Source organism: Candidatus Solincola tengchongensis (assembly GCF_015711935.1).
Lineage (GTDB): Bacteria > Actinomycetota > Geothermincolia > Geothermincolales > RBG-13-55-18 > Solincola_A > Solincola_A tengchongensis.
The window spans coordinates 1-54,000 of sequence record NZ_JACVJJ010000112.1 but is presented as its reverse complement, the minus strand read 5'-3'; the positions used below and the strand labels follow the sequence as shown (position 1 = coordinate 54,000).

Here is a 54,000-nt window from a genome sequence, read left to right as displayed (position 1 = left end):
GTTAGAGGCCTGACCGGCTCCCCCGCCGCGGGCCACACGCGCGCCGCCCGCAGCGAGGCCCGCGAGGGTAGCCCGGCTCACAGCAGTCCCGGGAGGGGGCGGATGACCATCCTCTCCCCGGGGAGGTCTATCTCCACCACCACCTCCTCGATGAGGGGTATGAGGCGTTCTTCTCCGGCCTCGTCCCTCACCACCAACACGTCGTTGGCCCCCGTCTCCATGACCTCCATGACCTCGCCCAGGCAGCGGCCTCCGACGTCGAAGACCCGCAGGCGAAGGAGGTCGTGCTCCCAGTAGGAACCCGGAGGCGGCTCGCCCATCTGTTCCGGGGTGATCATCAGGTATTCGCCCGCCAGTTCACTGGCTCTGGAGCGGTCGTCAACCCCCCGGAACTTCACCAGCAGGGAACCGGGCCCCCCTCGGGCGGCTTCCAGGACCAAGGTCTCCTCCCATCCCTCCACAAGGAAGGCGTTTCCGGGACGAAAGCGTTCGGGATTCGCGGAGAGGACCTCCACCCTCACCCATCCCAGAATCCCGTAGGGCTTGATTACCCGGCCGGCAATCACCCGGGACGGCTTGCGGGAACCGGAAGGCATGGTCCCTCAGTCGATTATCTCCACGATGGCATTGCGCCCTTCCTTGGTGGCCGAGGCCTTTATCAGGGTGCGCATGGCCTGGGCTATCCTCCCGTTCTTGCCTATCACCTTGCCCAGGTCGGAGGGGTCTACCCGCAGCTGCAGGATCACCGACCTCTCCCCTTCCACGGAAGTCACCTCCACACGTTCCGGGTTGTCCACCAGCGCCTTGGCCAGGTATTCGAGAAGCTCCTTCATCTCCGTCCCCCGGCCCTTCCCGTCATCGCTTGCCACTTTTTTCCTCCTGGAACTTCTGCCAGATGCCCTTGATCTCCATGAGCCTGCGTACCTGATCGGTGGGCTGGGCTCCCTTGCGCAACCAGTCCAGGACTTTCTCCTCGTCAAGCTCAATGAGGGAGGGTTCCTGCCGGGGATCGTAGCGCCCCAGGGTCTCGATGAACCTCCCGTCGCGGGGGCTACGGGCGTCGGCCGCCACCACCCGATAATAGGGCTTCTTCTTGCCGCCCATGCGCCTCAATCTGATCCTGACCAACGGACATGCACTCCTTTCCTGAATCCTTCCCGCTCGGCTCGCGGGTCCGCTAGGACTGGAACGGGAACATCTGCCCCAGCCGGCGCGGGGACATCTTCCCGAACTGCTTTATCAGCTTCTGCATCTGCTGGAACTGCTGCAGGAGCCGGTTGACGTCCTGGGTGCTGGTGCCGCTCCCCCTGGCGATGCGCTGCTTGCGGCTGGCCCCGATTATCTGGGGCTTTCTCCTCTCCTCGGGGGTCATGGACTGGATGATGGCCTCCACCTTCTTGATCTGCTTCTCGTCCACCTGGAGCGACCGGAGCTTGGAGGAGGATATGCCCGGTATCATACCCAGTATCTGGTCCAGGGGCCCCATCCTCTTCAGCTGCTGCATCTGCTCCAGGAAGTCCTCCAGGGTGAACTGCTGCTTGCGCAGCTTCTTCTCCAGCTCCCGCGCCCGCTCCTCGTCGTAGGTGGCCTGGGCCCTCTCGATGAGGGTGAGCATGTCCCCCATCCCCAGGATGCGGGAGGCCATGCGGTCCGGGTGGAAGGCCTCCAGGTCCCCTATCTTCTCCCCCACGCTGGCGAATTTTATGGGCTTTCCGGTCACCGACTTGATGGACAGTGCGGCGCCGCCCCGCGCGTCGCCGTCCAGCTTGGTGAGGATGACCCCGTCGAAGCCCACCTCGGAGGCGAAGGACTGGGCGACGTTCACCGCGTCCTGGCCGGTCATGGCGTCCACCACAAGGAGGGTCTCGTGGGGCTTGAACCTCTTCCGGATGTCCACCAGCTCTCGCATCATGTCCTCGTCGATGTGCAGGCGGCCGGCGGTGTCGATGATCACCGTGTCCAGGGCCTCCTTCTCCGCCTTGCGTATACCGGCGGCGATTATCTCCTCCGGTCTCGACCCGCGCTCGGAGTATACCTGGATGCCGGCTTGCTCCCCCAGCTTCTCCAGCTGGTCGATGGCCGCGGGACGATAGACGTCGGCGGCGATCATCAGGGGGTGGCGCCCCTGGCTGCGCAGATGGTGGGCCAGTTTGGCCGTGGCGGTGGTCTTCCCGGAACCCTGCAGCCCCACGAGCATGATCAGCGAGGGGGGCCGCCCGGAGAAGTTGATGCGCTCGTTGGTGCTCCCTAAAAGCTCGGTGAGCTCCTCGTTGACTATCTTGATCACCTGCTGGGCTGGGGTCAGGGAGCGCAGCACCTCCTGACCCACCGCCCTCTCCCGCACCCGGGAGATGAAGTCCTTGACCACCCTGAAGTTGACGTCCGCTTCCAGGAGGGCCAGGCGAATCTCCCGCATGACCTCGTCCACTTGCTTCTCGGACAGCTTGCCGTGCCCGCGCAGACGCCGGAATATGTCCTGGAGGCGTTCGCTCAGGGTGTCGAACATGTCCCTTTTCCGTTCCTCGCTTTCCTTCCCCTTCCGCTCCGACGCCAAACACGCCGGGAAAGAACCGCGGAGGGGGCTTTCCCACCACCAAACAGTTTAAACTACCGGAAACCGGGATGCATGTCAAAACGAGAGTGTCACTCGGTTTCCGTGTTCACCCTATTCCAGGCGCCGGGAAAGCCGTCAAACCGGGTCAAGCTGCCGCCGGAGGCCCGGAGGCGCATGAAGGTCTTGCGACCCTCGATCCGCCGCCGAGAGGGCCCGGCATCCCGCCCGAGTCGTCAGCTCAGCGGAACGGGACCGTAAGAAACAGATGGGGCGTGGGCTCATCTAACGCAACGCAATCCCACTCCCCCATCGAGGCCCTCATCCGCAGACCACATACCGTCGGGTATCCCGCGGTGACCGGCGTTCAGGGCAGGGGTACGGTGAAGAAGAAGGTACTCCCCTCCCCAGGGGTGGACTCCACCCATATCTCCCCTCCCCAGTTCTCCACGGCGCGCTTCGCCGTGGCCAGGCCCACGCCCATGCCCGGGGAGGGGTGTTCGCCCACCCGGGTGAAGGGCAGAAAGACGGACTCCAGGTCCTCCGGGGCGATGCCGATCCCGTTGTCCCTGACCCACACCACCGCCCGGCTCCCCTCCGGGCGGCAACCCAGCTCGATACAGGGATCCTTCTCCGCGGGACAGAACTTCAGGGCGTTGCTCACCAGGTTGTAGAGCACCTGGTAGAGGAGGACGCGGTCGGCGAGGACGGCGGGGAGGGTCCCCACGACGTCCAACCTCGCTCCAGCCTTTCCCATCTCCTCCTTCAGGGTCTCCTTCACCTCCTGGACCACGCAATCGAGCCCCGTCTCCGCGACGACCTCCTGAGGGTGACCCGCCCGGGCGTAGGCTAGGAGGCATTCGACGAAACGCTCCATGCGCCTGGCACCCTCGGCGATCCCCTTGAGGCACTCGGCCACCATCTCCCGCTCGCCTTCCTCCCCAGCGGAGAGGGCGGTGCGGGCAAAACCGTCGATGACCGAGATGTGCCCCCGGAGGTCGTGGGCCACGGAACGGGCGAAGGCGTCCAGCTCCAGGTTGCGCAGGCGCAGTTCCTCCTCCACCCTGGACCTCTCCTCCACCTCCTCCTGCAGCCTACGGTTGGCCTCCGAAAGCTCGCGGGTGCGTTCCTCCACCATCTCCTCCAGGCGATGGCGGTAGGCCTCCCTCTCCTCCTCCCACTTCTTACGCTCCCCGATGTCCACCATGTTGGCGACGACGTAAAGGGGGTTGCCTTCGTTGTCCCGGATCACCACAGCGTTCATGAGCAAGGGGAACAGGCTTCCGTCACGATGCACATGCCACACCTCGATGTTGGAACAGCACCCCTTCTCCAGGAGGCAGCTCCTCATCCCTTTCACATCCTCCCTCCTTTCGGGAGGGTGAAGGGCCTGCAGGTTCTTGCCCAGAAGATCCCGCGGTTCGTAGCCGTGCAGGGAGGCGAAATAGGGGTTCACGTAGAGGAGGTATCCGTCGGGGTCGGCTATCACCACACCGTAATTGGCGGTCTCCACGATGGTCTGGAACTCCCGAAGCTCCTCCTCCTTCCGCTCCAGCTCCCGGCGCACTTCCTCCAGAGTCCCCACGTCGCATACCTCCACCAGGAAGCCGCCCACTGAGGGCTCCGCGCTCAAGTCGGTGACCCGGACCAGGGAATGGCACAGGGCCCCGTCCGAGGCGTGCAGCCGGAGCTTCACCTCCAGGCCTTCCGCCCTGCCGGCTGAGGAGGAAAAAATTTCCTGGAACAGCTCGCGGTCATGCTGGAGGATGAAATCCTGGAATCTCATACCTATCGATGAACCGCTCTCCACGGCGAGAAGGCGTTCCGCGGCCGGATTGGCGTACCTTATGCGGCCCTCCCCGTCCAGGAGCAGCACGGCCTCCCCGAGGCGTTCAACCAGGATGCGGTGTAAATCCTCCATCAGGCCATCGTCATTCGCCACATGGCAGCGCTCTCAAGCGCCCGTATGCGCCCTCACCCGCCGCTGTCGGAACGCGCCCACTCCCCGCCAAGACGTTCCCGTGCACGGGACCCTGTGCCCGCTTCCGCATGCTCCGCCCCCTCCATGCCCTCTCACGGAATACGGGAAACGGGTGTCGTACTGTTTCTTGTCCATCTTCCTCCCCGCTGGGGGAACCCTCCAGAAAGACTCCGGTTGCCTTCCTCCGGACGGGAGGCTTCCCGGTTCTTCCTCTTTCCGCCCCGATAACCGCGGCCAACGGGGACGTCCCCCATCGCGCTCCTCAAATCCGCGCTCCGCTGCGCCCATCCCCGCCTTCACGTCCGAGGGATATGGGTAGCGGTAAAATTCTCCAATCCCGACCGGGATTGACGGAATAGTCCGGAAGTATCATCCCTTGCCCCCTGGAGTGGCATTTTTCATTCCCTACAAGGGTTATGGGTATGGAACAAGCGGGAATTCAGCGCATTTACCTCTTTCCGCCCCTTGAGACTTCCCTTCCAGCCGCCCGTTGGAACAACCTCACCTGATATGCGGGTTCCTACGATGGCTTATCTCGTCCGCAGCCCCACCCAAGGTCAATTTAAACACAGGTGACCTTATTGTCAAACGGCGTTCAAAAATGGCCCCCTGTTTCTAAATGCTGACTATTTAAACCTTTTTATCAGGAAAATTCTTTCAGGAGAAGAGGGCGGCGGCGAACTCCCGGGGGTCGAAGGGATGCAGGTCGTCCAGCTTCTCCCCCACACCGATGAACTTGATGGGGATGCCCAGCTCGTGGGCGATGGCCACCACTATTCCCCCTTTTGCCGTGCCGTCCAGCTTGGTGAGCACCACCCCGGTGACCTCCACGGCCTCCTTGAACTGGCGGGCCTGTATGAGCCCGTTCTGGCCCGTGGTGGCGTCGATGACCAAAAGGGTCTCGGTGACCGGAGCCCGGCGCTCCGCCACACGCTTTATCTTCTTCAATTCCTCCATGAGGTTGGCTTTGGTGTGTAGCCTTCCCGCGGTGTCGGCGATGACCACGTCCATCTCCCGGGCCAGGGCCGATTCCACGGCATCATGGACTACGGCCGCGGCGTCGGCCCCCTGGCGGTGTTTCACGGTATGCACGCCCACGCGCTGCCCCCAGGCCTCCAGCTGCTCGATCCCTGCGGCGCGGAAGGTGTCTCCCGCGGCCAGGATGACCCGCTTGCCCTCCTTCCTCAGGAGGTGGGCCAGCTTGGCGATGGTGGTGGTCTTGCCCGTTCCGTTCACCCCCACCACCAGGAAGACGCTGGGGCCGGAGTCCGCGAAGCGCAGGGATCGGTCCCCCTGGTCCAGCGTCTCCGCCACCGCCTCCCGGAAAGCGGCCATCAGCTCATCCGGCTCGCGCAGGCCTTCACGGGCCACGCGTTCTTTAACCCGTTCCACGAGGCGGATGGTCATCTCCATGCCCACGTCGGCCCCTACCAGGATGTCCTCCACCTCCTCCCAGAAGGCCTCGTCGAAACGGCGGGAGGCCATGGCCCTGGCCAGGGGAGTGAATATGTTCGTCCGGCTCCTGGAAAGTCCCCTGCGGAGGCGGGTGAACCACCCCTCTCTTTCCTCTTCCCCCTCCGTTGATTCCCGGGCGACCCCCGCCCCCGGGAGGGCGGCGCCCGTCTCCTCCGGAGCTCCCGCGATCGCGCCCGGCGCGGCCCGCATTCCCTCCCCGGAACCGCCAGCGACCTCGGCGGGTGCCACGGGGCCCGGCCCCGCCAGCGCCCTTTCCTCTGCCTCCTCGAGGACGCCCAGGGGCTCAGCTCCGACCGCAGCCTCCAGGTCGGGAAGCTCCAGGAGTTCCTCGGCGGCTTCCCGCCTCTCCCTCTTCTTCTGCTCGCGGAGTTCCTTCTTCTCGGCTTTCAGGCGGGCCTTTTCCTCTTTCTTCCTTTTTTTAAGCTCCTCTTTTTCCCGCCTGCGCTCCTCCTTCTTGAGCTTCCCTTCCTTTCCCATGTCCTTTCCTTCATCGCCGTACTGTTCCAAGGCCGGGTGATCCCCGTCCCGTACCCGCGGTCCGTGAACTATAATACCGCACCTCCGGCAAACCGAACCTTTCCAGGGAGACCCCGCCCGAACCGGGTCCCCGCGGGGACGGCACCTCCACGGTGCGGCGGCCCCTCTTCCGGGGGCGGGAAGAGGACGCGCATGTGGGGATCCGGCAGTTTACGGATATATCCACCGTCGCTTGCAGGGCGCCAGCATATTGTCAAGCGTCATCTCTTTCCACGCCTCCGGATCGTCGTCGCTCCGGATACCCTCTCCGGAGCCGGTCCCCGGGTGAGGGCACCTCTATGGAACGGTGCTCCCGGTCCAGGAGGGGAGGAAACGCGCATCCTGGAGACGGAAAACCTCTTCCTCACGCAAAACATCCAGGGAACGGAGAGCACTCCTCGAAGGCGGCCCGGTCCGTTTCCCTTAACGCAGGCGAGCGGGTCGGAGCATCCGCCGCCCGCCGGGGCGGGTAACGATTCACAGGTCCGCTTGCGCGGGCGATCGCGCTCGCCGCCCAAAGTTCCGACCCACCCTCACTTTCCAGGCATTTCCATGAGGTGGGTCTCCGGAAACCACCCTCGCTCCGGCTAGGAAAGGCATGGTACTCGCCCGAGTTTTCGCTTCGGCGCCGCTAGAAGGGTCTCAGGAAGTGACCGGTATGATCTCCTGTCCTGGGAAGAGGGCATCAAAACTGTGTTTCGGCGCCGCGACAAGAGGCTCAGGCGGTGTCCGCGCGGGCCTTCTGCTCCGTTTCCTCGAGCCTCTGGCTGACCACCCGGGAGATGCCCGATGCCTGCATGGTCACCCCGTAGATCACCTCGGCGATCTCCATGGTCCTCTTCTGGTGGGTGATGACGATGAGCTGGGAATCCCTCCTGAACTCCTTGAGCAGGCTGAGAAAGCGGTGCAGGTTGACGTCGTCCAGGGCGGCCTCCACCTCGTCCAAGAAATAGAAGGGGCTGGGCCGGGTCTTGAAAATGGCGAAGAGGAAGGCCAGCGATGTGAGGGCGGTCTCCCCGCCCGAGAGAAGGGTGAGCTTCTTCAGCCTCTTTCCCCTCGGTTGGGCCTCGATGTCCACGCCGGTGTTGAGGAGATCGGTGGGATCCGTGAGCACCAGCTCCGCCCTCCCCTGGGGAAAGAGCATCTCGAAGAACTCCTGGAAGTGCCCGTTGACCTCCTCGTAGGTCTGCCGGAAGATGCGGATTATCTCCCGGTCTATAGCCCGCACCACCTTGAGCAGGGAGGCCTTGCTCTCCCGCAGGTCCTCCACCTGGGCGAGCAGGAAGTCATGCCTCTCCTTGAGGGCCCGGTATTCCTCGGCCGCGCGCAGGTTGACCTGCCCCAGCATCTCCCTGCGCCTCTCGAGCTCCTCCAGCCTGGCCTTCATCTCCGGGAGGGGCAGGCCGGGCCGGTAATCCGATAGGGCCGTCTCCAGGGGGATCTTGTGTTCCTCCAAGAGGCGCTGTACCAGGAGGTCCACGCGGAGCTTCAGCTGAGCGGTGGCCAGGTCGCGGTTGTGGGCCGCCTCCTGGAGTTCGCCACGGCGGGACTCGAGTTCCTCCAGCTCCGCGCGCAGCCTTTCCAGCTCCTCATCCGCATCCTCCAGCTCGCGTCGCAGGCGCTCCCCCCTTTCCCTGGTCAGCGAGGTGAGGCGTTGATGCCGCTCCAGAAGCCCCTCGACGAGCTCGAGGAGCTCCTCCTGGGCGCGGCTGCGGCCGGAGAGGTCGTCGGTAGAATCGAGAGGCGGCTGCTCCTCCTCGGACTCCAGCTCTTCCAGTCTGCTGCGGAGGTGGTAGGTCCTCTCCTCCAGGGAGGCGCGCCTGGCGCGCAGGTCCTGCCGCCTCTCCCGCATCTCGGACTCCCGGCGGCGCAGGTCCTCCCAGGCGGATTCCGCCTCCCGTAGCGGAACCTCCGCCTCCTGTACGGCCCTCCTCTGCCCTGCCTCCTCCTCCTCGCTCCTCACTATATCCGCTCGCAGGCGCTCCATCTCCTCCTTCAGCCGCCGGGACCTCTCATCCAGGCCCTGCATCCTCGCCGTGCGGTCCTCCAGCTCGCCCAGCATGGACTTGAGGGCCAACTCGGACTCGCGCACGGCGTCGTCCAGCGCCTTCTTCTCCGCCGCCAGGCCGTCGAGCTCCCGCCTCAGAGAGGAGATGGTCGCCAGCACGCTCTTGCGGCGCACCTCCAGGGTCACCGACTCCTCGTCGCAGAGGTCCAGCATCTCCTGGAGCTCCTCGATCTCCCTTCTCCTGGCGATGACGTGGAAGGGGCTGCGCGGGCGCGCGCCGCCCTTAACCATGCGCCGGGGAGCCACCACGTCGCCCTCCGCGGTGACGAAGGTGAGCCCGGGATACAGCTCCGCCTTCCCCTCCGCCTCCTCCAGGCTGGAACAGAAGACCACGTCTCCCAGCAGGTAGGTCACGGCGGGCCTGATCTCCGGCGCGCAATCCACCACCTCGACGGCTGCCGTACCGCCGCAACGCCTCGCCAGTTCCGAGGTTTCCTCCATGGCGGAGACGTCCAGCTCCGAGAGCGGCAGGAAGAGGCCGAAGCCCTCCTCCTCCCTCTTCAACCGGCGCACCGCCTCCAGGGCGTCCTTCAGGTCCCGGGCGAGCACGCAGAAGAGCCACGGACCGAGGTAGGACTCAAGAGCCCTCTCCCATTCCTGGGGGACCTTGAGGTGATGGAGAAGCATGCCCAGCAACCCCGTATGGCCCGCGTTCTCCCCCAGCACCCTGGCTGCCGCCGCGGCATAGTCGATGCGCGAGGAAAAGACCTCCTGGAGAGCTCGGAGCCTGGCCACCACCAGGGCCTCCTCCTGGAAGGAGCGCCTCTGTTTGCGGCTCAAGGACTCCAACTCCTCCTCGAAGCGGGCCAGGTCGGCGCGGAGGGCGCTCACCCTCTCCTCCACCTCCCTCCGCCGCACCCTCAACCCTCCCAGCTCCTCCTCCCGGGCGCCTATCCTCTCCTCCAGACCCTCCCTCTCCTCCTTCAGGGAGCGCCGCTCGCCCTCCAGCTCCTCGAGCTCCCTCTTCAGGTCGCCGAGCCTCTCCACCCTCCGCGCCCTATCGGAGGCCAGGGACCTCAGTCGCTCGCGGCCCTCCTGGAGGGCACGGCGGAGGCGGTCCAGTTCCTCCCGCATCTCCTCCCTGCGCCTGGAAAGCCCCTCCTCCTCCGCCCGGAGCGCGCCCTCCTCCTCGTCCGTCCTGCGGAAAGCCTCCTCCGCCTCCGCGAGTTCCTCCCTGAGGGCGGCCATCCTCCCCCGCCGCTCCTCCCTCCGGGAAGCCCATCCCTCCCGCAGGGAAGCCTCGCCCAGGAGAGCCGCGAAGAGCTTGAGCCTCTCCCGGCCCAACTGGCGGCTGGAGATAAGCCTCTCCCCCAGCGAGAGCAACCTCATCTCCCGGCGACGGCATCCCTCAAGTTCCTCACGGAGCCGGCGAAGCAGGTCTTCCAGGTCCGCGCGGCGTTCCCTGCCCTCCTCCAAGCGCTCCTCCACGGACCTGAGGTCCGCCAGAAGCCTCTCCTCCTCCTGGCGCCGGTTGTCCCACTGCCCCTTGAGCTCTTCCAGCTCGGCCACCAGTATGCGGATGGAGAGATCGCGTATCTCGGAAGACAGGGTCTGATACTCGGCCGCCAGGCGGGCCTGCCTCTCCAGGGGTCGCAGCTGTTTGTTGACCTCGGAGATGATGTCCTTCACCCGCACCAGGTTGCGTTCCATGCCCTCCAGCTTGCGCAGCGCCTTCTCCTTGCGGCGGCGGTGTTTGCGCAGGCCGGCGGCCTCCTCGATGAAGGCCCTCCTCTCCTCGGGACCGCTGCGGATTATGGCATCCAGCCGGTTCTGGCCCACCACCGCGGTCAGCTCCCGGCCCACCCCGAGGTCGGAGAGTATCTCCTGGATGTCCACCAGGCGGCAGGGGACGTTGTTCAGGAGGTATTCGCTCTCCCCGGTGCGGAAGAGGCGGCGGGTGATGACCACCTCCGGAAAGTCCACCGGGAGGCGGCCATCGGTATTATCCAGGGAGAGGGAGACCTCGGCCATGTTCATCGCCTGCCGGGTGGCGCTCCCGGCGAAGATCACGTCCTCCATGCGGCTGCCCCGGAGGTTGCGGGGGCTCTGCTCGCCGAGCACCCAGAGGACGGCATCGGCGATGTTGCTCTTCCCGCTCCCGTTGGGCCCCACGATGACCGAGATGCCGGGCTCGAACTCCAGGGTTATGCGGTCGGCGAAGGACTTGAAGCCCCGGGCGCTCAAGGTCTTGAGGTACATGGCGTCTGGTTCTCCTCGCTCACCCTCACGCTCACTCGCCTTTAGGAAAAGAATTTCCCGTTAGTTTTCTATTCCCCGATCCCTTATTCCTTCAATGCTGGGCGGCCGGAAGGAGCATGGACGGCGATAGGGGGCGGGAAGCGACGGTATACGCGGAGCCGCCTCCGACGCGCCGGGAACGGAAGGGTGTGCGGCACTTCCTCCGGAGGATAGGGTGCATCTCATGCTTAAACGAAAAAGGGGGGTCACTACCGTTCACCCCCTTTCTCTCCCGGAGTAGAAGGCAACCGCTTCGGCCGTAGCCGGGCCGTTCTCCCGTTTCCTCTCACGGGGCCGGTGCGGCACGCGGTCCTCCGTCTCGCCGGGCACGCATGTCCTGGCGTTCCAGGGCATCTAGAAGAAGCCGACCCCGACCGTTCCCGGCCCCACGTGGGCGCCGATGACCGGACCGGTCTCGTTCCAGGTGATCTCCTCCGGATCGCAGTTGAGGGCCTTCTTCACCTTCTCCATGAGCTCGAACATGCGCTCCTCGTCCTGCACGTGGGTCAGCCCCACCCTTACCTTGCGTCCTCCGGCCCTTTCCGCCGCCAGCTCCACCAATCGGTCCAGGGCCTTTCCCGAGCCCCTGACCTTCTCCAAGGCATCGATGGTCCCGTCTATGTAGAGGATGGGCTTTATGCGCAACATGGAACCCATGAGTGCCTGAGCCCCTCCGATCCTCCCTCCCCGGTGCAGGTATTCGAGGGTGGCCACCATAAAAAGGAGGCTGCTCTGCTTGATCTTCTCCTCCACCATGGCCACCAGCTCTTCAAGACCCATGCCCGCCTCCCTGCCCTTCACCAGCTCGTCGACGAGCATGGCCAGCTGTATGCCGGTGAACCGGGAATCCACTATTCGGATGGGATAATCTCCCATCTCCACGGCCGCGGAGCGTGCGGACTCGCAGGTCCCGCTGATGCCGGCCGAGATATGGATACTGATGAGGGAATCGTACTTTGCGGACATCTCCTTGTAGGCCTCAAGGAACTCTCCCGCCGAGGGCTGCGAGGTGGTGGGGAATACCCCCGGTTGCTTGAGGCGTTTGTAGAACTCCTCGTTGCTGATGTCCACCCCTTCCCGGTAGGAGACGTCGTCCATGATCACCTTCAAGGGGACCACCTTGATGTCATGCTTGCTCACATACTCCGGGTCGAGATAGGCGGTGGAGTCGGTGACGATGCCGATACCGGCCATTTTCGGTTCCCCCTTTCCCGCTCTATGGAATCCACACCCAACATCGAAGCTGAAATATATAAATTTTAACCGATTGGGGAGCGATTGGTTACCTTGGGTTGTTCTCGCATACAACCTTGATCATGTGGCGACAACACAAACAAATGAAGGGCCCCTCTCCCGTAACAACCTCTTTCACCCCGCCGCTCCCCGGCCGCTTCCTTCAGCGCCCGGCGGCTCCCGTCGGTCCCGCTTTCCTCCTCCCCGATCTTCCGCGGCCGGTCCCCGATTCCTTGTGTCGCCGCAGGGCATCCCTCGCCGCCGCCTGCTCCGCCTCTTTCTTGGAGCTGCCGCTCCCGGAACCCATCTTGCGGTCACCCACGTAGACCACGGCGTGAAAAACCTTGCAGTGATCCGGACCTTCCTCCCTCAGGCGGTAACGGGGGAGGACCCCCCTCTCCTTGACCGTCAGCTCCTGCAGCTGGGACTTGTAGTCGAAGTCCAGGTCTCCGCTCGCCGCTTCCTCAAGCCGGTCCCGGAAGATGCGCAGCACCATCTCTCTCGCCGCCTCCAGGCCCTGATCGAGATAAACGGCGCCGATGAGCGCCTCCAGCGCGTCGGCGACGATGGAGGATTTCTCCGCCCCCCCGTCGGCGCGCTCGTCGCGGCTCAAGAGGAGGTGCTCGCCCAGGCCCATCTCCCGCGCCAGCTCGGCCAGCGAGCCCATGTTCACCAGGTAGGAACGGATGCGGGTGAGCTTCCCCTCGTCCAGGTCCCGGTAATGGCGGAAGAGGTGGTCGGAGATGACCAAGTCCAGGACAGCGTCTCCCAGGAACTCCAGCCTCTCGTTGGTCTCCCCGGTCTCCAGGGAGGCCTCGTGGGCGTAGGAACGGTGGGTCAGAGCTTGGGAGAGGAGTTTGGGATCCCGGAAGGTGACGCCCAGAAGTTCCTCCACCGGGAGCCTCTCCCTCCGTCTCCTTCGCAACCTCATCCCTCAGGCCCCCTTCCGGACAGGAGTCGCTCCGTGCGCTCCACGAGCCCCATCTCCACCGCCTCCGCGGCCACGCGAAGCGAATTCTTGATCGCCACTGCGTCGGAGCTTCCGTGGGCGATGATGCACACCCCCTTCACGCCCAGGAGCGGCGCGCCCCCGATGGCCCGGTAATCTAGTTCTTCCCTGAGTCTCAGCAGGGCGGGCAGCACGGGCTTCATCCCCTCCTCGCCCAGCTCACCCAGGCCGGCCAGTAGCCTCCGGGTGATGAAGGAGGCCACCCCTTCCACCACCTTCAGGGTGACGTTCCCGGTGAAACCGTCGGTCACCACCACGTCCACGGCGCCTCCGGCGATGTCCCTTCCCTCGATGTTGCCCACGAAGTCTATCCTCTCCTCGGAGGAGAGCTGCTCGTACGCCTCGCGGGCCAGCTGGTTCCCTTTCCCCTCCTCCGTCCCGATGTTCAGCAGACCAACCCGGGGCCTCTCCAGCCCGAAGCGCAGGGAGGCATAGGCGCTCCCAAGCAGGGCGAACTGCCTCAGGTGTTCCGGGCGGCAGTCCGCGTTGGCGCCGGCGTCGAGAAGGAGGGTGGGGGAATCGGGAGGCGGCAGGACCACCGCCACCGCCGGCCTCTTGGCTCCCCTGATCCTCCCCCAGCTCAAAAGGGAGGCGGCCATGGCCGCGCCCGTGTTGCCCGCGGAGACCAATGCCTGGGCCTTTCCCTCCCGGACCGCCTCCGCCGCCACCACCAGGGAAGAATTCTCCCGGCTCCTCACCGCCAGGGCCCCCTCCTCCTCCATGCCGATGACCTCAGGGGCATGGAGTATGGGGAGCTCGCCCCTCCCCTCCTCCTCCAGGTGACGCCGCAGGACTTCCCGCTCCCCTACCAGGAGGACCTCTATGCCCATCTCATCCCGGGCATCCAGGGCTCCGCGCACCGTGACCTGGGGCGCATGATCCCCGCCCATGGCATCCAGAGCCACCACGACCCGTGTTCCGGACATCTTCAACCCCGGCACTCCTCACCAGGCACGGTCAGGCGTCGGAAAGAACGGCGACCGACCGGTTCACTCCGTTTCCAGGATCTCCCGGCCGTTGTAGGTCCCGCAGTTGGGGCAGGCGCGGTGGGGGAGCTTGAGGGAATGGCACTGAGGGCAAACTGACCTGGGAAGCGGACGGGTAGTCCAGCGCGCCCGCCTGGAAGCCGTGCGGGAGCGGGATTTCTTCCGCTTGGGTACCGCCATGTCAACCTCCGCGTTCCTTTCTTGACACCTTCTTCTCAAGAATCCGCCAAATACCATCCGAGTATAATTAGCTCCCCGAAGGGAGGTCAAGGCGACATACTCCGCGCCGGGAAAGGGTGCCGACCTCACGACGCCGGAGAATCCGGGGCCGAAGGAGCCTCTGTCCGGGGATCACCGTGGGGCTCAGGCCTCCTCATCCAGGAGTTTGCGCAGGACCTCCAGGCGCGGGTCTATGTATTCCACCCGGCACCCGCAGTCTCCCCGGTTGAGGTTGGCCCCGCAGTGGGGGCAAAGGCCACGACACTCCGGGCTGCAGAGGTGCTTTATGGGGAGGTTGAGGATGACCGCGTCGTTCACCAGTACGTTGAGGTCGATGGTCTCCTCCTCGATGAGATATTCGTCCTCCTCCGGGATCTCCATCTCCCTGGGGAGCGGCCTTCCCTCCGGCGAGACCGCCCCGATGCCCGGCCGCCTGTAGAACTCGTCCACCCGTATGTCCAATTCCTGGCGGTATTCTTCCAGGCAGCGCGTGCATTCCAGGGTCATGGAACCCCGCAGGGTGCCCTTCACCCGTATCCCGTCGGGGCTGCTCTCCAGCCAGAGGTCGATCTTCAGGCCCCCCCGCTCGCTCCTCTCATAGAGTCCACTCTCCCCCAGGCCCACGTCGAGTTCGGCGCCGAACCTCTCCCGGGTGAACAGCTTCTTCATCAGGCCTGCCACGGGGACCTTGAGCGACCTTGAATCGAGGTGCCTGGTCATGGCTTCCACTTCCTCTCTCCGCCCTTATTCCCGATGCTGGAGAGTGCCCGCCGTAAAGCGGCGGCCGCGGCGCAACCGGCCCCGCAGCAGCGCAGCCTCTCCTTCGGGGCCACTTTCGCGCCTGCGGCGACAGACCTCCACCCGCCCCCTCACTCCTTCCCGGCATCACCGGCACCATTACCACACCGGCCCCATTTCCTGGCGGGAAGGTATCCAATCGCGGGGTGGGCGGCCCTGCTCTCCCCGATCTCTAATGTGAGCCATGCGGCGACAAATGACAAGGGCGGGTCGCAGTACCGCCCCCACCGATCGTCTCCGTTGCCGTCTCCGGCGCCTGAGAGGCCGAGGATAAGCGCCCCTTCATGCACGAAAGGCGCGGGTTATCCCCCGCGCCTCGCCAACAATCTCCAAGAACGGTTAAAGGATGGCCAACCGGCCTTCAGCCGAGGTCCATCTCCTCCCTTTCCTCGGACTCCTCCCCCCGGCCCTGCAGCCTCTCCCTGGCCCGCTTGATGACCTCGAGTAGCTTATAGCAGGTGACCTCCAGGTTGGCCAGGCGCTCGTCGGCGTAGTCCTCCGCCTCCAGGCGGATCTCCCGCGCCTGAGCCTGGGCCTCCTCCACGATCCTCTCCGCCTCCGCTCTGGCCGCCTTGATTATCTCCGTCTCCTCTATGAGGCGCCTTCTCTCCTCCTGGGCCTCTTCCCGGATGCGCTCCGCCTCCTTGCGCGCCTCCTCCATGATCTCCTGCTTTTCCTTGACCATCCAGCGGGCCTGCTTCAACTCCTCGGGGAGGGAGCTGCGGAACTCGTCCAGGAGCTCGAAGAGCTCCGCCTCGTTTACCATCACCGAATTGGAGAAGGGAACGTGCTTGCTGGAGACGATGAGGTCCTCTATCCGGTCCAGTTGCTGAAAGACGTCCATCTATACCGCCCCTTTCCCCATACGGCCGAACTTCTCCCTGAACATCTTCATCAACTCCCCCTCTATATTTTCCGGCACCAGGCCGGTTACGCAACCCCCGTAGCTGGCCAGCTCCCGCACCGCGCTGGAGCTTATAAAGGTGTACTGAGGATTGGCCATGACGAAGAAGGTCTCGATGTTCTCCGAGAGGGCTTGGTTGATCTGGGCCATCTGGAACTCGTACTCGAAATCGCTGAGGGCGCGCAGGCCCTTGATGATGGCTGTGGCCCCCACCTGGCGGGCGAAGTCCACCAGCAGGCTCTCGAAGGCCGCCACCTCCACGTTCTCCAGCCCTTCCACCGCCTTCTTCAGCAGGTACATCCTCTCCTCCAGGGTGAACAGGGGGCGCTTGGCGGGGTTGGCGGCCACGGCGACGATGAAACGCTCGAAGAAACGGCTGGCCCTGCGTATCACGTCCAGGTGGCCGCAGGTTATGGGATCGAATGTGCCGGGGCAAACGGCTACGGTCATCTTCCGCCTTCCTCTCCTGCTTCTTTTACATCATTTTCCATCTTCATGTAAACGTCCACCGCGCTCTCCCCGTACTTCCTTCTCTCCCGGAACTCCAGGCCGGGCGGCGGCTCCGTGACGGGAACGCGCAGTGGAGCCTGCATGATGACCACCGAAGACGGGCCCAGAAAGCCGCCTTCGATTAACTTATTCAACACTTCTTGCCTGTAGTTTACATCAATTCTAAAGGGCGGGTCTATAAAAATCAAATCGAAAGGCTCGTCGGGTGGGGCATAACGGCGAAGGAAATCCAGTATTTCCGCCCTTACCACCCTCCCTCGGCCTTTCATGCCAAGTATATCCAGATTTTCCTGAATTACCCTAGTGGGGTCTCTTCCCCGGTCGACGAAAACCGCAGCCACGGCGCCCCGGCTCAGGGCCTCCAGGCCCAGGGAGCCGCTCCCGGCGAAGAGGTCGAGTACCCTGGCCCCCCTAACCCGGTCGCCCAGCATGCTGAAGACCGCCTCGCGCACGAAGTCCCGCATGGGACGGGTGCCCATGCCCCGAGGGGCCTTGATCCGCCTCCCCCTCGACTCTCCGCCTATGACCCTCATGCGAAGATTGTATCCCATGCGAAGGTCGGGGTGACTACGGGGAAGGCCGCCGGGACCATCGAGTCTCCACCTACCCGTCATTCCTCGAGGATAGAGGCCACAGCTCACAAAACAGGAAACGCCTCGCTCCTCAAACGCCCTCCGTCCCCGCCTTACCCCCCGATGCGGCACGGAGAAGTTCCCGCTGCGAGAAAGGGTTTTCCGTCTTTCCGGCGTCGGCCCCAAGCCGGGAAAAGCGGCGAGGGTCAGGCCTGGAAGAGCCAGCCCAGGCTCTCGCCGTAACGTTCTCTCACTTCCCGCCGCAGGAACAGGTGTTCTGGCTTCTCCAGGTGCGGGTCGCCCTCCACGAGGGCCGTGGCGTCCTCACGCGCCGCGCGCAGGATATGGTAATCTTTGGTAAGTCTAGCCACCCGGAGGTCGGTCATCCCCGACTGCCGGGTCCCGAACAGGGAACCCTCGCCGCGTATCTCAAGGTCCGCCTCCGCCAGCTTGAAGCCGTCGCTTATCTCCGCGATGGCCTCCCTGCGCCTCTGCGCCTCCTCGGTCTCCCCGTGGAAGATGAACACGCAGTGGGAAGGGTGTTCCCCTCTCCCCACCCTGCCCCTGAGCTGGTGGAGCTGGGAGAGGCCGAAGCGGTCCGCGTTCTCCACCAGCATCACCGTGGCGTTGGGGACGTCTATACCCACCTCCACGACCGTGGTGGAGACCAGGATGTCCACCTCCCCCCTGCGGAAGGACTCCATCACCGCGTCCTTCTCCGCCTTGTTCATCTGCCCGTGCAGGAGCCCTACCCGCCGGGCGGGGAAGACCTTGCGCAGCTCTCCGGCCTCCTTCTCCGCCGCCTTGGCCTCCACGGCCGGTGAGGGGTCCACCAGTGGACAGACCACGAAGGCCTGCCTTCCCCGGCTCAGCTCCTCCTCCATCAAGCGGTAGGCCTCACCCCTCTCCTCCGGGCCCAAGACCAGGGTCCTCGTCCCCGCCCTCCCCGCCGGGAGCTCGCGAAGCGTGGAGACCTCGAGGTCCCCGTACAGGGTAAGGCTCAGGGTGCGGGGGATGGGAGTCGCGGTCATGATCAGGGTGTCCGGGCGCTCCCCTTTCTCCTTGAGCATTATCCTCTGGCGCAGCCCGAAGCGGTGCTGCTCGTCCACCACCACCAGTCCCAGGTCCCGGAACTCCACGTCCTCCTGGATGAGGGCGTGGGTCCCCACCAGGATGTCCAGCTCCCCTGTGGACGCGGCCCGCAGTATCTCTCGCCGCCTCGCCGGCGGGGTGCTCCCCGTGAGGAGCTCCACGCGCAAGTGCAGCTCGGGAGGCAGGAGGCCCGTGAGGTTACGGAAATGCTGTTCGGCCAGGATCTCGGTGGGGGCCATGAACACGCCCTGGTGGCCGCTCTCCCGGGTGAGAAGAAGGGCCAGGAGGGCCACCACCGTCTTGCCGGAACCCACCTCTCCCTGGAGGAGGCGGTTCATGGGGCGGGGGCTGGCCATGTCCCGAGCGATCTCCCGGAAGGCCCTCCGCTGGGAAGAAGTGAGGCGGAAGGGCAGCGCCTCCAGGAAACCGCTCACCAGGGACCCGGGAGGGGCATGCTCTATCCCTCCCGTCTCCTCGCGCAGGTGACGCCGGTTGAGGGCCAGGGCCACCTGCATGAGCAGGAGCTCCTCGTAGGCCATCCGCTGGCGGGCGCGATTAAGCCGGCCCTGCGAGCTGGGGAAGTGCATCTCCCTCAGGGCCTGAGAGCGGTGCGGGTAGGCGTAGCGCCTCCGCAACTCGTAGGGCACCGGGTCGGGGAGGTCCCCGTACTGATCCAGGGCGCGCATGACCAGACGTCGCAACATGGCTGCGCTGAGCTTCTGGGTGGCCGGGTGCAGGGGGATGATGCGCGCCGTGTGCACGGTCCTCGTACCCGCCTCGTCGGAATCCTCCAGGATGTCGTAGGAGGGGTTGACCATCTGCAGCCTTCCGAAGCGGTACTGCACCTTACCGGAGAACACCACCTCCGTGCCCGGCGTGAGCCGGTCCGCCTGGTAGGGCTGGTTGAACCATACTCCGTAGAGGTAGGCCGTCCCGTCGTAGAGGGCCACGCTGAGCACGGAGCGGCGCGGGTCGGGCCGGCGAAGCTCCGCGGAGCGCACCCTCCCCACCACCGTGGCTTCCTCGCCGATGCGCACCTCGGAGATGCGCGATATCCTCCTGCGGTCCAGGTAGCGGCGGGGGAAATGGTAGAGGAGGTCCTCCACGGTCTCGATTTCCAGGACCCGGAGCTGGCGCAGGAGGTTGGAACCCACCCCGCGCACCGCGGTCACCGGGCGGCGCAGGGACTCCCACCTGGCGGCCAGTTCCCCCGCCCTCCTCTCCGCGGGCTCGCGGGGTACGCGCTCCTTGCGGGGAAAAGCGATCACCTTCGCCGCCGGTTCCTCCGCACCCATTTCCGCCCCATCGTCCATGGAGGTCACTTCCCGGAAACCGCCTCCCTCTCGACACAGGGCCGCGTCACTCCAGGCCGAAGATGTAATGGTAGACGGGTTGCCCCCCGTCGATGACCTCCACCTCCAGGCCCTTCTCTTCCAGGAAGCGGACGATGTCCCCTTGATCCCTGCCCGCGGCCCCCTCTCCCACGATCACGCTCACTATCTCCCCGCCCTCCTCGACCATCCTCTCCAGGAGCTGCAGGGCGGCCTGCTTGAGGTCCTCCGACTTGGAGACTATCTCCCCATGATAAAGCCCGATATAGGAACCCTTCTTGATCTTACCCAGGCTGCACTTGCTGTCCCGCACCGCGGTGGTCACCGCGCCCGTCCGTACCCCCTGGAGGGCCTCAGCCATACGCCTCCGGTTCTCCTCCCAGCCGGCACGGGGGTCGAAGGCCACCATGGCCGCGAAACCCTCGGTTATGGCCGTGGCCGGGATGACCTCCACTTCCTTGGAGGTCAGGGTTCTGGTCTGTTCGGCGGCGGGGATGATGTTCCGGTTGTTGGGGATGAGGAGAACGCGATTTTGGGGCAGGGAGTCCACGGCCTCCAGTAGCTCGGCGGTGCTGGGGTTCATGGACTGCCCCCCGTCCACGATGCGGTCCACGCCCATGGAACGTAGGACGTTCTTGATACCCTCCCCCACCGCCACCGCCACAATCCCCACCGGTTTCTCCGCGGCAGCCTCCTTCCCGGCCGCCGCCTCCCGCATCCCGGCCTCCTCCACCTGTTCCCGCAGGTCGGTTATCTCCACGTCGCTCAGGCGGCCGACCTTGGAGGCCTCCTCGATGACCTTCCCCAGCCGGTCGGTGTGCACGTGTACGCGGTAGAGCTTGTCTCCTCCCACCACCAGGACCGAACCGCCCAGGCGGTGCAGCGTCTCGCGGAACTTCTCCACCCTGGAGTCTTTGCAGTGCAGGATGAACTGGGCCTCGTAGCGGAAATCCTCCAGCCCCGCCCCGGAGGGAAGGTTGGCCTGTTCCACCTCCTCCTCCACCTCGCCCAGCTCCTCCCCGGTGAGGAAGGCCAGAAAACCCTCGAAGATGGCCAGGAGCCCCCGCCCCCCGGCGTCCACCACCCCCGCTTCCTTCAGGACGGGCAAAAGCTCCGGCGTCTGGTCCAGTGCTTCCTTGGCTTTGCGCGTCACGCCGGACAACCACTCCTCGAGCGAGGAGCAGCCGTCCTTGATCCTCTTCCCCTCATCCGAGGCCGCCTTGACCACGGTCAGGATGGTCCCCTCCACGGGTTTCATCACCGCGCGGTAGGCCACCTCGGCGCCGCGGGAGAGCGCCTCGGCCATGGTCTCCACGTCCAGGCTCTCTTTTTCCTCCATCACCTCGGTCATGCCCTTGAGGATCTGGGACAGCACCACCCCGGAATTCCCCCGCGCCCCCATCAGGGAGCCCCTGGAGATGGCCCGGCATATGGAGGCCATGTCCTGGTGGTCGGCCTCGCCCACAGCCTCCTTCACCGCCTGCATGGTGAGGAGCATGTTGGTTCCCGTGTCCCCGTCGGGAACGGGGAAGACGTTCATGGCGTTTATCTCTTCCTTGTGCACCCGGAGGGCGTCGATGGCGGCGTCCACCATGCCCACGAGGTCCCCGGCGCGCAACCTCTCCACCATGCCTCCCACCCCCGAGCTCAGGACTCGCGCACGCCCTGCACGTGGACCTGGACGTCCTCCACCTTGAGCCCGGTGCAGGACTCCACCACGTACCTCACCTGCTCGATGAGGTTGTGGGCCACCTCTACGATGTTCAGGCCCGCTTTCACTATCACGTACAGGTCGAAGCTCACCGCGTCGTCCCTGCGCTTGAGGCGCACGCCCTTGCGCAGGGATTCCCTTCCCAGAAGCTCGGCCACCCCCTCGTGGAAGCTCTGGCTGGCCATCCCCACGATCCCGTAGCAGCGCGTGCAGGTCAGGCCGGCGAGGTCGGCCAGGACCTCGTCCTTGATGGTAATCTTTCCCAGCTCACCCGCTGCGGTCCCTTCCTTCAACCTCTCCCTCCGTGTTTCCCGGCTTCAGGAACGCTTTGATTATAGCAACCGGCCATGACCGGCAACCAGGCGCGCATGCCGGGGGAACCACGCCGTGCGGCGGATCGCGGATCGGGATCCAAACAGAGACGTATCGCTCCGAGAGGCGTTCTCGGATTTGAAAAGTGTCTAGAGACCACGGCGCTGTATCGCTTCGAAAGGCGCTTTCGGGTCGAAAAAGGTCGAGAGACTACACGATCATCCTGGCAGAACAGGCAAATCCAACAGGAAGAAAGGGGTGATCTCTCTTGCTGGACGAAACCGCACTACGCCTGGCGGAAGAAGCGTAGCGGGTAGAGGGGATAGAGGGAAGGATGGTCAAACTGATCTTCCTTTCGGTTGCCTGCGGGAAACACTTCTGGTAACATACATCCGAACGTCCGGAGGAGGTCGATATGTCCAGAGTGTGCGAGATATGCGGTAAACGGCCCGGGTTCGGGTTCAACATAAGCCATTCCCACCGCAAGACCAAGCGCCGCTGGAACCCCAACATCCAGAGGATACGCGTGGTGGTGGACGGAAAGCCCGCGCACATGAACGTGTGCACCAAGTGCATGAAGGCGGGCAAAGTCACCCGCCACTGAGCTTAACACCACCGCCGCGCAGGCCAAGATGCGTCAGGCTCCCGTTGTCTTCCTCCCCCGTCAAGGGGACGAGACGACCGCCTTCTCCACTTCGGATAGCATGCCGTCAAGCGCCTCGATAACCATCTCCGCCTCTCCAACCTCCATGATCAGGGGCGGGAGTATCTGGCTCACCGAGGTGTCGTTGTTGGCGTAGATGGTGAGCACCCCGTGCCGGAACCCGGCCAGGGTCATCAGGGGCCCGCAGGTCTCGTTGGCCATCTTAAGCCCCATCATCAGCCCCCTCTGCCTGGCCTCCACCAGCACCTCCGGGTGGGCGGCGCGCAGCTCCTCAAATCCCCTCCCGAAGACCGCGGCCAGCTCCCGCACGTGCTCCAGGAACCCCTCCTCGGTGATCACCTCGAGCACCTCCAGGGCCACGTGGCAGCCCACCTCGGCACCCCCGAAGGTGGAGACGTGGATGAAAGGATTGGCATCCAGGAAGGGGTTGAGACGGTCGGCATAGACGGTGGCGGCTATGGGGTAGATGCCCCCCGAGAGTCCCTTGGCGGTCACCAGTATGTCCGGAGCCACCCCGAAGGTGTCGATGCCCCACACCTCCCCGCACCGGCCCAGCCCCGTCTGGACCTCGTCAATGATCATCACCGCGCCGTAGCGGTCGCAGAGCTCCCTCACCCCGGCGAAGTAGTCCTCGGGCGGGACGACTATCCCCAGGGTGGCGGGGATGGTCTCGAAGATAACCCCGGCGACGCTCTCGTCCATGGCCTCCTCCAGGGCCCGGAGGTCGCCGAAGGGGACCTGCCGGAAACCGGGAGGCAGGGGGCGGAAGGGGTCGCTGTATTTGGGATCCCCGGTGGCCAGGGCGAAACCGGTGTGCCCGTGATAGCCTCCCCGCGCGGAGATGATGCCCGGCCTACCGGTATGCCCGCGGGCCAACTTTATGGCCGTGTCCACGGCCTCACCGCCCCCCACCCCGAAGACCACCCGGTTGAGGTCCCCCGGCGAGAGCTCCGCCAGGCGCTCGGCCAAAAGAGCACGATGCTCGGATATCAGGTGGTGATTGCCGATGTCCAGCTCCCGCAGGGCCTCCTGGAGCGCGGCCACGATGCGGGGATGACGGTGTCCCAGGTTGAAGACCCCACCGTTGCAGTGGCAGTTTATCATCCGGTTGCCGTCCAGGTCCCAGACGTAAATGCCCTCGCGGCGGCCGAAGATGAAGTCTATGCCCACCTCGCGGAAGAAACGGGCCTTGCCGCTGGAGACGTGCCGGGCGAACCTCTCGATCACCCTCTCCTTGTCATCCCTCCCGATAAGGGACATCCCTCCCCACCTCCCCTGTTCTCGATGCCGCGACATGGATCGCGCCGTCACACATCGCCTCTCTCCGCCAAGGCTTGTGATCCGTCCGACCACCATCACTCGGACGCCGCTTTCCTACGGCGGCCTTGCGGGCTGCGTCTCTCGAGCCCTCGCGGCCGCTGCCCTCTCTCCTCGCTCCGCGGACGGCGCAGCTCTGTGCCGCCGTTCAGTTCCAGTTTTTTCCACCATCCGTTTTCTCGCCGACCGCGTGGCCTTCTCCCGCCCGACGGCCGGCGGAGCTGTCACCAGGTGGCGCTACCTCCTCTTTATCCTGCCCGGAAGGATATAGGGATAATCCCGCCTTAACAGGCGGGTGCGCAGGAAACGGTCCAGTCGCCTGAGGTTCAGGTAGAGGGACCAGATCAGGGCGTCCTCGCGGTAATAGGAGCTCACGTCCTTGACGCTGATAGGGGCAATCCCCAGGTCGGTGGCTTCTTCAGAAAAGAACCGGTTGGCCGTCTCCACCAGGTGGGGTATGAGCTCCGCCCTCTGCTCCTTGTAGAAATTGGCGATGAGGTCTATGGCCACGGAACGGAAGTCGTAGTAGCGGGTCATGACGTCCTCGAGGAAGAGGAGGCGGATTATCCACACCAGGAAGGAAGGGGCGCTGCGCAGGAAGAGCTCGGGGTCCAGCTGCTCCTCGCCACGTACCCTGTAAAGCGGGGTGCTGGTGTCCAGGTAAAGGAGGCGGGTGTCGGGCCCAAGGCGGGGGTCCCGGGAGTCGAAGCCCACGATGGACCAGTTGGAGATCTGGCCGTCCACGGCCACCTCCAGGTCGTCCCTCCGGCGGTTGAAGTCGTAGACCTTGCGCAGCTCGCGCAGGACCATCCGCACCAGGGCCGTCACCCCTTCCCGGTCCAGGAGATGGATGGCCCGGTTGCCGATGGAATCCGGGGGGCACATCTCCTGCAGGATGTAAAAGACGGGTCGCCCGCCGGAGGTGACCACCTCCGCGTACCCGTAAGGGGGGAGGTTCAAGCCCACATCCTCGCTCAAGAGGCGGTTGTATTCGCGGTATATCTCCCGGTAGGACTCCATCTCTTCCCGGTCCCTGAAGATGGGCATGCGCTTGACGGCCAGTCCCCGCAGCCCCTCCGCCTGGATCTCGAAGACGGTGCTTATCTCCCCGTAACCCAGTATGCGGGCCGGGATGCGCCCCGCCTCCGGCCGCCTCGGGTCCAGCCCCTCTTCGAACTCCTTGAGCAAAGCCGCATCCACCGTGACCTCCATCTCCCACCATCCTCCACAGGCCGCCTCCGATGCCATCGTGTCTTCAATTCTGCCATAAACCGAGAGGCGCCGGAAATCTCAGCTCATGCCCCCGGCTGGCCAAAGGAGAAGATCCAATTCCATGCGGGTGGGGAAAGCACCACGCGGCGCGAAAATACCCTTTTACGAGGGCGGGAGTAACACCAGAGCAGGAGCAGAAACCGGGGCTTCATCTCTCCGGACAACCGGCCCCGCAGTCGTTCGCGGGCGAACCGGTTATGAGGATGCTCCCGACATCGGGCATGAAAGAGGTACCCGGCGTGAAACATGGCAAGACGTACCCGGTGCGGGGCACGAGAAGGAGTGATGCGATGGGAAGGCGATGGAGGCATAGAAGAGGCCGTCAGCGGCAGCGGGGTTTTCCGTTGGTGATACGGTCATCCTACCTTTAGGAGATAGGCCAGAGCCCCAGCTGGCCAAAGCGCCCATCCGGGTTCTCCCCAACAGAACACAACCGCGCCACATCAGACGCCCCCAAGGGATAAGCCTGCCGCCGTGCGGCCTTGGCGGGCGCAGGACGCCGGAGGCCCGGTTCCCGGTGCCCGGTCCCCCGGTCCATTCCAGGAAAACCCTCCTCTACCTGCCCGTGAGCTCTCTCTCCACGAGCACGGAACCGTCCCGAATGTCCAGCACCCGCACCCATCCCTCCTCCAGCAAACCCACCGTGGGGACACCGTCTCCTTTGGGAAGGGAAGGGCTCCCGGGGTTGCATACCAGGAGTGGCCCGTGTTCCCATAATCCTGGCACGTGGGTATGCCCGCGCACCAGGAGATCCACGCCGTACCCCGCGGCCATCTCCGCCAGCTCCACCTCCCCTATGGCATCCCCGTGGGTGAGCATCACCCTCACCCCCTCCAGCCAGCAGACCACATAGGGGGAGAGTATGGGGTCGCGCAGGGCCGCCTGGTCCACCTCCGAATCGCAGTTCCCGCGAGCGTGGAGGATGGGGACGGGGCACTCGTTCAGCTCCCTGGCCATCTCCCGCGGGTCGTACTCGGGGAGGACGGGGTTGAAAGCCCCGTTGTACAGGTGGTCCCCGGCGTGGAGGATGAGCTGGCATCCCTTCAGGTGTTCCATGCACTTCCTCCACGCGACGGGGTCGCCGTGCGTATCGCTCACCAGACCTATCCGCATCGTCCCTCCTTCTCTCCTTCCCGATCCCGAGCAGGACTACATCCACATCGCGTGCGTCGAAAGACACCCCGCTTTCGATTCTTTCCCCTCAACCGCCCTTCCCGGCGTTCCTTTCCGATCAGCCTTCCGGCCACGGCGGGTTCACCGGTCCCCTCCCCTTTCCCAGGCGCAGGGAACGGGCGAGGGCGCGGGTGACGAAATCCTTGGCCCCCCGCACCGCTTCCAGGGGTTCCCATCCCAGAGCCAGGTAGGCGGCCACGGCAGCGGAAAAGACGCATCCCGTGCCGTGGTCGTCGGCGGTCCTCACCCTCGGCGCTCTCATCTCATGGTAATCCCTTCCATCGTAGAAAACGTCCAGAGCCTCCTCCCCGCCCAGATGGCCCCCTTTCACCACCACCGTGCGCGCTCCCATGGAATACAGGAGGCGCGCCGCCTTCCTCATCCCCGCGGCGTCCGCGACCTCCTGCCCGGTGAGGAGGGAGGCCTCCCCCAGGTTGGGGGTGAAGACCAGCGCGTGGGGAAGGAGCTCCTCGAGCAGCGCTTCCATCCCGAGGTCCTCCAGGAGAGGGGCGCCGCTGGTGGACATCACCACGGGGTCGATAACCATCTTTTTCCATCCCATGCTCTCCGCCAGCCCGGCCACCGCGCGGACCACCTCCGCCGTGGCCAGCATGCCCGTCTTCACCGCCGCCGGCCTCAGGTCGGAGACCACCGCCTCCACTTGCGAGACCACCACATCAGCCGGCAGGTCGAAGCGGGAGAGCACTCCCGAGGTGTTCTGGGAGGTGACGCTGGTGATGGCGCACGTCCCGTGCACGCCCAAGGCATAGAAGGTCTTGAGGTCGGCCTGCACGCCGGCCCCACCTCCGGAATCGGAGCCGGCGACGGTCAGCGCCACCGGCCATTCCCTCCGGGCGACCTTCCCCTCCGAGTCCTTGCCGGCCATCTCACGCCTCCCGGAAGTGTTCGTAACCCGTTTCCGGCGCGTCGACGACCCTGCCCTCAGCGTCCAACAGCGCCACCCCCTCGCCTTCCCTGACCCGGCCGATGACCGTGGCCGGTAACTCCTCCACGAGGAGGGGCGCCAGCCTCTGGTCCGCGATCAGCACCAGCTCGTAGTCCTCCCCGCCCGCCAGCGCCGCCCGCAAAGGGTCCAGCCCCAGCTCCTCCGCAAGGCGGTGGGCGGCGTCCGATATGGGTATATTTTCCAGAAAGATATCCACGCCCACCCCGCTCTCCTCGCAGATGTGGCCGACGTCGCGCAGTAGGCCGTCGCTTACGTCGATGGCCCCCGTCGCTCCCAGGCGGAGCGCCCTCCTCCCCTCCTCCAGGCGCGGCTCGGGGTAGAGGTGGCGCCGGGCACGGTGGTCGTCCGGCCCGCCGCCTCGCATGAGGAACTGCAACCCCAGCCACGATTCCCCCAACGTCCCGGTGACCAACACCGCCTGTCCCGGGCGGGCTCCTCCCCTGACCAGGAAGCCTTCCCCGTCCAGCGCGCCCAGGAGGGACACGGAGACGAAGGTCCTCTCCGGGGAACGCACCACGTCCCCTCCCGCCACCCGGCAGTTGAAGCGGCGGGCGCAATCCGAGAGTCCCCGGTACATCTCCTCCATCCAGGAGACCTCCTCTTCCCCGCACAGGCCCAGGACGACCAGGGCGAAAGAAGGCCCGCCTCCCCCCATGGCCGCCAGGTCGGAGAGGTTGACGGCAAGCGCCTTGAAGCCCAGGGAATACCACGGGGTGTAGGAAGGGTCAAAATGGACCCCCTCCACCAGGGCGTCCGCGGTGTAGGCCCAACGGCGGCCGGCGCCGTCCCTGAGCACCGCGGCGTCGTCTCCCGCGCCGAGGAGGAGATCGCCTTCCGGCGCTCCGGTCAACCGGCGCAGGGCGCGGATAAGCCCGAACTCGCCGCTCTCCGAAACCTTCATCCCTCCATCAGCCCCGATCCTCTTCTCCGCGGCGCCACGGCGCGACTCCGCCTACAGGCCCCTAAAGGCATCGGGCGTACGGAACATGTGTGTACATCTCCCCCGTGTGCAGTTCATACCTCGACCTTGGGAAACATGCCGCCACCTGCGGGGCGTGTCTCCGGACGGAAGTGTCGCTCTTGCCGTCCATCTACGCCTACCACGTACAGACGCTCGACGCTTGTGAAAATAAACGGGCGTAGACATCGCCCCCTGCGGTGTCCCGTGCCTCTTCCCCCTTCGGGGCCAAGGGCGATCGGCGTCCCGACTTTCGCGCCCTCAACCGCGAACCGCATCGCCCCCGTTGCTTTCTCCGGCCAACAACCGGCCCGCCGCCGCCGATCCGGACGCCAACCGAAAATCGCGTTTTCCCCCCGTAAACTCAAATCCCCGTTCGTCTTCCTCATCCCTCCTGCGCAATGCTCCCCAAACCATAAAGGAGCCATGGCCATCCATCTGGAGGTCGGAAACCGTGCCGCGACCCTCCCCGCCAAGCTCGACCCGAGGGTCGCCCGCCGTCGCGTCCACCCGCCGTCCCACTGCCGGTATCTCAAGACATGTTTTCACTCGCAGACCGGGACCTCCTCCTTTCCCAGGAAATGGGAGATGAAGCGCATGGCGCAGAAATCCCCGCACATGGTGCAGGCCCTCTCTCCCTCCACCTGTCTCTCCCCGAAGAGCCGCCGGGCCTTCTCCCTGTCCAGGGCCAACTCGAGCTGCGCTTCCCAGTCCAGCGCCTTGCGGGCCCGGCTCATGCGCAGGTCCCACTCCCTGGCCGCCGGGATCCCGCGGGCGATGTCCGCAGCGTGACCGGCGATGCGGGTGATGATGACCCCTTCCCTCACGTCCTCCGCAGTGGGGAGGCCCAGATGCTCGCGAGGGGTAACGTAGCACAGGAAGTCCGCTCCCGCCATGGCCGCCAGGGCACCCCCTATGGCCGCGGCCACGTGGTCGTGCCCGGCGGCCACGTCGGTGACCAGGGGTCCGAGCACGTAGAAGGGCGCCCCCCGGGTCACCGCCTTGGCCAGGCTCACGTTGGCCTCCACCTGATGGAGGGGGATATGCCCCGGACCTTCCACCATGCACTGTACACCCGCCTCGCGGCAGCGCTGTACCAGCTCTCCCAGCACCACCAGCTCGGCCACCTGGGCGGCATCGGTGGCGTCCTCGATGCACCCCGGCCGCAGCCCGTCACCCAGGGACAGGGTCACCTCGTGGCGGCGGGCGATCTCCAGGAGGCGGTCGAAATCCTCGTAAAAGGGGTTCTCCTTCTCGTTGTGTAGTATCCACCCGGCCAGGAAGGCGCCGCCGCGGCTGACGATGTCCGCTACCCGGGGGTTGGCTTTCAAGGTCTCCAGGACACGCATGGTGACCCCGCAATGGACGGTTATGAAGTCTATGCCCGAGGCGCAGTGGTCCTCCACGGCCCGGAACATGTCCTCGGGGGTCATGGCCACGATGCTCCCCCGTTCCTCCTGGGCCCGCACCGCCGCCTGATATATGGGGACCGAACCCACCGGAAGCGGCGAGGCGTCCACTATGGCCTCGCGCACCCGGTCCAGGGGCCCTCCCGTGGAGAGGTCCATGACCGCGTCCGCCCCCGCTTCCACCGCGGCGCGCAGCTTCTCCAATTCTTCCTCCAGGCCAGCATAATCGCTGGAGGTCCCGAGGTTGGCGTTCACCTTCACCCGGGAGCCGCCGCCGATTATGCACGGGCGCTCCGGACTGCGCGCCCGGTTGCAGGGAAAGACCGCCTTTCCCTCCACTATGGCCCCGGCCACCTCCTCCAGGGGAAGGCTCTCCTCCTCGGCCGCCTTCCTCAGGGCCGGGGGCGCATCGCCCCTCCTCAACTTTTCCATCAAGGTCTCTTCCATCCGCGCACGCTCCTCCTCCCCCACAGGGGCTTTCTTCTCTTGCTACGGCCGCCTTCCCCGGCCCGCAGGCGCAAAGCGCCGCTCCGGTACAGATCCTGCGTCACTTGCACCTTCTGCTTCGCTTCGCTCCTTGAGTCGCCCGGCTGCCGGATACGCATATGGTAAATATTTACATTTTCTCCCGCCTGTTCCGCGTTCCGCCTCCTGCCGTTCCTCACCCTTCACGATCGCCGCCCCGTTTCGGAGTCCCGGGTTTTGAAGCATATCACGCACGACAGGCATCCACGGCGCGACGCAATCTCCTCACCGCCTCCTCCATGTCCCTTGCCGAGGTGACCGCGGAGATGACCGCTATGCCGTCCGCACCGGCCGCGAAGACCTCCTCCAGGTTGTCCTCGTTTATCCCCCCTATGGCCACCAGCGGCAGGCCCACCGCATTGCGTATGGCCCTCAACCCTTCCAGGCCCAGAGGTCCCCCCGCATCCGGCTTGCTGGGTGTGGGGAACACCGGGCCCACACCCAGGTAATCGGCCCCTTCCCTCTCCGCGGCCAGGGCCTCCTCCACCGAGCTCGCCGAGACACCGAGCACGGCACCCGCTCCCAGGATGCGCCGTGCCGCGGAGGCCGGCAGGTCCTCCTGCCCCAGGTGCACGCCGTCGGCGCCCGCCGCCAGGGCCACGTCCACGCGGTCGTTGACCAGGAAGAGCCGTCCTCCCCCGCTTCCTCTCACCAGCTCCAGCGCTTCCAGGGCCAGGCGGTAGAGTTCGGCGCCTCCCACCTCCTTGTCCCGGAGCTGTACGGCATCGGCCCCGCCGGCAAGGGCGGCTCGCACCACGTCGAGATGCCCCCATCCCCCGCCGGCGTCAGCCGCGGTTATCACGTACAGCCCCAGTTCGAGACCTTTTCCTCTTTCTCGATTAGTTACCATCTTTTTCCTTTTACCTCACCAAGCTCCCGCACGCGGCGGGACCGTCCTTTTTCCGCTCCTTCTCCCAGCCTAAAGGAGGACAGCACCCCTTCGGTCGTCCCGGAAGACGGGGATAAACGTCTTCACCCGCCCGCTCCGAGGAGCTCGAGGGCCAGTTCCGCGGCTCTCCGCCCGGAGAGGAGCATGCCCCCGAACACCGCTCCCATGCGGTGAGACCCGAAGACGGCATTGGCGGTCATCCCGGCCACTATGAGCCCGGGGTGGACCTCCCGGGTGTTGCCCACCAGGGCCTCCTCCCCCTTAGCCGCCCACATGGGCCTCTCACCTATCACCCCGCCCGACTGCGTGGGTAGGCGCAGCCCGGGCACTTTGCGCAACAGCGTCCGGCAGACCTCAGCGTCGTGGCCTGTGGCGTCGATAACCAGCCTGGACCTCACGGCCATAGGGTCAACGTGTAGACCGGCCCTCTCCACGGCCATCCAGTTGAGGACCACCCCGCATACCCGGTCATCCTCCCGGAGCACAAGGTCCTCCACGCCCATGCCCACCCAGATGCGAGCCCCGGCATGCACCGCGGCGGCGGTACAGCAGGAGACCGCCTCCACGGAGTCGGCCACGTATAGCCCGTCTTCCGCCGCCCGGAGAGTGACCCCCGCCTCCTGCAGGATGGGGGCCGCTTCCTCCTGGACGACTATGCGGGGAAAAAGCATCCCGCCTCCCCACATCCCCCCTCCAACGTGGAGGTTCCTCTCGAACACCGCCGTCCTCAGTCCCGCCCTGGAAAGATAGCGGGCAGCGGTTATGCCCGCCGGCCCCGCCCCGGCGACGGCCACGTCCAGCTCCAGGTCGGCCAGGAAATCCTCGCAGAAGGAGCGGGTGATGAGAGCGGTGATGGTGGTCTCCTCGACGGTCATAGCACCTCCTTCAACCCGGTTCATCTTGGTATTAGTTCTATCTCCCGCTTTCCCGCGTCCGAGCAATCCCTGGTATCTCCGGGCGATTGCCTTACCCTGTTAGGGTTCCCGCCGTTTCCGCGCTCTTGCTCTTCATTCCACCGGCGGTTATCTCGCTCCAGGGCCTCTCCCCGCACCGCCGGCGTACCGCTAACCCGTTTCTACGGGGCCTTGAGCCAACGCGCCTTCCCGTGCGGCGGCCCTGGAGATGAACGTCCATCATGCCCTTCTTCTACGCCTCTCCGGGAGGCCCGTTCACCCACGGGACAAATACCCCCGACAACAGAAGCGCCGCCACCAGAAGGTAAGCGGCGCATAAAGAAAGGCAATCGATCCCGCGCCATGTTCCCTTCGCTGGCATTACCCAGATCAGGTTCAGAGGGTATGCTCTCAGCCCCCGCTCGGGAGCACCCCTACATGGCCTGACTTCCTTATCAAGGTACGGAAGAAAATTCCTTTGCCTCCATGATAAACCCGCAAAGGTAATTCGTCCATAAGGAGCGTCACGAATGAGGGGCCTTCCATTTTTACCCCTTTCATCTTCCCCTGGGCGAAGAAAGGCCTCTTTCGACATTCACGTTCGGGAATCGGTTCCGGCGGCCCAGGTCGAGCGGTGGTTCAATGTAGCCACACCGTATTCCTTCCTCATGCCCTTCTTCCTCCCGTCCACCCTTCTCTGTGGCATCTCAGGGCTTGAAGCCAACCACCACGTGGCCTCCCGTCCAGGCCCCCTGCGTAGTTGAAGTACATGGGGCGCTCGCAGACGATGGGGAGGTCCGAGGTGACCTTTACGGAGACGTCCCGGTTCTCACCCACCGCGGCCTTCACGTTCACCGTGGCCCGGGAGGTCTTTCCTATGGGGAGGTCCTGCTCCTTGGTGGAGCCGTCTGCGAACATGTAGGTGATGTGCGCCGTGGTGGCCACTTCGTTGGGGTTCATGAGGCAGAGGTACTCCTCGAAGGTGTCCTTTCCGGTGTAGCCCTCGGCGAAGTAGAAGGTGTTGGCGGCGAAGTGAGCCACGAGCTCTTTGTCCCATAGGACATTGAAGGTGTATGGGTTCTCGTACACGTGTGCGGGTCCGTCATCCCAGTAGACGAAATGCCATCCCGGCGCGGCTACGGCGGTGACGGTCACCTGCTGGCCGCTGGAGTAGGTCCCCGCCCCGGTGACGGTCCCCGCTCCTGCGGGCGAGACGGAGCAGGAGAGGGTGTAGGTGTCCGGGGCGAACTCGGCCACCAGGGTGCGGTCGGAGGCGGCAGTGAACTGGTAGGGGTTGTCCGTTCTCACCTCCACCACCAATCCGGGTCCAGGTTGGGTTTCTGGGAGAGTATCAAAGCCGCCACTCCCGCGGCTATGGGACAAGCCATGGAGGTCCCGCTCATGAAGGAATAGTTCCGGGTGCAGCCCAGGCCGTTCAGGGCCACGGTGTAGGTGGGCATGGTGGACATCACGCTCCCCCCGGGGGCGAAGAGGTCCACGCTGCTGTTGTGCGTGGAAAAGGAGGCCGCGGCGAAGAGGGTAACCCCTTCCCAATAGGCGTAGCTCAGGGCCTCCTCCTCGGCCCTGGAATAGCCCTCGCTCCCGTAGCTCATGCTGATGATGTCCGCCCCGTTGTCCACCGCATAGTAGATGGCCTCCACGATTTCCACGGTGGCCATGTTCCCGCTGCAGTCCCCTGCCCTAAGGGGCATGATCTCCACCCAGGGACAGGTCCCCGCCACGCCGACGGAGTTGTCCGTCTCCGCCCCCACGATTCCCGCGCAGTGGGTGCCGTGCCCGTTGTCGTCCCGGGGATTGCGGTTGGCGTTGGTGTGGAAATAAAGGTCACCCTCGATATGATTGATCCAGCTGGAAGTGTTCGAATCATAACCCCACTCGCAGCCCTCGACACAATAATCGTAAGTGTTCCGGTCGTCATTGAGGTGATAATGGTTACTCGCGTCGCTCTGGGACGTGTCGACGACCAGGTAGTAGGTGTTTCCCTCCACGAGGCTCACCGCGCCGGAGAGGTCCTTTGTCACCTCCTGTTCCGTGGAGGAGACCTCCGAGGGCTGGATGACGGCCGAGGCCAGGTCCGCGCCGTTCAGGTCAGCACGGACGGAGACGTCGATGGGTTGGGTAGGGGCACCCGCCTTGGAGAGCATGATTCCCGCCGAGGTCAGGTCGCATCCCCTCCCCGTTATGGGCTGTGCGTAGATCTGGCTGTCCCCGTCAAGTCCCAGGTGCCAGGGGTTGTTGTAGTAGAAATTGGAGATGCCCGCCCAGTTCCTGCCCCGGCTCCCTCGCGGAACTCCACCAGCACCTGGCCCGGCAAGTACTTTTCCCCGCTTGCCCCGGGGACTGCCGACCCCGAATCCTTGGAGGCCTGGCCCTCGCCGCCGGCGGCGAAAGCCACTCCCGCCGCCGCCAGAAGCAGGAGAATAGGGAACAGCAATCGGATGGCTAACCTCCGAAAGCCCCGCAAAGGGCTCATCCCCTGACCCTCTTTTTGCATCGGAGCCGCCACGCCTCACGAAAAAAAGAGGAGGAGAGTGTCCGGAAACCCCCTCCTCTTCTTGCCGCATATGCGAGGGGTCGGCATACCGGAAAACTTTGCTCTATATCCCGGATATCGGCTAATTCACCTTTATGGCCTTTAAGGCCATCCTCGGCCGCCAAAGGCAGCATTGAGGCGCCTCTCCTACCTCCCTGCATCCTTCCCCATGTCCCGCTTTCCTCGCTCCTCCTTTTTCCTATCCCCTCTCTCCTCCTCTCATCTCCTTTTCCCCTTGTTCTACTTTCCGTGGCTATTCCTCTGGAACCAGCCGAGTTTCCGCGACTTTTCAACATACTCCCACTCGAGGCGGCAACATCGTGGATGAAGGGAAGTGGACCGATATTTAACCGGTTGACACCTTGAGCATCCTGCAGGCGACAGGGACTCGACCTCCAGGAAGAACCCGCAAGATCCGATCGTCTCCGCGGGGTGGAACTGTTTCCCAGGGCAATGTCTTACAGGATTCTATTTAATTTCCATGGATCTGACCGCCGGTGCCCATCCGGCTGTTTCGCCCGGTCGACCTCCGAGGAAGCGGCTCCTGCAATACTATGCCTTAAAGGGTGACCTGACTTAAAGGATGGCCAAATTTTCTGGGTTCATAACGGCGATCATCCACTCCACGGTTTCGCCTGGTCGACGTCCGGGGAAGCGGCTCCTGTAAATGACACCCCGAAGAATTATCGGATTCCCGGGCTTCATCCCGGACCGCCCACCTTGATGGTCCGCCCGTCGGAGCCTTATGTGCAACCAGCCCAAGGTGATACCGATTTAGTAATCCGATCTACCCTACCCGGGTCCGCAAGGATCCCGGCCGGACCGGGTCACCGGGCAGATACTCAGGAGGGCGGTGGCTCGCGGGCGATGCGCCACCAGGAGATCCGATCTTCCCCTACCGGAGCTCGAGGCAGAACTTTCCCGGCCTATTCGGGGGATGACGCCTGGAGAGCCGCTGTTCCGCGTGGTGATGCCCCCTGTCTTGGTTGCTCGGTGTTCAGCGTGGTGATGCCCCATGTCGTGGTTATTATAATATCCTCGAAGGGAGCGTGGTGTTCATGGCCGAGGAGAGGGATGAGATAAGGGATAAAGGTATCGCCTCCGAGAGCGCCGGCACTCCAGGAGAGGAAAAGGACGCCGTTTTCTCCTCCGACCCCGGGAGGGAGGAAGCGGAGAACCCCGGCGAGTCCGCAGGGCAGGCCGGAAAGAAAGGCCGGGCCACAACGAAGGATGGCGGCTCCGCCGGCGGGGGAACCGAGCGGAGGACGAGAAAAGCTGCTTCCTCCTCGCGGGGAGGAGAGACGGCGACCGAGACTCCGGAGGGGCGCGAGACCCATTCCGAGGAGAAAGTGGGCGAGGAGAGCGGTGCGGCCTCCCGAAGCGGTGAAGCGAAAAGGGAGAAGGTGAGCGAGGAGGAGTTCCGCCGTCTGGTGGAGGAAAGCCTGGAAAGGGTCACCGTGGAGGAGGTGACCCTCACGGTTATGAACCAGTTCGCCAGCCTGGGTTACCTGAAGATGGGACTGCCGGAGAGCGTCAACCTGAAATACCGGGACCTCTCTCAGGCCCTGCTGGCCATAGACCTGCTGGAGGCCATGATAAAGGGCGCGGAGGGGAAGATACCGGAGGAGAGCCTTAAGCCCTTTCGCGGCACCCTGGCCAATCTCCAGCTGAACTACGTGCAGCTAAAAAAGCGGCTGGGGTGACGTCGTGCGGGGTCATGCGGCGGCTCCGGATCCATGATTGCCCCGCAGTGCGCCGGCCCGCTCTGATGCAAGGGTGATGAATCCCGCCGCGACGGAACACCGTTTCGCGAGCCCGCATCGCCTCTCAAGAGAAGGCGTTGAGCGTCCTTCAGGGAAGTAAGGGCGTCCCGCCGGTCAGAGAGAAGGCCGATCACGAGAGGCGTCACTCCCAGGAGATGGCATCCACGGCGCCGAGGGAGAGGTACACGAACTCCCTTTCATGCCTCTCGCCGGCCAGGGTGCAGCTGACGTCCTTGAGCACCAGGATTCCGCCCTCCTCCACCTTCTCCAGGTTCCCCCGGAAATAATGCCCGCCCCTGGTCCAGACCATGAGCTCGCCTCCACCGCGGGAGCTCAGCAGAGGGATAAAGACATTCTCGTCCTGCACGGCCTTCATTCACCACCTTTCAGACTCTCCAGTCGCCGGCGCGCCCTCTTGTCGTGAGGCCTGTAGAAAAGGTAGTCCTCGAGATCCTGCACCGCCTCCCGGGTCCTCCCCATTTCCATCCAGGCCAGGGCCCTCTTATAATAGGCCTGCGCGTAATCCGGGTAGAGCTCGATAGCCATGGAATAGTCTTCCACAGCCGAGGAGTGATCTCCTACCGAAGCCCGCACATCGCCGCGGGCCGTATAGGCGGCGGCGAAATCGGGTTTGAGGGCGATGGCCCGGCTCAGAGGCTCCACGGCCTCGTCGTGGCGTCCCGCTTTTCCGAGGGCCACCCCGAGGTTGTACCATCCCACCACGAACTCGGGATAGAGTTCGACGGCGCGACGGTACAGGGGGATGGATTCCACATATTCGCCGCGCGAGTCGTGCAGCTGGGCCCGGGAGTTGAGCTCCGTGGCCTCCTTTATGGCCTCTATGCGCCCTCCGGAGAGGGCGAATCCGCAGACGGGGCACCTTTCCACCCCGGCGGGGATCTCCTTGCTGCAGTTGAAGCACCGTGTAGTTCCGGCCACGACCTTCCCCCGCAAAAAATGGTGCCCTTGGGGAGATTCGAACTCCCGCACGTGGCTCCGGAGGCCACTGCTCTATCCGCTGAGCTACAAGGGCACCGTCTTCTCAGAACGCCATCAAAATATTATCAATCCCCGCCCGCCGTTTCAATTCGGCCGGGCGGTGGCGGGCTCGAATCGCCACACCCCATCTTCCTCCCGGCGCCTCACCCGCCCTCCTTCCTCCAGGATGAGCAGGTGCCCCAAAGCCTCCTTCAGGGCCAGGAAGTGGTCCACGTCGGGCGGTTTGTCCCTCACTTGGGGAAAGAGCCGCAGGGCTACCTCCCACACCGTACGCCAGCCCTCCATCACCGCTTCTTCCGTCTTCTCCAGCCTCTTCCGGTGGTGGAGGATGTTGAAGTCAATCCTCCTCCTCACGTTGCTTATTGGCCGTCCGTGCCCGGGGTAGGCGGTCTCCACCCGCATGTCCTTGAGGCGTTCCAGGGAGGATATGAACTGGGGGAGCCCCGTGAGGCGGCCTTGCCGCGGTGGGCAGTAGAGCTCCGGGTTGGGAGTGATGGAACGCATGAGATGGTCTCCCGAGAAGAGGATACCCTCCTCGGGCTCGTAAAAGCAGAGGTGGCCGGCGGTATGCCCCGGGGTATGCACCACCTCGAGGAGGCGATCTCCAGCCGGGACCCTCTCCCCTCCCTCCAGCTTCAGCCCCAGAGGGCACGGCTCGGAGAGCTCTATCCACCGATGGGCGATGGAGAAGACGGAATCCGAGACCTCTTTGGGAAAGCCCAGCGCGGCGCTCAGGTCGGCATAGCATCGGTATTCCCGCCGCAAACGGCTGCGGACCCGCTCTATGCGCGGAGCCTCATACCGGTGCGCCGCCACCACCGCTCCCGTGGAGCGCCTTATCCTGTCCGCCGACCCGAAGTGATCGATGTGCGAATGGGTCAGGTAAAGATAGGAGAGGCGGCTTGACCCCGCGTAGCGAAGGGCCCCCTCCACCACCTCGGCCAGGAAGGGGTGAAAGGGGCCCGCGTCGATGAGGGCCGGCTCCCTCCCCAGGAAGAGGTAGAGGTTCACGTTGCGCAGGACATGGGGTATGGGGATGTCGATATGGATTATGTCCTCCCTTATGGGCCTCACCAGCCCGGAGTAATCGAAGTCCGAGGGGATCATCCCACCATCGCCGTGTCCAGATAGGGTTCCCAGCTGGGGTGGATGTCCCCCGCCAGAGCCAGGAACCAGATGTGGTCGTGGGGCTGGAAGGGTTTGCGCAGCAGCTTCAAGCCCGCCTCGGCGGGGAGGCGGTTCATCTTGCGGGCGTTGCACCTCCGGCAGGCGGCTACCACGTTCTCCCAGGTGTGCTCCCCTCCCCGGCTGCGCGGGACGACGTGGTCGATGCTCTCCGCCCTACCCCCGCAGTACTGGCAGGTATGGTTGTCCCGGGCGAAGACGGCGCGGCGGCTCAAGGCCACCGAGCGGTAGGGAACGCGCACGTAATAGGCCAGCCGGATGACCGTGGGGAAGGGCATGTTCAGTTTCTCGGAACGCAGATACCCCTCCCCCTCCTCGATGATCTCCGCCTTCTTCTTGAGGACCAGGACCACAGCCCTCCTGAGGTTCACAAGGTTCAGGGGTTGATAGGATGCGTTGAGAACCAGTACACGCGTCATCCCGTCCATTGCCGCCGCACACACCAAACCAGGTTTTGCCGCTTGCCGTGTGCTACCGACCTCCTTCGCGCGCTCCCCAAAAACGATAACTTGCCCTTAATGATACCCGATGTCCCTGACCTTGAACAGCCGGAACCACGGCCGAGCCGTTCGAGTCCGCGAGATGCAATCGAGGAGAAATGCGTCTCTCGTCGCGAGTGCCGGGATATTCCGGGGGCGGCGGCTCAATCCCCTCCGCTTCCCTAACCCTTCCCTCCGCCCAGGGCGCCCACGCTCTCTAGCAACCGCAGGGCGGCGAGTTCCGCCAGGACGGAAAGGTCCTCGGTGGGAAGATAACTTGGCGCCGTGGCGTCGAAGAAGACCCGCGCCGAAGCGGGGAACTCTTCGTCAGCCTCGTTGAAGACCAAAAGCAGGGGCACGCGGGGGAGGACATCCCAGACGGCCGCCACGTCACCGGGAAGGTCCACAGGGCGGGCGGTCGCGGAAGCCCACCTCCTCAGAGCCTCCAGGCGGCCGGCCAGCCCGAGCGAAAGGGGCCTCTCCACCTCGGCGGCGAAGGCCGGCTCGTGATAGCGGGCCCCGGGAAGGTCCCGGTAGGCCACCCACTGGCCGCGCACCCGGGACCCGTCCGCCTGGACCAGGTAGTGGAGGAGGATGAGGGCCTCCCGGGCCCCGGAGGCGCTGCCGTCCTCGCGGCTGACCACTCCCTCGGGGTAGGATACCGTGTACCTCTCGCCGAAGAAGGGGACGACGAAACGCCGTCCCGGGTAGGAATAGAAGGTGCCCGAGCGGGCGGCCATCCAGGAGGGGTCCAACGACCGGAACCTGCGGACAGCGGCCTCCCGTGCCTCTCCCAACTCTTGCGGCGTGTGTTCCAGGGCCATTTGTCACCTCGAAAAGGTCCGTGCTTTCCCGATGGCTCCTCGCGCGGCGTCCCGTCCCCCTATTTCCGCCAGTCCCCGCGCCTCCCGCTTCGACATCTTCCCGTGATGGGATAGGGGGCGAGAAGCCCCGCATCGTCTCCCTGCCCGCCGGAGGAAAAGGCCTCCGCGCGCCCTTTCCTTGAAGATATATCAAATCGTTCCCTTTTGGCCATGCGGCAGGAAAAATTTTTCTCCCCGTTCCTGCCGTCCTTTGCGGTGAGAGAGGTTTTTCCCTGGTCGTCTTCTTCCAAGAATCGGAGAAATCACCCCTTTCTTCCTTTCGTTCTTGCCTCTCTTGCCGGGATGACGGGGTGGTTTATCGACTTCTTTCAACCTGAAAAGTGCCCTCCAAAAAGATGCAGCACCAGAGGCCTCTATCTTTCTTCTGGAGGTTCGCCTCAAACCCACCTTTCTTTTTGCGAACATGGGCATTTAAAGGCGCGCCGCCCTCCCCACCTGATACGGCGAGCTTCCTTCACGGGCGGAACGCCAAAAGTCGGGAATTTAAGGGACGCATGCCATGTTCCGGCGTCCCGCTTTATCTGGAAGACGGCGCGTCCATAGGAAGGATTCTCTCCGGTCCTCCCCTCCATCCACGCGTGCTATCCTGTCTTTGGAAACCCTTTTCCAGGAAGCGGCCTGGAAGGTCAGGCCCCAGCCGGAGACCCGACGTGGGGAGCTCAGGCGGGACCGTAGAAGACGTTGTGAGGAGGGACCGGTGAAGATAACCATCTACGGGACGCATTGCGCCTGCACGCAGGAGATATACGACCAGGTCATGAGCTTCCTGGCGGAGAAGGGGCTGCAGGCGGAACTGGAACTGGTCACGGAACCCGGCCGCCTGGCCGAGGCTGGAGCGAACGGGATTCCGGCCCTGGAGGTCGACGGGGTGATGGTCGTCGAAGGGCGGGCGCCCCTGCGAGCGGAACTGGAGAGCCTTCTTGGCCCGCCGAAAATAGACCGCTGGTGGACGAGGGGCAAACGCGGGTGCGGCGGACAGAGCCGGTAAGGAGGTAACCCCACCGCGTCCGGCTCCCGGAAAATCCGCAAACCCGCCCCCCACGTGCGCGGATCGTGGAAACCCGCATAACCCTTGGCTCCTCTCGGATCACGGAGGGAACCACCGGTGCATCTCAGGAGGGGAAGAAAGACCTTTCCACAGAGGGGCGGCACGTCCCGCTCCGGTGTCCGGGAGGCGGTGCCGACGGAAGAGGTGCGAGTGACGGTAAGCGGCAGCGAAGTGTGTCCAATACAGCTTTACTTTATGCCCCAGGCGCGGTGGAGCTGGGGGATGACCCTCACCTCCCGGAAATGAGCGGCCACGGCCTCCGCCAGCTCCGCCGCCCTCCTCGCGGTCAACCCTACCCGCCAACTATGCCCGGCGGAGGCGGGTGGGGATATGCCCGGTGCCGGCGATGCGCCTCCGGGCATCCGGGGAACGCCTGTCGCCACCTCCTTTTCGGGCCCCTCGAGGGGAGAGAGCCGGACGCTCACCGGCTGCAGGACGAAGGGTATCTCCCCGGCGCCCGGTATCTCTCGCGTGATGCGCCGGCAGAAACCCGTCACCTCCTCCAGCGGAGTCCTCTCCTCCGCCACCAGCTTGAGGAACACCCGGCGCGCGACGGCCACCCTCAGGAACTCCAGCTGCGCCTCCAGAAGGTCCCTTCCTCCCAGGGCGCTGGGGAGCTTGAGGTCCATGGCTATCCAATCCACCCATTCCAGGACCTTTCGCAGCTCACCGGGAAGGGTCCCGTTGGTCTCCAGATATATGGACATCCCGCGCTCCTTAAACCGGGGCAAGACGCCGGCAAGGGCCTCCGCCTGCAGGAGGGGCTCCCCCCCGGTGAGGCTCACGGAATGCATCATCGGGCCCCACGAGGCCTCGATCCTCCTCAACACCTCTGCGTCCGGGAGTGGATTGGCAACACTTTCCATATCCCCCTCCCAGCCCCAGACCCGGCACGACTCCGGCTCCGCCCTGGCCTCCGGGGTGTCGCAATAGGAGCATTCCAGGTTGCATCCCACGAGGCGCAGAAAGACCTGGGGGACGCCCACCAGCAGGCCCTCACCCTGAAAGGAGGGAAATATCTCCACCAGCCTCAACAAGGCACCGCCCCTTCCGGCTCGACCGGCCGTCAGCACCGTTTCGGCCGTAATCGATAAAGGAAAAGAAGGCCTTCCGCTCGCTCCCCCGCCGCACTGGACGCCCCGTCATCCACGGTCCCGGGAAACCCGCCACCATCCTCCCTCCTCGTCTGCCGGCCGCCGCAGCCACCCTCCCGCTTCCGGCGAGCCCGATCCTCCCCCATGGCCTCCACGGTGCGTGCAGAGGGGACTGGAAAAACGCGGACCCGCGACGGATGTACCGTTATGCGACAGAGAGGATCGACGCCTTCAGCCCACGCCGCGAACCTTGCAGCGGGCGGACTCCATGCCCTTCATCTCGTTGATGAAGCCCTGCAGCACCTTGAGGATGAAGTCGTCCACCGGGATCTCCAGGTCGTCCAGCCCCAGGGTGGGAACCGGCGTGTTGCGGCTGGAGACGTTGATGCCGATGTGTATAAGGTTGGAAACCGGGCTGGCGGTGGCCACGGACACGGTGAGCTTGCGGCTCTCCTCCTGGCCTTCGTCCACCTCCACCTCGATATAGAGGTCGTCACCGCGCCTGCTGATGAAGAGCTCCGGTTTGAGCTCCTCGATGACGTCCTTGACGACGCAAAGGAAAAGCCTCTGGAGAGCCAGGGTGCGGGGAAGGTCGGAATCGAACAGCTCAACTATGAAGTGCACCATGTCCTCGCTGTATATCTCCGCCCCTTTCTTGCGGTCCTCCATGTCCACGAGGCCCTCCGCCTGCACACGGCAGGGACCGCGGAAGGCGACCACGGAATCGCCCTGCACGTCGTGTTCGGTGAAAGCGTAGAGCGAGTGCAGTTGCGAGCCGTCGTAGGTGATGCTCCTCCCCTTGATGTACTTGCCCTTCATGGATCACCTCTGCCCGAATGGAATCCACATGACATCATGACGAAAAAAGACCTCTCAACCGCCGGGACTCGCCCAAGGCCTCCGCCGCGGCCCGGAAACGCAGGCAGGATTCGCATTTGCCGCACCACAGATCGCCCCCATTATAGCACGGCCAGGTAAGCTCAAGCGGCAACCCGAGCCGCAGGGCGGCGCGCATGATCTCCTCCTTGTTCCAGTGCAGGGTGAAACTCCTCAGGCGAACACGACTACGGGTGGAATACCCGAGGGCGCGGTTCATCTCCCTCACGAAAGCGGGAGAGTTGTCGGGAAAGGCCGCTCCTTCCTCGGCGTTCAGCCCCATGACCAGGAAAGGTATACCCAGGGCCTCGGCCAGGCATGCTCCCATGTGCACCAGCAGCCCGTTGCGGTTGGGCACCCATACCGCCCGCGCCGCTTCCCTCCTCCATGCGGGGTTCTCGAGGTCCCGCCTCCCCGGCCGCGGCAGTTGCCTGTCCGAGCCGGTCAACGCGTCCCCGGAGAACCGTGCCACCCAGCGCGCCTCGATCACCTCATGCCTCACGTCGTGCATCGCGCAGAGGGCGGCGGCTCTCTCCCTCTCCTTTCGGGCCGCCCTCTGTCCGTAATCCACGGTGAGGGCCAGGGCAACGCCGCCCCTCCTCAAGGCCAGGAGGAGGTTGACCGCCGAATCCAGGCCTCCGGAGAGGAGGACCAGGTTTCCCTTTCCCCTCGCGGCGGCTTCTCCACCGTCTCCCAAAAGGAAGCCCCCTTTGTGCCCCTTCATCCAATTCCCCTTCGGGTCCAGAGCAGCTCCATTCCATCCCCTTGGAGGACCCCCGACACCCGGGCGGACAGCGCTCGCCAGAGGCGCCCGGACATCCTCTCCCCGGTGTCGAAAGCCAGGGTCAATCCCTTTCCCTGTAGACCACGCGGGTGTCCGGGGATTCGGAAACGGCCACCCATACGACGCGGATTCCCCTTCCCACCTCCGAGCCCACCCGGGCGGAGAACTCCCTGAAGATATGGCGGGCCAGGTTCTCCGAGGTGGGGATGAGGCGCGTGAAGGGCTCCACCTCGTTCAGGCAGCGGTGGTCGAAACCGGCCACGACCTCGCCCAGGATGCGCTTGAGGACCAGGAAATCGACCACTATCCCCCCCTCGTCCGGCTCCCCTCCGGCGACCGCCGCCTCCACCCTCCAGCGGTGCCCGTGCAGCCTGGAACAGGGACCGGGATAACCGGGGAGGCGGTGGGCGGCGTCGAAATGGACGCCCGCGACGACCTCGAATTCATCTGCCATTATTTTCCTCCTTCAGGAGCAACCGACAACAGCCCACGGCGGCTACGAAGTCGGGCGGCTCGGGGACCACGGGCTCCACGCCCAGCCGTTCGGCCAGCAGGACCCTCAGGGCCCGACTGCGCGCCACTCCCCCGGTGAGGACCAGGGTTCCTCTGGGAAAACGGGACAGGAGGGGGAGGAGGCGCCCGAGGATGGCGCGGTTCACCCCTGCCGCCAGCCTCTCCACCGGCCATCCCTCACCCAGGAGGCCCACCAGCTCCGTCTCCCCGTACACCGCGCAGGTCGAGGAGAGCTCCACCGGGTCCTCCCAGTAATTTCCCAATTCCTCCCAGTCCATTCCCAGGACCCTGGACATGTTCTCCAGGAACTTCCCCGCCGAGGCAGCACAGCGGTCGTTGGCCTCGAAATCGGCAAGCCTTCCGTCCCTTACCAGAAGGGCCTTGGAGTCCTGCCCTCCGACGTCGAGGACCACGGCATCCTCTATTCCCGTGAGCGCCGACACCCCGGCGGCTATGGCCTCCAGCTCGGGAAAGACGACCGCTCCGCCCCCCAGCCGGACCCTGCCGTATCCGGTGGCGGCCACGCGCACCCCTTCCACCAGGCCGAGGCTCCTGCCACGAAGCGTCCCGCCCCCTTCCCCGGGCTCTATGTGCTTGCGGTAGAACTCGGCCGTGTCGAAGGGGCCGAGGTAGCGACGGCTCCCGCCCTCCTCGAGGGCTATCTTCACGAACCGGCTTCCCAGATCCACGCCGCAACGTAAATTCATGCGTTCCCTGCTTTTTCGCACGCCTTGACCTTCTCCCTTCAGGCGAATCTCCTCCGTACCCGTTCCACGTCACTTATGTTACTCCACCTCTCCCCTAAAACCTCATAAGCGCAGGGGTTTCTTCGATAGACATCCCGGTACTCCCCCTTTTATCCCAGGGCGTCGTGTCCCTATCCCCACAGGGGAGTCTCCTCAGGGGATTCGCCACCCGGGAGCCGGCCCCTGCCTCCAATTATTCCACCGAGCCATCGTCGCGCCGGGCGGCCGACATCCACTCCGGAAGGCCCGCCCGCGGAGTTGCATGCCCGGGCCACGGGCGCGGCTATCTCACTTAAACCGTGCGAAGCCGAACCGCGCATCGTAAAGGGTTTTACCCGCCACCCTCACGGGCACTTCCTCCGCCGCAGCATGGCCACGAAGTTCTCCAGGCGCATCCTGGTCCTGGCGTCCAAGCGGGAGGAGCGGTCCATCTCCAGGGTGAGCAGGGGGAGGGAGAGGGACCGGCGGAGGATTATGTCCTCCACCTGCCGGAAACAGAAGCTCTGCACGTAATGGATGAGCCCGTCCAGGCCCCTCCGCCTCGTCTCCCTCCGGATATCCCTCAGGCGGTAGAATATGGAATACGGGTAGCTGTACCGGCGGTATTTCTCCACCAGGTCCGCGGTGCGGAAGGGAAGGCTGAACTGGCGCTGCACCTCGTTATAGACCACCCTCGCGCCCAGTGCCTCCAGGTAGTCGTAGAGCTCGGGAGCCATGGGAGGCACGCCCAGGTAACCCAGACGAACCATATCCCTGGCGCGGGGAAAGTGGCGGTCCTTGGCCCTTTCCGCGGCGCGGACCAGGAGGCCGTCGAGTTTCCGGGCGAAGGCCTCAGGGTCCCCCTCCATGTCGCTGCAGCTCACCAGCACCAGGTGGTTCTCCATGCCTGTGACTAAGCCTTCCTTCCAAGTGAGCTCGTCCAGGCGATGCGCCCTCCGTCGCACTCGGTCCAGGCGCCTCAAGGCTCCCTCCACCTCGCTCCACCCCACTCCCAGGCGTCGCATGAAGGCCTCCATCTGGGCTCGGAGCAAACCGTAATCCCTTTCGTAGGGATAGGCGAAGGGGATAACCTCCATACCTTCCGACTGCAAGGTCTCCATGAGGCCGTGGGTGTTGGAGCAGTCTCCCTGGGTGACCGCCACCAGGGCTCCCAGGTCTTTCATCTCCCTTGCCGCGCCGTAGATGCCCTTTACCCAGGCACAGAAGGAACGGGGGAAGCCGGCAAGCTCCGCCTCCTCGACGAGCCTCTCCCTCTCCGGATGGGAGACGAAGACGTTGTTCAGGTCCACCGGGACATGTCCGGCGGCATAGATGACCTCGACGGGCACGGTGGTGGTAATGGCGATCTTCATCTCCAGACCATGATAGCATCCGCGCCACCGGCCGGGCCCGGACACGTGAGTTGGTGAAGGCTGGAGGACCTAAGAGACAGCTTGAGAGAACTCGGGCCGACCTCGCCGAATGACGGATACCGAAAACGGAAGGGGGCGCCCCCAGGCGCCCCCTTTAATCCATCCCCTCCTGGGACCAACCGGCCTCCGGATTAACCCCAAGGATAAGCGTCGGTCACACCCATCAGGTTGGCGCCGATGACCACCCTCTGGATCTGGTTGGTGCCCTCGTAGATCTGCATGATCTTGGCGTCGCGCATGAGCTTCTCCACCAGGTACTCCTTCATGTAGCCGTACCCGCCGTGGATCTGCACCGCGTCGGTGGTCACCCGCATGGCCATGTCCCCGCAGAAGGCCTTGGCGTAGGAGGACTCCAGGGAGCACGGCAATCCTTTGGAGGCTTTCCAGGCGGCCAGGAGGTAGAGCCGGCGCCCCGCCTCGATCTGCATGGCCATGTCCGCGAGCATGAAGCTGATGGCCTGCTGGGCGATGATGGGCCGCCCGAACTGCACCCTCTCCTTGGCGTACTTGAGGGCCTCCTCGAAGGCGGCGCGGGCGATGCCCACCGCGCCGGAGGCCACGCTGGCGCGGGTCATGTCCAGGGTGATCATCACGTTGTAGAAGCCCTGGCCCATGGGCACGAAGAGGTTCTCCTTGGGCACCCTGACGTTGTCGAAGATGACCTCCGTGGTGTTGGAGGCCCGGATCCCCATCTTGTCCTCCTTCTTGCCGATGGAGACCCCCTCGTACTCCCGCTCGACGACGATGGCCGCGATGCCGCCGTACTTCTTCTCCTTGTCGAAAGTGCAGAAGACGCTGTAGAAGTCGGCGATGCCCCCGTTGGTGATGAAGCACTTCTGGCCGTTCACCACGTAGTAGTCGCCTTCCTCCCGGATGGTGGTGGAGATGGAGGCCGCGTCGGACCCAGCCCCCGGCTCGGTGAGGCAGAAGGCAGCGAACTTGGGGTTCTCGGGATCGGTCAGGCGGGGAAAGTACCTCTTCTTCAGCTCATCGCTGGCGGCGATGAGCATGGGGGTGGTGGCCAGGCTGTTGGCTCCCAGGGTGGTGGCGATTCCCGCACAACCCCAGAAGAGCTCCTCGCTGACCATGGCCGCGGTCACCTGGTCCAGGCCGCCTCCGCCGTATTCCTCGGGGATGGCCATGGCCGTGAGCCCGGCGGCCGCCGCTTTCTTGATCAGCTCGTCGGGGATCTTGCCTTCCTTGTCGCACTCCAGAGCGATGGGCCGCATCTCGTTGAGCGCGAACTCGTGGGCCATCTTCACTGCTGCTTTCTGTTCTTCGGTGGGTTCGAAATCGATCATTCACCTACCTCCTTGGCTCTTCGAACTCCTCGGCGTACGTTACCGCTTCCTATCCTTCCGGCCTTTCCGTCCGGGCCTACTATATGGTCAAAGCACGCGGCCCTACCTGCCTACGAACTTGGCCTTGCCCGGCCCCTCCGCCAGGAAGGTCCGCATGCCTATCTTCTGGTCCTCGGAGGCGAAGCATAGGGCTATCCCCTGGGCCTCGATGATCAGCCCCTCCTCGATGGAGCATTCCATCCCCTTGTTGATGGCCCGCTTGGCCATGGCCAGGGCCACTGCCGGTCCTGCGGCGTATTTGGCGGCCACCTTCTGGGCGTACTCGATGACCGACTCCTCCCCGGTGACCACCTTCTGGACCAGCCCCATCTCCAGGCACTCCTGGGCGCTGTAGAAGCGCCCGCTGTAGATCATCTCCTTGGCCTTCGCCGGCCCGATGAGGCGGGGCAGCCTCTGCGTCCCGCCCGCGCCGGGGATGATGCCCAAAAGGATCTCCGGCTGCCCTATCTTGGCGTTCTCGTGGGCGAAGCGGAAATCGCAGGCGATGGCCAGTTCGCAACCCCCGCCCAGGGCGAAGCCGTTGATGGCGGCGATGACCGGTTTGGGAATATCTTCCACCTTGGTGAAGCTCTCCTGAGCGACGCCGATGAACTTGGCGATCTCCACCGCCCCCTGCTCCACCATCTCCTTGATGTCCGCCCCGGCAGCGAAGTTCTTCTCTCCCCCGGTGATGACTACCGCCCTGACCTGGTCGTCTAGGGTGAGCTCCTCCGCGCACTTCCCGATCTGCATGAAGAGGTCCGCGTTCAGGGGATTGAGCGGGGGGCGGTTCAGGGTCACCGTCGCCACTCCGTCCTTAACCTCCACGATGAGCAGGTCGTAGTCGTAGGCCATCTTTCACCTCTCTTTCCTGTCGCGAGGAGACCTTGCGAACGGACAGAAGTTCGGTTCTCACCTCCTCCTGTGATCCCGGGCTCTCCCGGCGTCTGCGTCCCGGGGTGAGAATCCCTTGCCTCGGAGTGTCAGGTCTGGGGATAGGCCCATGCGACCCTTCACGCGGTTCCAACCCAAAACAGATTAACATCTACCTTATGCCCCGTCAACAAAGGCGGTTAACCCCCTTAAGCGGGCAGGAAACCCGATTTCCAGGGGAAGGCAAAGGCATGGCGGCGGCCGTCCGGGAGCACCCCGGCGCGATAGTCGCCGGTGATGTGACGCGTCCTGTGCACTGAAGCCGCACCGAAAACGACCCGGCTTGATTAATGATACGATCAAGGCCGCATTGTACGGATGTTAACCGTTTTATGCCGCCGGGTGGGGAGACCCCATGACCCTACCCGCGGCGGATATCCCCTCTTCGGAGGGGCACCTAAAACCCTTGTTCACGTCATGCACGGCTAATATAATTGCCCATTGGGTGAAGGATGAGAGCCGCGCTCGGAACGGTGGGTCACCCAGGGAGAAAAGAAAAGTGAAATTAGAGGCCACCTCCATCTGGTTCGGGATCCTGGTCCTCTTTGGAGGTTTAGGCCTTTTCCTTTTCGGTATGTTCCTCATGAGCGAGGGGCTGCAGCTGGCGGCGGGGGACCGCCTGCGCCGCATGCTGGAGAGCCTGACCCGCAACCGCGTCCGCGGTGTCCTGGTGGGGACCGGCGTGACCGCCCTCATCCAGAGTTCCTCCGCCACCACGGTGATGCTGGTGGGCCTGGTCAACGCCGGGCTCATGAAGTTCTCCCAGTCCGTGGCGGTGATATTCGGGGCCAACATCGGGACCACGGTCACCGGGCAGATCGTGGCCTTCAACGTTAAGACCCTATCCTTTCCCTGTATCGGCCTGGGCTTCCTGCTCTACCTGGCGGGCAACAAGAGGGTGTGGAAATATTCCGGGCAGATCCTTCTGGGATTCGGCATCCTCTTCCTGGGAATCGAGCTCATGAAAGGGGGGCTGGCACCCCTCAGTAACTCCGGGACCTTCGAGAACTGGCTGGTCCGCTACGGCGGGAACTGGTTCCTGGGCCTCCTGCTGGGGATCATCATCACCAGCCTGGTGCAGAGTTCCTCGGCGACCACGGGAATGGTCATCGCCATGGGAGCCACGGGCGTCCTCTCCATCCGCGGCGCGGACCCCCTGCGTATCGCCATCCCCATCATCCTGGGGTGCAACATCGGGACCTGCATCACCGCCTTCATCGCCAGCCTGGGCGCCAGCATGCCCGCCAAGCGGGTGGCCATAGCGCACTACCTGTTCAACATTTCGGGAACCGTCCTCTTCCTGCCCTTCCTCCCCTGGCTGCCCAAACTGACCCTGCGCATATCCGAGCTCTTCGGCGCCGGGCCGGACAACATCGCCCGGCAGATAGCCATGTTCCACACCTTCTTCAACATGACCATGACCCTGATTTGGCTCCCCTTCGTCAACCAGTTCATCTGGCTGGTAAAGAAGGTGAAGAGAGGCGAGGAACCCATAGTGGAACGCGATCCCCTCTTCTTGGATCCCCGCATCTTCCACAACCCCGCCCTGGCCCTGGAGATGGCGCGCAAGGAGATAACCCGCATGGGCCGCATCACCCTGGACATGTTGCGCACCTCGGTGGGTTACCTCAGGAAGATGGACCGGGGGGGCAAGAAACAGCTCTTGGAGATGGAATCCATCGTGGACGGCTTGGCCCACTCCATCATCGAATACCTATCCAAGCTCTCCCAGGAGCCCCTGGCCGACGAACAGTCCGAGCGCCTGGTGGGTTACATGCACGCGGTCAACGACATCGAGCGCATCGGCGACCACGCGGAGAACATCATGTATCTGGCCGTCAACAAGTCAGAAGATGGGCTGGCCTTCACCGAGGCGGCCAAGCAGGAGCTGGAGGAGATTTCCAGTACGGTCTTCGACATGTACGAGGGCATCATCGACGCCTTCGAGAAGGAGAACTCCGACGAGGCCCGGCACTACCAGTCATTCGAACACCTGGTGGACGAGATGGCCAGTCGTTTTCGACGCAATCATCTGGGGCGCCTCAACCGCGGCGAGTGCGACGGGTCGGCAGGAGTGGTCTTTCTGGACACCCTAAGCAACCTGGAGCGCGTGGGCGACCTGGCCAACAACGTCGGCCATGTGACCACCGGAGCCCTGGAAAAACTCTGAGGAAGAACCCGCCTCCAATTCTTGCGAATCCCTCATGCCGTGGGCCTTGCTACCCTGCCCGAGAACGTTGCGGCCGTCCGAGCCGCGCAGGACTGGAAACCGGAGCGGGAGCCGATGGCCCTCCATCCGCACAACCCTCTTTCTCTTTCGATCCGGGAAAAGTGCCTTGGAGGCGGAAAACCGTGTCCTCCGGAGGGAAATCACAGAATAAAGGCAAAAGGCCGAAAGGTTTGGAAAACCCACTCCGCAGGTGCGGCCTCGAAGAGGACCTGAACCGCGAATGAAGGGTCTGGAGCGGAAGGGTCGGAAAACAATTTCCGCAGGTGTGGACTCGAAAAACGTAGGTTGACCGCTCAGGAGCTCGCGGCCGGACGCGACACCTGCATGTTCCGCGCAGCGGCCTAGCGGGGAGCCGGATGGTGATAGACTGATAACAGGACGTGGGCATCGGCCTACCTCCGGCCATGACCCTTGTTCGCCCCGGAGTTCGAAGAAGATCGGAGGGCTTTTCAAAAGGAAGTTCGGACATGTCCGGCAGGCCGAGACCGATCCTGGTGGTCAGTAGGTGCCTGTGCTTTGATGCCTGCCGCTGGGATGGCGGCATCGTTTGGGACCCTTTCGTCGAGGCGCTCTCCCATCACGTGGAACCCCTTACCGTTTGCCCCGAGGTGGGGATAGGCCTCGGAGTCCCGCGTGATCCCATACTGGTGGAACGCCGGAACGGCGAGCTGCGGCTGGTCCAGCCGGACACGGGAAGAGACCTGACCGCGGAGATGAAGGTTTTCTGCCGCACGTTCCTCGCCTCCCTCCGCGAGGTGGACGGGTTCCTCCTCAAGGCCCGCTCGCCCTCCTGCGGGATCGGGGACGTCAAGATATACCCCCCTGGAAGAGGTGAGAAGCGGGTCGTGGGCAAAGGGTCCGGCTTCTTCGGCGCGGAGGTGGCGCGGAGCTTCCCGCTGTTCCCGGCGGAAAGCGAGTCGCGCCTCCAGGATCTCCGTATCCGGGAACACTTCCTGGTGCGAATCTTTACCCTGGCCCGGTTCCGAGAGGCGGCTCACAAGGGGACCACGGAAGCCCTGGCGGACTTCCACGAGCGGCACGAGCTACTGCTCATGGCCTACAACCAGAGGGAGCTGAAGGAGATGCGGCGGCTGGCGCGCAGCCCTCACCGGGAATCGTCCGAAGAACTCTTCTCCGCTTACGGAGAGCGCCTGCGCAGGGCTCTGGCCAGGCCTCCCCGCCACGCCGGAAACCTCAAGGTCCTCACGCATGCTATGGGATATTTTGCCAATGTATTGACCTCCGGGGAGAGGGGCCGCTTCCTGGACGCCCTTCGCAACTACGAGGAGAAGAGGATCCCTCTCAGCATTCCCGTAAGCATCATGAGTTCCTGGATAGAGAGGTATGGGCAGAGACGCCTCGCCGCGCAGGTCTATTTCCGCCCCTATCCACAGGAGCTGGCATCGATCGGTGAGCCGCGTCAGGAGGTGGATCCCCATCGCCGCTAACCACGAAAGGCTCTCTGGTCAGCCGAAACGGCCCGAACGAGGATAAGAATGAGCCGGAGCTCTTCGGTTTGAGGGAGCGGATCGGAGGCTTCCTCCCTCCCCGGACCGACCCTACGGAGGTTCAGTATCCCCGGGGCATGACGAAATACATGGCGCGCTCGGCCACCACCGGCTGGTCGGCATGGACGTTCATGGAGAAGGAAGCCCTCTCCATGCCCGGGAGGTCGTCCACGTGCACGGTGACCCGTCGCCGCGGCTGCACCATGTAGCCGGCACCGAAGGTGGAGCCGTCCTCGCGCAGGAACACCACGTTCACGAAAGCCGGCGAGGACCCGGGGTTGGAGAGGAGGAGATAGGTATCGAAAGCCCCGTCGGTGTAACCCTCCGCGAAATACCAGTTATTGGAACCGGACCGCAAGCCTATGGCTGCGTGACCGCCTCGGTGGCTGTCCAGGTTATAATACACCGCCCGCTCCGCCACTATGGGGTAGTCTGATTCCACGGCTATGGCCACGTCCTGCCCGGAAAGCCCCCCCTGGGAGCCGACGTCCAAGGTGACCCGGGATCCCGCCCTCAGCAGATAGTCGTAGCGCAGGTCGCCCTCCGGCAGCTGGTAATCCACGTGCACGATGGTATCCTGGCCCGTCGGGTTTCCGAGAAGGAGGAAAGTAGAGAAGAAGTTTCTGGTGCACCCTTCGGCGAAATACCAATCGTTGGATAGTTCGGGGGCGCCGAGGGACACGTGCCCGCCACCTATGTAACCCAGGTTGAAGTACATGGCCCGCTCGGCCACGATGGGCATATCGGAATCCACACGGATACAGAAGGAAGCGGAGGCTACGGCGGGGAGGGAGTCCACGGATACCGTTTGCCGGGAATGGGGAGGCAACAGGAAATCATATCTCGCCTCACCTCCTCCCTCGAGGTAGAAATACACCCGCGCCGTGGTCGCGTCCTCTCCGGGATTGGAAAGCAGGAGGAAGGTGTCGAACGAGTTGGCGGTGAACCCCTCGGCGAAATACCATTCCCTGGAAAGCGACTTGGTACCCACCGTCACCGTGCCGTCGTCGCGGTTGCCCATGGTGAAATACATGGCGCGCTCCGCCACCACCGGTCCTTCCGCCTCCACGTGGATGGCGAAGGAAGCTGCTTCCAGCCCGGGAAGCTGGTCCACGGGGACGGTCAGGCGGGAATGAGGCAGAAGGTATCTCTCCTCCGTGACCGTGACCCCGTCGTCGCGGTAAAAGTGAGCACGCGCCGTTATTCCACTGTCACCCGGGTTGGAGAGCAAAAGGAAGGTGTCGAAACCGAAGTCCGTACAACCCTCGGCGAAGTACCATTCGCTCCAGGGCTCCTCGATCCCGCCCGTGTCGTGACATCCCGTCACCACCCTCCGGGCCAGGGAGGCGTAAGTGATGGTCAAAGGGGTACCATCCGGCGCCCAGTAATAGGGCCAGTAGGCTTCAAGGGGATGCAGGCGCACGCAGCCATGGGAGGCCGGTGCTCCCAGGCCGGCCTCGTATCGGCTTGAGCCCCTGGGCCAGGCGTGGATGCCGTGGCTTGAGGTGAAGGACATCCAGTAGTCGCACACCGCGCCGCCCAGACCGCCGTGCACGCGGTAATGACCCGTTATGCGGAAGTTTCCTGTGGGAGTCGCGTTGTTCAAACCAGTTGAACAGCGTACGACGTTAACCAGCTGATCTCCTTCGTAAAAGTAGATGCGCTGATCGCTGAGTGAACAGACCATGCGTTTGGGGCCTCCCGCCGCCACTGCCGCGGGCTCCATAAAGGCGGAAACCCTCGGCGATGGGGAGCCCTCGCGCAGGTCCTCGTCCACTGTGGCCACGGCGTAATAATAGGTCTTTCCTGGAACCGCGCTGTCGTCGAGGAACACCGGGTAATCACGCATGGAATCGTCTGCCCTGCCGCCCACCGGGACCATCTCACCATCGGCTGACTCCGCACGGTAGACCTGGTATCCGAAGGCGCCCTCAACCGGCCTCCAGGTCAAGGCCACGCGCCTACCCCGGTCCTCCGGACGGTGGAGCACGGAAACCCCTTGGGGCGGGGGCAGGCTCCCTCCCGGCGAGAGCTCCACCGGTGCGGGCTCGGCGGATGCCTGGAGGGCGAAGAGGACC

47 protein-coding genes, 1 tRNA gene and 1 riboswitch are annotated in these 54,000 nt (G+C 64.5%); of the genes, 5 read left to right on the top strand and 43 right to left on the bottom strand.

What is annotated here, in order from left to right; all coding sequences use genetic code 11:
• Window positions 1–77: 77 nt before the first annotated feature.
• The 18 genes from rimM to H7007_RS11865 all read right to left on the bottom strand — a co-directional run bounded on the left by rimM (window position 78) and on the right by H7007_RS11865 (window position 21,488).
• Window positions 78–596 carry a ribosome maturation factor RimM gene (rimM, locus tag H7007_RS11950; RefSeq protein ID WP_287155537.1) on the bottom strand — a complete coding sequence of 173 codons (519 nt, stop codon included), beginning with the start codon at window positions 594–596 and terminating at the stop codon, window positions 78–80.
• A gap of 6 nt (window positions 597–602) precedes the next feature.
• Window positions 603–833, bottom strand: a complete 231-nt coding sequence (locus H7007_RS11945) for a KH domain-containing protein (protein ID WP_303646225.1) — start codon at window positions 831–833, stop codon at window positions 603–605.
• Between the two features lie 22 nt (window positions 834–855).
• Window positions 856–1,128: a 30S ribosomal protein S16 gene (gene rpsP / locus H7007_RS11940; RefSeq protein WP_287155535.1), complete on the bottom strand. Its 273-nt coding sequence runs from the start codon at window positions 1,126–1,128 to the stop codon at window positions 856–858.
• 49 nt (window positions 1,129–1,177) lie between these two features.
• Window positions 1,178–2,506, bottom strand: a complete 1,329-nt coding sequence (gene ffh / locus H7007_RS11935) for a signal recognition particle protein (RefSeq protein WP_287155534.1) — start codon at window positions 2,504–2,506, stop codon at window positions 1,178–1,180.
• A gap of 412 nt (window positions 2,507–2,918) precedes the next feature.
• Window positions 2,919–4,472, bottom strand: coding sequence for a sensor histidine kinase (locus H7007_RS11930; protein WP_287155533.1), 1,554 nt, complete (start codon window positions 4,470–4,472; stop codon window positions 2,919–2,921).
• A 717-nt stretch (window positions 4,473–5,189) separates the two neighbouring features.
• A complete protein-coding gene (gene ftsY, locus H7007_RS11925; protein ID WP_287155532.1) occupies window positions 5,190–6,485 on the bottom strand; it encodes a signal recognition particle-docking protein FtsY in 1,296 nt (431 codons plus the stop codon).
• Window positions 6,486–7,242: 757 nt separating this feature from the next.
• Window positions 7,243–10,791: a chromosome segregation protein SMC gene (smc, locus tag H7007_RS11920; protein ID WP_287155531.1), complete on the bottom strand. Its 3,549-nt coding sequence runs from the start codon at window positions 10,789–10,791 to the stop codon at window positions 7,243–7,245.
• 393 nt (window positions 10,792–11,184) lie between these two features.
• The gene (locus tag H7007_RS11915) at window positions 11,185–12,024 is read right to left on the bottom strand and encodes a DegV family protein (RefSeq protein WP_287155530.1); all 840 of its coding nucleotides are present in this window, start codon (window positions 12,022–12,024) and stop codon (window positions 11,185–11,187) included.
• Between the two features lie 202 nt (window positions 12,025–12,226).
• Window positions 12,227–12,994: a ribonuclease III gene (rnc, locus tag H7007_RS11910; protein WP_287155529.1), complete on the bottom strand. Its 768-nt coding sequence runs from the start codon at window positions 12,992–12,994 to the stop codon at window positions 12,227–12,229.
• Window positions 12,991–13,998 carry a phosphate acyltransferase PlsX gene (plsX, locus tag H7007_RS11905; protein WP_287155528.1) on the bottom strand — a complete coding sequence of 336 codons (1,008 nt, stop codon included), beginning with the start codon at window positions 13,996–13,998 and terminating at the stop codon, window positions 12,991–12,993. The genes rnc and plsX overlap by 4 nt, the downstream gene beginning before the upstream one ends.
• A 63-nt stretch (window positions 13,999–14,061) precedes the next feature.
• Window positions 14,062–14,238, bottom strand: a complete 177-nt coding sequence (rpmF, locus tag H7007_RS11900; protein ID WP_287155527.1) for a 50S ribosomal protein L32 — start codon at window positions 14,236–14,238, stop codon at window positions 14,062–14,064.
• A 183-nt stretch (window positions 14,239–14,421) separates the two neighbouring features.
• Window positions 14,422–14,997: a YceD family protein gene (locus tag H7007_RS11895; RefSeq protein WP_287155526.1), complete on the bottom strand. Its 576-nt coding sequence runs from the start codon at window positions 14,995–14,997 to the stop codon at window positions 14,422–14,424.
• Between the two features lie 439 nt (window positions 14,998–15,436).
• Window positions 15,437–15,919, bottom strand: coding sequence for a hypothetical protein (locus tag H7007_RS11890; protein WP_287155525.1), 483 nt, complete (start codon window positions 15,917–15,919; stop codon window positions 15,437–15,439).
• A complete protein-coding gene (coaD, locus tag H7007_RS11885) occupies window positions 15,920–16,429 on the bottom strand; it encodes a pantetheine-phosphate adenylyltransferase (protein ID WP_287155524.1) in 510 nt (169 codons plus the stop codon). It abuts the gene before it with no gap.
• Window positions 16,426–17,022, bottom strand: a complete 597-nt coding sequence (gene rsmD / locus H7007_RS11880) for a 16S rRNA (guanine(966)-N(2))-methyltransferase RsmD (RefSeq protein WP_287155522.1) — start codon at window positions 17,020–17,022, stop codon at window positions 16,426–16,428. The genes coaD and rsmD overlap by 4 nt, the downstream gene beginning before the upstream one ends.
• A gap of 245 nt (window positions 17,023–17,267) precedes the next feature.
• On the bottom strand, window positions 17,268–19,466 hold the full coding sequence (gene recG, locus H7007_RS11875) for an ATP-dependent DNA helicase RecG (RefSeq protein WP_287155521.1): 2,199 nt from the start codon (window positions 19,464–19,466) through the stop codon (window positions 17,268–17,270).
• Between the two features lie 46 nt (window positions 19,467–19,512).
• A complete protein-coding gene (locus H7007_RS11870; protein ID WP_287155520.1) occupies window positions 19,513–21,114 on the bottom strand; it encodes a DAK2 domain-containing protein in 1,602 nt (533 codons plus the stop codon).
• A gap of 17 nt (window positions 21,115–21,131) precedes the next feature.
• Window positions 21,132–21,488 carry an Asp23/Gls24 family envelope stress response protein gene (locus tag H7007_RS11865; RefSeq protein ID WP_287155519.1) on the bottom strand — a complete coding sequence of 119 codons (357 nt, stop codon included), beginning with the start codon at window positions 21,486–21,488 and terminating at the stop codon, window positions 21,132–21,134.
• A gap of 434 nt (window positions 21,489–21,922) precedes the next feature.
• Here H7007_RS11865 and rpmB point away from each other — a divergent pair, with 434 nt between their 5' ends.
• A complete protein-coding gene (rpmB, locus tag H7007_RS11860; protein WP_287155518.1) occupies window positions 21,923–22,111 on the top strand; it encodes a 50S ribosomal protein L28 in 189 nt (62 codons plus the stop codon).
• Window positions 22,112–22,171: 60 nt separating this feature from the next.
• Here rpmB and H7007_RS11855 read toward each other — a convergent pair whose 3' ends face one another.
• The 10 genes from H7007_RS11855 to H7007_RS11810 form a co-directional block, all read right to left on the bottom strand.
• Entirely contained in the window at window positions 22,172–23,431 is a 1,260-nt protein-coding gene (locus H7007_RS11855) for an aspartate aminotransferase family protein (RefSeq protein WP_287155517.1), read from the bottom strand.
• Window positions 23,432–23,725: 294 nt separating this feature from the next.
• On the bottom strand, window positions 23,726–24,700 hold the full coding sequence (locus H7007_RS11850) for a DUF6206 family protein (RefSeq protein WP_287155516.1): 975 nt from the start codon (window positions 24,698–24,700) through the stop codon (window positions 23,726–23,728).
• A gap of 615 nt (window positions 24,701–25,315) precedes the next feature.
• Window positions 25,316–25,873 (bottom strand): phosphodiesterase, encoded by a 558-nt coding sequence (gene yfcE, locus H7007_RS11845; RefSeq protein WP_287155515.1) that lies wholly within the window; start codon window positions 25,871–25,873, stop codon window positions 25,316–25,318.
• 118 nt (window positions 25,874–25,991) lie between these two features.
• Window positions 25,992–26,819: a bifunctional hydroxymethylpyrimidine kinase/phosphomethylpyrimidine kinase gene (gene thiD, locus H7007_RS11840; RefSeq protein ID WP_287155513.1), complete on the bottom strand. Its 828-nt coding sequence runs from the start codon at window positions 26,817–26,819 to the stop codon at window positions 25,992–25,994.
• 1 nt (window position 26,820) lies between these two features.
• The gene (gene thiL / locus H7007_RS11835) at window positions 26,821–27,801 is read right to left on the bottom strand and encodes a thiamine-phosphate kinase (protein ID WP_287155512.1); all 981 of its coding nucleotides are present in this window, start codon (window positions 27,799–27,801) and stop codon (window positions 26,821–26,823) included.
• Window positions 27,802–28,403: 602 nt separating this feature from the next.
• Window positions 28,404–29,714, bottom strand: coding sequence for a phosphomethylpyrimidine synthase ThiC (thiC, locus tag H7007_RS11830; RefSeq protein ID WP_287155511.1), 1,311 nt, complete (start codon window positions 29,712–29,714; stop codon window positions 28,404–28,406).
• 265 nt (window positions 29,715–29,979) lie between these two features.
• Window positions 29,980–30,642 (bottom strand): thiamine phosphate synthase, encoded by a 663-nt coding sequence (gene thiE / locus H7007_RS11825; RefSeq protein ID WP_287155510.1) that lies wholly within the window; start codon window positions 30,640–30,642, stop codon window positions 29,980–29,982.
• Between the two features lie 122 nt (window positions 30,643–30,764).
• Window positions 30,765–31,556, bottom strand: coding sequence for a sulfide-dependent adenosine diphosphate thiazole synthase (locus H7007_RS11820; protein ID WP_287155508.1), 792 nt, complete (start codon window positions 31,554–31,556; stop codon window positions 30,765–30,767).
• 368 nt (window positions 31,557–31,924) lie between these two features.
• Window positions 31,925–32,020, bottom strand: a riboswitch (TPP riboswitch).
• 220 nt (window positions 32,021–32,240) lie between these two features.
• On the bottom strand, window positions 32,241–32,891 hold the full coding sequence (locus H7007_RS11815; protein WP_287155506.1) for an InlB B-repeat-containing protein: 651 nt from the start codon (window positions 32,889–32,891) through the stop codon (window positions 32,241–32,243).
• Window positions 32,879–33,739 carry a S8 family serine peptidase gene (locus tag H7007_RS11810; RefSeq protein WP_287155504.1) on the bottom strand — a complete coding sequence of 287 codons (861 nt, stop codon included), beginning with the start codon at window positions 33,737–33,739 and terminating at the stop codon, window positions 32,879–32,881. Before H7007_RS11810 ends, H7007_RS11815 begins: the two co-directional genes overlap by 13 nt.
• A 1,447-nt stretch (window positions 33,740–35,186) precedes the next feature.
• Between H7007_RS11810 and H7007_RS11805 the strand changes: the two genes are divergently transcribed.
• Entirely contained in the window at window positions 35,187–35,831 is a 645-nt protein-coding gene (locus tag H7007_RS11805) for a hypothetical protein (RefSeq protein ID WP_287155503.1), read from the top strand.
• A gap of 202 nt (window positions 35,832–36,033) precedes the next feature.
• Here H7007_RS11805 and H7007_RS11800 read toward each other — a convergent pair whose 3' ends face one another.
• The 6 genes from H7007_RS11800 to H7007_RS11775 form a co-directional block, all read right to left on the bottom strand.
• The gene (locus H7007_RS11800; protein ID WP_287155502.1) at window positions 36,034–36,267 is read right to left on the bottom strand and encodes a hypothetical protein; all 234 of its coding nucleotides are present in this window, start codon (window positions 36,265–36,267) and stop codon (window positions 36,034–36,036) included.
• Window positions 36,264–36,830 (bottom strand): tetratricopeptide repeat protein, encoded by a 567-nt coding sequence (locus H7007_RS11795; protein WP_287155501.1) that lies wholly within the window; start codon window positions 36,828–36,830, stop codon window positions 36,264–36,266. Before H7007_RS11795 ends, H7007_RS11800 begins: the two co-directional genes overlap by 4 nt.
• 19 nt (window positions 36,831–36,849) lie before the next feature.
• A tRNA-Arg gene (locus H7007_RS11790) sits at window positions 36,850–36,924 on the bottom strand.
• Between the two features lie 50 nt (window positions 36,925–36,974).
• Entirely contained in the window at window positions 36,975–37,997 is a 1,023-nt protein-coding gene (locus tag H7007_RS11785; protein WP_287155499.1) for an MBL fold metallo-hydrolase, read from the bottom strand.
• On the bottom strand, window positions 37,994–38,494 hold the full coding sequence (locus H7007_RS11780; RefSeq protein WP_350340653.1) for an HNH endonuclease: 501 nt from the start codon (window positions 38,492–38,494) through the stop codon (window positions 37,994–37,996). Before H7007_RS11780 ends, H7007_RS11785 begins: the two co-directional genes overlap by 4 nt.
• A gap of 242 nt (window positions 38,495–38,736) precedes the next feature.
• Window positions 38,737–39,378 carry a DUF3786 domain-containing protein gene (locus tag H7007_RS11775; protein WP_287155497.1) on the bottom strand — a complete coding sequence of 214 codons (642 nt, stop codon included), beginning with the start codon at window positions 39,376–39,378 and terminating at the stop codon, window positions 38,737–38,739.
• Window positions 39,379–40,135: 757 nt separating this feature from the next.
• Between H7007_RS11775 and H7007_RS13765 the strand changes: the two genes are divergently transcribed.
• The gene (locus tag H7007_RS13765) at window positions 40,136–40,426 is read left to right on the top strand and encodes a thioredoxin family protein (protein ID WP_287155496.1); all 291 of its coding nucleotides are present in this window, start codon (window positions 40,136–40,138) and stop codon (window positions 40,424–40,426) included.
• Between the two features lie 248 nt (window positions 40,427–40,674).
• On the opposite strand, the gene H7007_RS11765 is transcribed toward H7007_RS13765, so the two are convergent.
• From H7007_RS11765 to H7007_RS11730, 8 genes are all read right to left on the bottom strand, one after another.
• Window positions 40,675–41,523 carry a 7-carboxy-7-deazaguanine synthase QueE gene (locus H7007_RS11765; RefSeq protein ID WP_287155495.1) on the bottom strand — a complete coding sequence of 283 codons (849 nt, stop codon included), beginning with the start codon at window positions 41,521–41,523 and terminating at the stop codon, window positions 40,675–40,677.
• A 288-nt stretch (window positions 41,524–41,811) separates the two neighbouring features.
• Complete coding sequence (locus H7007_RS11760) at window positions 41,812–42,399, bottom strand: DUF366 family protein (RefSeq protein ID WP_287155494.1); 588 nt, start codon at window positions 42,397–42,399, stop codon at window positions 41,812–41,814.
• 34 nt (window positions 42,400–42,433) lie between these two features.
• Window positions 42,434–43,180: a 7-cyano-7-deazaguanine synthase QueC gene (queC, locus tag H7007_RS11755; protein WP_287155493.1), complete on the bottom strand. Its 747-nt coding sequence runs from the start codon at window positions 43,178–43,180 to the stop codon at window positions 42,434–42,436.
• 121 nt (window positions 43,181–43,301) lie between these two features.
• A complete protein-coding gene (queD, locus tag H7007_RS11750; RefSeq protein WP_287155491.1) occupies window positions 43,302–43,694 on the bottom strand; it encodes a 6-carboxytetrahydropterin synthase QueD in 393 nt (130 codons plus the stop codon).
• Complete coding sequence (locus H7007_RS11745) at window positions 43,684–44,481, bottom strand: acyl-CoA dehydratase activase (RefSeq protein ID WP_287155490.1); 798 nt, start codon at window positions 44,479–44,481, stop codon at window positions 43,684–43,686. Before H7007_RS11745 ends, queD begins: the two co-directional genes overlap by 11 nt.
• Before the next feature lie 362 nt (window positions 44,482–44,843).
• Window positions 44,844–45,851, bottom strand: a complete 1,008-nt coding sequence (locus H7007_RS11740) for a 2-hydroxyacyl-CoA dehydratase family protein (protein ID WP_287155489.1) — start codon at window positions 45,849–45,851, stop codon at window positions 44,844–44,846.
• Window positions 45,852–46,042: 191 nt separating this feature from the next.
• Window positions 46,043–47,212, bottom strand: a complete 1,170-nt coding sequence (locus H7007_RS11735) for an acyl-CoA dehydrogenase family protein (protein ID WP_287155488.1) — start codon at window positions 47,210–47,212, stop codon at window positions 46,043–46,045.
• A 102-nt stretch (window positions 47,213–47,314) separates the two neighbouring features.
• Window positions 47,315–48,106, bottom strand: coding sequence for an enoyl-CoA hydratase/isomerase family protein (locus H7007_RS11730; protein WP_287155487.1), 792 nt, complete (start codon window positions 48,104–48,106; stop codon window positions 47,315–47,317).
• 577 nt (window positions 48,107–48,683) lie between these two features.
• On the opposite strand from H7007_RS11730, the gene H7007_RS11725 reads away from it, so the two are divergent.
• Entirely contained in the window at window positions 48,684–50,354 is a 1,671-nt protein-coding gene (locus tag H7007_RS11725) for a Na/Pi cotransporter family protein (protein ID WP_287155486.1), read from the top strand.
• 527 nt (window positions 50,355–50,881) lie between these two features.
• Window positions 50,882–51,862, top strand: a complete 981-nt coding sequence (locus H7007_RS11720) for a YbgA family protein (RefSeq protein ID WP_287155485.1) — start codon at window positions 50,882–50,884, stop codon at window positions 51,860–51,862.
• Window positions 51,863–51,983: 121 nt separating this feature from the next.
• On the opposite strand, the gene H7007_RS11715 is transcribed toward H7007_RS11720, so the two are convergent.
• Window positions 51,984–54,000 (bottom strand): L,D-transpeptidase (locus H7007_RS11715; RefSeq protein ID WP_287155483.1); only part of this gene is annotated, 2,017 nt, incomplete at its 5' end.

What these genes read in the sequence shown, in the direction of transcription:
- rimM (WP_287155537.1), bottom strand. Translation starts at nt 596, where the DNA reads ATGCCTTCCGGTTCCCGCAAGCCGTCCCGGGTGATTGCCGGCCGGGTA.
- H7007_RS11945 (WP_303646225.1), bottom strand. Translation starts at nt 833, where the DNA reads ATGAAGGAGCTTCTCGAATACCTGGCCAAGGCGCTGGTGGACAACCCG.
- ffh (WP_287155534.1), bottom strand. Translation starts at nt 2,506, where the DNA reads ATGTTCGACACCCTGAGCGAACGCCTCCAGGACATATTCCGGCGTCTG.
- H7007_RS11930 (WP_287155533.1), bottom strand. Translation starts at nt 4,472, where the DNA reads ATGGAGGATTTACACCGCATCCTGGTTGAACGCCTCGGGGAGGCCGTG.
- ftsY (WP_287155532.1), bottom strand. Translation starts at nt 6,485, where the DNA reads ATGGGAAAGGAAGGGAAGCTCAAGAAGGAGGAGCGCAGGCGGGAAAAA.
- smc (WP_287155531.1), bottom strand. Translation starts at nt 10,791, where the DNA reads ATGTACCTCAAGACCTTGAGCGCCCGGGGCTTCAAGTCCTTCGCCGAC.
- H7007_RS11915 (WP_287155530.1), bottom strand. Translation starts at nt 12,024, where the DNA reads ATGGCCGGTATCGGCATCGTCACCGACTCCACCGCCTATCTCGACCCG.
- rnc (WP_287155529.1), bottom strand. Translation starts at nt 12,994, where the DNA reads ATGAGGTTGCGAAGGAGACGGAGGGAGAGGCTCCCGGTGGAGGAACTT.
- plsX (WP_287155528.1), bottom strand. Translation starts at nt 13,998, where the DNA reads ATGTCCGGAACACGGGTCGTGGTGGCTCTGGATGCCATGGGCGGGGAT.
- rpmF (WP_287155527.1), bottom strand. Translation starts at nt 14,238, where the DNA reads ATGGCGGTACCCAAGCGGAAGAAATCCCGCTCCCGCACGGCTTCCAGG.
- H7007_RS11895 (WP_287155526.1), bottom strand. Translation starts at nt 14,997, where the DNA reads ATGACCAGGCACCTCGATTCAAGGTCGCTCAAGGTCCCCGTGGCAGGC.
- H7007_RS11890 (WP_287155525.1), bottom strand. Translation starts at nt 15,919, where the DNA reads ATGGACGTCTTTCAGCAACTGGACCGGATAGAGGACCTCATCGTCTCC.
- coaD (WP_287155524.1), bottom strand. Translation starts at nt 16,429, where the DNA reads ATGACCGTAGCCGTTTGCCCCGGCACATTCGATCCCATAACCTGCGGC.
- rsmD (WP_287155522.1), bottom strand. Translation starts at nt 17,022, where the DNA reads ATGAGGGTCATAGGCGGAGAGTCGAGGGGGAGGCGGATCAAGGCCCCT.
- recG (WP_287155521.1), bottom strand. Translation starts at nt 19,466, where the DNA reads ATGGACGATGGGGCGGAAATGGGTGCGGAGGAACCGGCGGCGAAGGTG.
- H7007_RS11870 (WP_287155520.1), bottom strand. Translation starts at nt 21,114, where the DNA reads ATGGTGGAGAGGTTGCGCGCCGGGGACCTCGTGGGCATGGTGGACGCC.
- rpmB (WP_287155518.1), top strand. Translation starts at nt 21,923, where the DNA reads ATGTCCAGAGTGTGCGAGATATGCGGTAAACGGCCCGGGTTCGGGTTC.
- H7007_RS11855 (WP_287155517.1), bottom strand. Translation starts at nt 23,431, where the DNA reads ATGTCCCTTATCGGGAGGGATGACAAGGAGAGGGTGATCGAGAGGTTC.
- H7007_RS11850 (WP_287155516.1), bottom strand. Translation starts at nt 24,700, where the DNA reads ATGGAGGTCACGGTGGATGCGGCTTTGCTCAAGGAGTTCGAAGAGGGG.
- yfcE (WP_287155515.1), bottom strand. Translation starts at nt 25,873, where the DNA reads ATGCGGATAGGTCTGGTGAGCGATACGCACGGCGACCCCGTCGCGTGG.
- thiD (WP_287155513.1), bottom strand. Translation starts at nt 26,819, where the DNA reads ATGGCCGGCAAGGACTCGGAGGGGAAGGTCGCCCGGAGGGAATGGCCG.
- thiL (WP_287155512.1), bottom strand. Translation starts at nt 27,801, where the DNA reads ATGAAGGTTTCGGAGAGCGGCGAGTTCGGGCTTATCCGCGCCCTGCGC.
- thiC (WP_287155511.1), bottom strand. Translation starts at nt 29,714, where the DNA reads ATGGAAGAGACCTTGATGGAAAAGTTGAGGAGGGGCGATGCGCCCCCG.
- thiE (WP_287155510.1), bottom strand. Translation starts at nt 30,642, where the DNA reads ATGGTAACTAATCGAGAAAGAGGAAAAGGTCTCGAACTGGGGCTGTAC.
- H7007_RS11820 (WP_287155508.1), bottom strand. Translation starts at nt 31,556, where the DNA reads ATGACCGTCGAGGAGACCACCATCACCGCTCTCATCACCCGCTCCTTC.
- H7007_RS11810 (WP_287155504.1), bottom strand. Translation starts at nt 33,739, where the DNA reads ATGCTCTCCAAGGCGGGTGCCCCTACCCAACCCATCGACGTCTCCGTC.
- H7007_RS11805 (WP_287155503.1), top strand. Translation starts at nt 35,187, where the DNA reads ATGGCCGAGGAGAGGGATGAGATAAGGGATAAAGGTATCGCCTCCGAG.
- H7007_RS11800 (WP_287155502.1), bottom strand. Translation starts at nt 36,267, where the DNA reads ATGAAGGCCGTGCAGGACGAGAATGTCTTTATCCCTCTGCTGAGCTCC.
- H7007_RS11785 (WP_287155499.1), bottom strand. Translation starts at nt 37,997, where the DNA reads ATGATCCCCTCGGACTTCGATTACTCCGGGCTGGTGAGGCCCATAAGG.
- H7007_RS11780 (WP_350340653.1), bottom strand. Translation starts at nt 38,494, where the DNA reads ATGACGCGTGTACTGGTTCTCAACGCATCCTATCAACCCCTGAACCTT.
- H7007_RS11775 (WP_287155497.1), bottom strand. Translation starts at nt 39,378, where the DNA reads ATGGCCCTGGAACACACGCCGCAAGAGTTGGGAGAGGCACGGGAGGCC.
- H7007_RS11760 (WP_287155494.1), bottom strand. Translation starts at nt 42,399, where the DNA reads ATGAAGGGCAAGTACATCAAGGGGAGGAGCATCACCTACGACGGCTCG.
- queC (WP_287155493.1), bottom strand. Translation starts at nt 43,180, where the DNA reads ATGAAGGGGCACAAAGGGGGCTTCCTTTTGGGAGACGGTGGAGAAGCC.
- queD (WP_287155491.1), bottom strand. Translation starts at nt 43,694, where the DNA reads ATGGCAGATGAATTCGAGGTCGTCGCGGGCGTCCATTTCGACGCCGCC.
- H7007_RS11740 (WP_287155489.1), bottom strand. Translation starts at nt 45,851, where the DNA reads ATGAAGATCGCCATTACCACCACCGTGCCCGTCGAGGTCATCTATGCC.
- H7007_RS11735 (WP_287155488.1), bottom strand. Translation starts at nt 47,212, where the DNA reads ATGATCGATTTCGAACCCACCGAAGAACAGAAAGCAGCAGTGAAGATG.
- H7007_RS11730 (WP_287155487.1), bottom strand. Translation starts at nt 48,106, where the DNA reads ATGGCCTACGACTACGACCTGCTCATCGTGGAGGTTAAGGACGGAGTG.
- H7007_RS11720 (WP_287155485.1), top strand. Translation starts at nt 50,882, where the DNA reads ATGTCCGGCAGGCCGAGACCGATCCTGGTGGTCAGTAGGTGCCTGTGC.